We start from the raw sequence: 53762 nt of genomic DNA, 5'->3' as shown, positions 1-53762 counted from the left end.
GTACTCTCCCCCCCGGACGGGCCGGGTGTTTACTGTCAATGGGGTGGGGGGGGGGGGGCGCCCCCCCCCGGGGGGCCCCCCCCCCACCGCTCACCACAGTGTGACGCCTGGCGCCCGCTTCTGGTTCTCCTCCTGCCCGTTTCCCCTGCGGGGCACAGCCGTTACGGTGCCCGTATGGCATCGGAGACAACGGAGACATTCGAGTCGTACGAGGAATTCTGGCCCTACTACGTGGCGATGCACTCCCGCGCGGCCACCCGCTGGGTCCATCTGACGGGGACGCTCACCGGCCTCGCCGTCAGCGTCTACGGCCTGGCGCGCGGCCGGAAGCGGTACGCGGCGGCGCTGCCGTTGATCGGCTACGGAACGGCCTGGCCGGCACACTTCTTCATCGAGAAGAACAACCCCGCGAGTTTCGGGCATCCCGCGTGGTCGCTGCGCGGCGACGTGCAGATGATCCGGATGATGCTGGCGGGACGGGACGCGGAGCTGGCCGAGGTCGCGGCGAAGTGGCTCGCGGAGAACCGCTGACCGGGTGACCGGCGACCCGCCGCACCGCGGTCCGCACGGGCGCCGGCCGAGTGGCGGACGCCGGGGCCGGCGGTAGTCGGAGCCGTACATCTCGGCGTCCTGTCGGAGTACCGGCCGGCCTCGTCGGCGGCCGGCGGTGACCGCGTCAGGTGGTGGTGACCGCGGGCTCGCGCTGCTGCCGCGCGCGGATCATCGCGTGCTCCACGACCGCCACCAGGACGTCCTTGACGGACTCGCGGCGGCGCGCGTCGCACATCATCAGCGGTACCTCGGTGTCGAGGTCGAGCGCGGTGCGGACCGTCTCGGCGGGGAAACGGGCGGCGTCCTCGAAGCAGTTGACAGCGACGGCGAAGGGGATGTCCCGCCGCTCGAAGTAGTCGACCGCCGCGAAGGAGTCCTCCAGCCGCCGGGTGTCGGCCAGGACGACCGCGCCGAGCGCGCCCTGGGCCAACTCGTCCCAGAGGAACCAGAAGCGGTCCTGGCCCGGCGTACCGAACAGGTAGAGCACCAGGTCGTCGCGGAGTGTGATGCGCCCGAAGTCCATCGCGACCGTGGTGGTGGTCTTGCCCTCGATGCCCGCGATGTCGTCGACCGGGCGGCCCGCCTCCGTGAGCAGTTCCTCGGTGCGCAGCGGTTTGATCTCGCTCACCGCGCCCACGAGGGTGGTCTTGCCCACCCCGAAGCCGCCTGCCACCAGGATCTTCAGAGTCACCGGCTCGATCGGCCGCTGTCCACGGCTAGAGCGCCCGAAGACCATTGATCACCTCGCGGAGAATGTTCACGTCCGGCAGCTCGGCCGGCGGAACGGGACGGGTTACGTGCACCAGTTCGTTCTCGACCAGATCCCCCACAAAAACCCGGACCACCCCTACGGGGAGGTCGAGGCCCGCGGCGAGTTCCGCGATCGACTGGGGGCTGGCTCTGCAGAGTTCCACTATCTCCACATGCTCGGGAGACAGCGTCCGGTCACCCGCGGCATCGCCCTCGGCGGCTGCGGGCGCCGGGATGACGATGGCGATCAGGTCGAGCCTGTGCCGGGTCGCGCTGCTGGTCCGGCCGCGTGTCATGGCGTAAGGGCGCACCACGGGTCCGGCGTCGCCGTCGAACCAGTGCTGCGGATCCTCGCCTGCTTCACTCATGACACCCAACTCACCCTGTGGCGGGCTGTCCGGCACGAGGTGCGGCACCGAGGTGGACGCCGACGCGCTTGACCATGAGCGTCATCTCGTAGGCGACCTGACCGACGTCGGAGTCGGAGTCGGCGAGTACGGCGAGGCAGCTGCCGTCGCCGGCCGCCGTCACGAAGAGGAAGGCGTCGTCGAGTTCGACGACGGTCTGACGGACCTTGCCCGCCTCGAAGTGCCTGCCGACGCCTTTGGCGAGGCTGTGGAAGCCGGAGGCGACGGCGGCGAGGTGTTCGCCGTCCTCGCGGGTCAGTTCTTTGGACGTGCCCGTGGCGAGGCCGTCCCCGGAGAGGACGATCGCCTTACGGATACTGCCGACCCGTTCCACCAGCTCGTCCAGGAGCCAGTTGAGGTCGCCCGGAACGGATCCGCGGCGTGTGGAATCGGATGCTGCGGCTTTCGGTGCGGTCATCGACCGTCCCCCTCCGGTGTCGTTCCTGCTGTGTCGCCGGGGCCGTTGATGCCATCGGTGCCATCGGTGTCTTCGGCGTTGTTCTGCTCTCGGCCACGCTGCCAGCCCCGTTGAAGGGAAGCCATACGGTCGCGTACTTCATCCGCGTTCCGCTCGTAGTCCCGCTCGGTCGCCTCGGCGGGCGACGGCTCGGCCTCCTCCCTTACGGCGTCCTTGAGTTGGGGCGCGAGGCTGGCCTGCCGTACGCGGCGGGGAAGGCTGCCGAGCGGGGCGGGAAGCCCGATCTCGTCGGGCGTCGCGGCCGCTCGGTCAGGAGTCACGGCGGCTCCGTCGGTCGGTGAGGAGGCGTTCTGCGTGAGCTCGGCCGGCGAGAGGTCGGTCGGCGTGAGGTCCGACGCCGGGTGGGCGCCACCACGCTCGTCCAGACGCCTCCCGTGGTCGGCGACCAGCTTCGGCGTCTTGCGGCTGCGGCGGGGCAGCCGCTGCGTCGGGAAGTCGGGCGAGTCGTTCTCGTCGCGGGCACCGGTGCCGCCAGGGCCGCCGGGACCGTCCTGGTCGGCGGCCTGACGGTGCTGCTCGTGCGGATCCCCGGCGGCCTCGCGCGCTCCACGTGGCCGGCCCGACTCGCGCCCGCGGGCGTCGCGCAGGTGTTCACGGGCGCGGAAGACTCCGCCGCGCTCGCTCTCGGTGTCGTCCAGGTCGCCGCTGCCGAGGTTGCCGATGCCGTCGGTGGCGTCGCCGCGGGTGGACAGGCCTTCGAACTCCCCGCCGGTCAGCGGAGGTTCGAGTTCGATCGGGCCGTCGAGCACCGAGCGGCTCGCGCTGAGTCCGGTGGGAACCTGCGAGAGCGAGGCAAGCCTGCCGTCGGAGCGCCCGCGTCCGTTCTCGGCCCCGATGTTCTGCCGGTCGAGCCTGAATCCGGTGCCCTGGGTCTCCGGTGCCTCGGTGAGCAGGGCGGCCGGCAGGAACACGATCGCGGTGGTGCCTCCGTAAGGAGACGGCTGGAGGGAGACCCGTACGTTCTGCCGCTGCGCGAGCCGGCTGACGACGAAGAGACCGAGGCGGTCGGTGTCGGAGAGCTCGAACTCGGGCGTCTCCGCGAGCCGCAGATTCGCGTCGAGGAGGGCGTCCGCGTTCATACCGAGGCCGCGGTCGTGGATCTCCAGGGTGAAGCCGTTGGCGACGCGTTCGCCGTGGACCTGCACCGCAGTGTGCGGCGGCGAGAACACCGTTGCGTTCTCCAGGAGTTCGGCGACGAGGTGGGTGAGGTCGGCGACGGCGGGGCCGCCGACACCGATCCTCGGCAGCCTGCGGACCTCGACGCGCTCGTAGTCCTCGACCTCGGCGACCGCGGCCCGTACGACGTCCATCAGCTGAACCGGCTTGCGCCACTGGCGGGACGGCGCGGCGCCGGAGAGGATCACCAGGCCCTCGGCGTGGCGCCGCATACGGGTGGTCAGGTGGTCGAGGCGGAAGAGGTCGGCGAGTTCGTCGGTGTCCTCGGTGCGGCGCTCCATGGTGTCGAGGAGCGTGAGCTGGCGGTGGAGCAGGACCTGGTTGCGGCGGGCGAGGTTGACGAACACCTCGGAGACTCCGTGCCTCAACTCCGCCTGCTTCACGGCCGCTTCGACGGCGGCACGCTGGAGGGTGTTGAGCGCCTGGCCGACCTGGCCCAACTCGTCGCGCTCGTAGTCCAGCCGGGGCGCTTCCGTCTCGACGTCGACCTGCTCGCCCGCCGCGAGGCGGCGCATGACGCTCGGCAGGCGGACGCCGGACACCTCGTGCGCCTCCTTACGGAGGCCGGAGAGGTCGCGGACGAGACTGCGGCCGACGCGTACGGAGACGACCACTGAGACGAGCAGCGCGAGGAAGCCGAGGACGCCGGCGATTCCGGCCAGTACGAGGACGTTGAACGCGGCCGGGTCGACCCGGTCCTGGTAACGGTCGTCGGCCGCCTCGCCCTCGCGCTCAAGGTTCTGGAGGACGGGGTTGGACGACTCCTGCCAGCGTGCGGCGTCCACGCTTGCCGTGTCCTTGCCCGCGCCCGCGGTGATGAACTGCTCCTCCGCCTCGCGGAGCGGCTGGGTGCCGGGACCGCCCCAGTACTGCTCGTAGATCTCGCGCTCGGAGGCGGGCAGCACGTCGAGGTTGGTCTCGTAGAGCAAGGTGCGGTTGGCCACGAAGTCGGATACCAGCCTGATCTCGTCCGACGTGATGCGCCGGGTGATCAGTGCGGAGACGACCAGCGCGTCCTCGCGGGAGACCATCTCCTGGGCGCGGTCGACACCGACCAGGGCGCGGGCCTGCTTGTCCAGCTCCACGTCCTCCAGGGCGTGCAGCGAGGACAGGAAGCTGTGGCAGGGGTCGACGAGCCTGTTGTAGAAGTCGAGCGCCTGGCCGCGAGTGACGGTGCTCTTCTCCACGGAGCGGCGCAGCGCGCCGAGTCCGTCGAGGGCGTCGGTGAGCGAGGTCAGCCGTGCGGAGGTGGCGCCGCTCATCTGGTCGCGTACGGAGGGGTCCTCGGCGTTCGCCTTGATCTTCGTGACGGCCCTGTCGGTGGCCGCGCGCTGTCGGCGCAGCTCGGCGAGGGATTCGGAGTTGCGGGGGTCGGCCAGATAGATGAGGGTCTGGCGGCGTTCCCGTTGGACCACTCGGACCGTGTCCTCCACGGGGTCGCCGATCTTGTCGATGACGTAGGCGACGTCGAGGAGTTGGCTGGCCTCCCGGCCGGTGAGTGTGGTGGCGAATGCCCACAGGGCCGTAAGGGAGACGAGCGGCACAAGCAGCAACGCCACGATCTTCCGGCGGATGGACTTCCCGCGAAAGCGCATGGCCTCCCCCAGCTCGACCTTCCACCCGACGTGGAAGGCGTTTTCATCAGAATGGACATCCTCGTCAACAAACGGCGTGAGCCTACTACTGCCACACCTACAACTCGAAGACACGTCCGGGCGATTTTGAGCCCTGCCCAGCCATGTTGATCACGAGTTGTCCGGGTATTCACGGAGATGACTTTCGGTGCTGAGGCGCACAGTACCTGGCGGGGCGTCACTTTTCGCAATCGATCAGATGGCCTGATCTATATGTGCGCGGGAATCTTCCTGATCTGTCGGTCGTCTATGTGTTTGGGTACTGACGTACGGAAGTACCGGCTCGGGGTGGGGAATTCAGGGCGAGGGACGGGCCGGGCGGGCGGCACTGGTGCGCTCGGCCGCGGCACTTTCGGTGCCATGGTTCGCGTGAAGCGGCCGGGGCCGGGCAGTCACCCTGATGTCGGACATTGGTGGGGAGTTGCGGTCCATGAATACGAAGTCGGACACGGAGAAGGCGCGGGCGGAGGCCGAGGTCGAGCTGCCGGCGGCGCGCGGTACGGGCCTCGGGCGGCGGCTCTGGGTGGAGGAGCCCGCGATACGGCGCCGGATGCCCGACCCGGTGCGGACGGCGGCGGTGCGGGCCGTGATCATCGCGTCGGTGACGCTGATCCAGGCGATGGTGGCGTTCTTCTGCACGCTCGCGGGCTCGTGGCTGGCCTTTCCCATGGTGCTGAGCAGCGTGGGCAGCACGGTGGTGGCGACGTGGGGCGTGCTGGACGTATGGGTCACGCGCCAGGTGTGGAATCAGCGCAACGGTGTGGTGTCGGTGCCGAGCAGCACGGCACGGCAGCTGCGCAGGGAGCGCCGCAGGGCGAGGCGTACGGCGCGGGCGACGGAGCGTGACGGCGCCCGGATACGAGGCCGGGGCGCCGGCAGGCTCTCCGAGGCCTGAACCGCCCGCGCCCCGGCGGCTGTTGGGTGTGGGTGTCGGGTGGTGAGTGCTGGCGGTCGGGTGCCGGGGGTCTTAGGCCGGCGCTTCCTCCGAGCGTTTGAACATGCGCGTGGCCGTGATCTCGCCGTGCACGGTCTCCCCGTCCGGGTCCTGTTGGGGAAGCCCCGGCCGCAGATGCTCCTCGACGCTGATGTATTTGAGGCCGGCGCGCAGGTCGGCGTCGTTGCGCAGCCGGATCACCAGGGGGAATTCGGCCAGTGCTGTCGTGTCGAAGAGGCCGGTCGTGTAGAGGAGTTGGACGCCGAGCGCGTCCGAGACGGCACGCTGGAGCTCCAGCAGGTACGTGGCGTTGGCGCGGCCGATCGGGTTGTCGAGGAAGAGCGTGCCGGCGTGCCGGTGCTTGTCGCGTCCCCGGTCGTTGCTACGCAGCGCGGCCATCGTGCAGTAGAGGGCGATCGCGGCGGTCAGCAGCTGGCCGCCGGAGAAGACGTCTCCCATCTGACCGACCGGGACCCGCTCGGCGCGCAGCACGGCGTCCGGCTTGAGGATCTCGACAGCGATGCCCTTGGGCTGGAGGGCCGCCTGAACGCCGCGCAGCAGCAGGGACATGCCGTCCCTGCGGAGGTCGGAGTTCTTCTTGAGTGCGGCGCGGGTCGCCTCGTCGATGACCTCGCCGAGCCGTTCGGTGAGGGTCGCCTGGTCGGGTTCCTCGAAGCGGATCCTCAGGAACTCCTGGCCGGACCACTCGCCCAGGCCTTCCGGCAGCCGGGACAGCCGCTGCGCCGAGCGCAGGGTGGTGAGCGCGGATTCCACCAGGCCGCGCAACCGGTCGACGATCGAGTCGCGGTTGCGTTCCAGCTGCTCCAGCTCGTCGGTGAGGACTCGCAGCCGTGGGGCGAAGGCGTTGGCCCACTTCGCGGCGTGGTCGGGCAGCGCGGTCGCCGGCAGTTCGCGGATCTGCTGGCGGGCGGGGGTGCGTACCTGCTCGTAGCGGGTGGCGTTGGCGTGCCGTACGAGAATGTCGCTCGCTTCCCGGACGGCGGCGTCGGCCGCCGACAGGTCCACGGCGCAGCCGCGCAGGGAACGGCGGGCCTCGGCGGCGGCGATCCGCGCTTCGTCGATGCTTCCGGGGTACGGCTCCGGCGCCTCCGGGGTCTCGTCGGTGTCCTCGTAGGCCGAGCCCCGGAGCAGGTCGCCGAGGAGGGCCGCTGTCTCCTCGAAGCCGCCGGTGGCGTCCTCGGCGGTGCGGTGGGCGTGCAGCAGTTCGCCGTGTACGGAGCGGGCGGTGTCCAACGCGTCGGTGTGGGTGGCGAGTTCATGTGTGGCGGTACGGAGCAGGGCCTGGGCCTGTTCGACATCGGTCGGGACGTGGCTCTCCGGCAGGTCCGTGTGCGCGTCGCCCTCGGCGGGTGCGAGCCGTTCGGCCTCGCCGCGCAGGCGCCCCAGTTGCTCGCTGGCGGCCGACGCGCGTGACTCCAGCATCTGCACGAGCGATTCGGCGCGGGCAGCCGCGGCCTGCCGGGACGGTCCGTCGGCGCCGTCCGTGCTCTCCAGGAGCTGGGCGGCGCGGGTACGGACCTTGTTGCTGAGCCGGTCCAGCTCGGCGAGCGCCGCGCCTTCGTCGCTCTCGGCGTGGGCCTGTTCGGCGCGGAGGTCGGCGCCGACGCCGACCTTCTCGTACAGCTGCGATGCGGCCCGGTAGGCCTCGCGCAGCGCGGGCAGAGCGGCGCGCGGCGCGTCCTCGTCGGGCTCGGGAAGAGTCTCGGGGGCGCCGGCGATCTCGGCGCGCTCGGCCCGCAGCGCGCGGGACGTGCGGCGGGCGTCGTCGGCGGCGCGCTGGGCGGCGCGGCGGTCCTCGTCGGCGGCGCGGGCCCGGTCCAGACAGGCGGTGGCGCGGGCTTCGGCGACCGCGGCGTCGTCGGCCAGGGCGCGGAGCTTGACCTGCCAGCCGGCCCGTTCACGCAGGCGGAAGGCGAGACCGGCGAGGGCGTCGGAGACCCGGCGGGCGCGCTGGGCGGCCTCCTGCCGTTCGTCGCGTACCCGCGCGGTGTCGGCCGCCGCCTCGTCCGCCTCGGTCCGGACCGTACGGGCCTCGGCCAGTTCGGCCCCCGCCGACCGTGCCAGATCGTCGGCGGCGCGCGCGGTGTCCGCGAGTTCGGTGAGTCTGCCGGGGGCGCAGGTGGCCCGCCAGGAACCGAGGCGCGCGGCGATGGCCCGGTCGGCGGAGAGCCGGGCCGAAAGGGTGCGGATCTCCTCGTCGCGGGCGGTGGACTTGGCGCGCAGGGAGCGCCGTTCGGCGTCGGCGGCGTGTTCGTCGTGCATGGCCGGGTTGGGCGGGACGAGGAAGACGCCGCTGTCCTCGCCGCCGGCCGGGTGACCGTCGCCGTACGGACCGGGGCCCGGCACGGGTGCGAGCAGGGCCGCCGCCGTACCGACGGCGACGGTGGAGCGCGGCAGGAGGGCGGCGCCGGTGAGGACTTCGCGCGCCCTGGCGTGCGAGGCGGGTTCAGTGATGACGACGCCGTCGACCAGTTCGGGCCGGGCGGCGAGGACGGCGGCGTGGTCGGCGGGGTCGACGGCCTGGGCGAGATACCGCCAGCCGGGGAGGGCCGGGATGCCGTGTTCGCCGAGGTACTCGACGGTGGCCAGTACGTCGGGGCCCGGTGGCAGCAGTCCGCCGTCGCCGAGCGCGCCGAGGATGCGGGAGTCGTCGGCGGCGGCCGTACGCAGGTCGAACAGCTGGCGCTCGGCGGAGACGACGCCCTGGTCGAGGAGTTCGCGCAACTCGTCTGCGTAACGGTCCAGTTCCTCGGGGGTGAGGGGGCCCTGACGCGCGTGGGCCGACGCCGCGCCGCCGGGTTCGGGGGCTGTGGCAGGGGTGGTCGAGCCGTCGGAGGCGCCCTGGGCGGCGCCGCGCGGTCCGGGGACGCCCGCGCGGGGTGACGCGCCGGGCAGGCCCAGCAGTTCGGTGAGGCGTTCCTCCTGGGCGATCGACTCGGCCGTACGGCGCTCCGCCTCGTACTCGTGCTCGGCGGCCCGCGCGGCGTCGACGGCGCGGGCCTCGGACAGCTCGGCTCGGGATTCGGTGGCTGCGGCCTCCCTGGCCCGGTCCGCCGCCGCGCGCGCCGCCTCCCTGGCGGTGTCCCAGGCGGCGACCGCGGACTGCTCGGCGTCGCTCGCGGCGAGCGCGGCCCGTGCGGGGTCGGCGTCCGGTGCGGTGTCGTCGAGCCAGCCGGCCCGTACCGCCTCGGCGGTCTCCTGCTCGACCTCCGACAGACGCTGGCGCAGATGACCGGTCTCGCTGCGGGCGCGCTGCGCCTCGGTGGCCGCCGTGGTCGCGTCGCGGTGCGCGGCCTCGCCGATCTCCTGAAGCGCGGCGGAACGCTCCTCCTCCTCGTTGGCCAGGCTCTCGCCGTCGGCCGCCGCCGCGTGCAGCGCGCGGACGAGGTCGGCGGCGGCGGTGGCGCGGGCGGCCAGAGCGGGTGCCGCGTCGCGCTCGGCCTCGCGGATGGCGACGGCGACGCGCGCGGAGCGGTCGGCGGCGGCGCGGTGCCGCAGGACGTTCTCGGCGGCCTGCCAGGCGGCGTGGAGCGTACGGGCGTCGCTCAGCTCACGCCGCTGCGCCGCGGCGGCCTTCTCGGCGACGGTGAGCGCCAGGGAGGCGTGCCGGAAGGCCAGTTCGGCGGCGATGAGCGCGCTGCGGCCTCGGGCCTGGTCGGCCTCGGTGACGGTGTGAGCCGCCGCGGTGACCTCCTGGGCGAGGTCGCCAACGCGGTCCCGTTCGACGGCGGCGCGGGCCGTGAGCCTGCGGGCGAGGGTGCGTGTGCGGCGCTCGGCGCCGGCGTGGATCTCGCGGGCGCGGGACCGGGAGTCGGCGGCGTCGACGATCCGGCCGAGCAGATCGACCGAGCCCGCCGTGAAGTCGCGCTCGGCGGTCAACTCGGCGCGGCGGCCCAGCTTGTTGCCGAAGCCGCCGACGAGGTCGGCGAGTCCGTCCGTGTCGCGCGTGTCGGTGACGGCGCGCAGCAGCAGATCAGTGAAGTCGGAGTCCTTCTTCACCGCGAAGAGACCGGCGGCCTCGCCCTCGTCGGCGTTCATCTCCCGCTGGTAGCGGAAGAGTTCGGGGTCGAGGCCCAGATCTCCGAGATGCTCGATCCAGCGGTCGTGGATCTCCTCCCAGTGCACGTCCAGGTGCGGATACGCCTTGCCCGCCTCGGTGATGGCGTCCCGGAACCCCTTCATGGTGCGGCGCCGGCCCCTGGCACCGGAGACGCCTTCCGCAGGCCGTCGGACGGCGGTCGACTCGGCGACCGGCAGCGAGTCGAGGCTCAGACCGGGGCCCGGCCGGAAGGAGTACCAGGCCTCGGCGAACTTGCGGGGGTCGTTGGACACCTGACGGCCGCGCCACTCGCTGGCCTTGCCGACGACGACCAGTTCGCCGGTGAGGGTGTGCTGCCATTCGAGGGCGACATGGCCGCAGTCGTCGGCGAGCAGGAACTTGCGCAGCACGCCGGAGCTGGCGCCGCCGAGGGTGTTGCGGTGGCCGGGCAGCATCACCGAGAAGATGAGCTTGAGCAGTACGGACTTGCCGCCGCCGTTCTCCAGGAAGAGCACACCGGCCGGGGCCGGGCGGCGCGGCGGGCCGACCGGCTCCTCCTCGAAGAACTCCGCCTGGGTGGGGGCCGGGTGGGGCACCGGCGCGCCGACTCCGCGCAGGTCGAGCACGGTGTCGGCGTAGCGCGCACCGGCAGGGCCGATGGAGTAGAGGCGGACCCGTGACAGCTCGTACATGGCGGCGGACTCTCGTCGTGGTCAGGACCGGATGAAGACCGGCGGGGTGGGGGGCGGGACTGGGTGGCTGGGTCTTGGGCGGGCGGGGCTCTTGGGCCGTCGGGGCCGTCGGCCGCTCGGCTAGGAGTGGAAGGGCAGTCCGGCGTCGGCGACCAGGTCGAGGTCGTCCAGGTCGGGTGGCGGAAGCAGGGTGGCCGATCCGTCGGTGACCGGTACGACGCCCAAGGCGAGCAGTTCGGCCAGGGCGGCGCTGCCTGCCATGTCGCGGACCTGGAGTTGGTAGCGGGCCGTGGTGCGGTACGCGCCTCCGGCGTCGTCGCCGGTGCGGTGCAGGAAGCCGGAGTCGGTGAGGAAGGCCATGGCCTTGCCGATGATGCCGGTGGTGGAGCCCGCGAGGCGGCGCGCGTCCTTGGTGGCGCCGGTCGCGCTGCGGCGGGCGTAGATGCGCCAGGCCGATTCGAGGCCCGGTGCGTCGGTCGCCGGGTCGGTGTTCTCGCCCCGCTCCTCGGCCCGTTCCTCCAGCCTGTGGCAGGCCTGTCGTACGAAGGCGTCGACACCGTTGACGGTGATACGGCCGATGTACCCGTCGTCGGCGAGGTCCTCGGGGCGGGGGAAGGCCATGGCGGCGACGGCGAGATGGGCCAGGCCGTGCAGGAAGCGGTCCGCGGAGTCGGTCGACGCGCGGCGGGCGTAGTCGCCCATGCGGACGGCGAACACGGAGTCCTCGCCCGCCGTCACGGCCATCCCGGCACGGGAGGAGACTTCGAGGACGACGAGGCCGAGGCCTGTGGCCACCGCGTCGGCGAGCCGCGCAAAGGCCGTCTCCTCGCGGTAGCGGCGCAGCAGGTCGGCGTATTCGGCGTCCCGCGCGGGGAGCAGTTTGGGCTGGAGTCCGAAGGAGACGAGGCGCGCGGCGTCGGCCGCGTCGGCGGGGGTGACGGCCCCGCCGGGCGGCGCGGGCACGGACGCGCGGGCCGTTTCGGCGCTCCCCGCCTCGCCCCACGCGGCGGCCTGCTCTGCCTGGTGGTCGCTCACGGGCGCTGCTCCTTACCGGGGGTGGTCCATGGACGGGTGGCGCTGGCGCCGGTGGCGGTGGCGGCCGATGGCACGTCGGTGCGTGCGATCGCACGGCGGAGGATCGGCGTTTCGGCTGCCTTCGAGAACGCCGGCAACGCAGGCGTGCGTCCAGGTGTCATGAGCCGGACGCGACTTCGCGGACACGCCCCGGAGACCGTGCGGGCCGCCGTCCCCAACGGCCTCATGCCGCCTCCGTACGGTCGGCGCTCATGCCCGCGGCGTCCAGAAGGGCCGTGCCCACTATCAGGTCGGCGCCGCCGAACTCCGGGTCGTCGAGGGCGGTTCCGTCGTCCACGGCGAACAACAGCCGCTCCTCACCCTGCCGGTAGGCCGTGCCGACCGGCGGACTGGCCGCGTGGATCGCGAGCAGCGCGACGAGATAGGGCAGGTCCGGATCGCGGCGGCGGGCCTCGGCGAGCAGGCCGGAGAGTCTGCGCGGTGCGTCGTGCTCCAGGTCGAGCAGTTCCATCGCGCTCGCCAACTGCTCCTCACTGAAGCGGCTGTCGTCGGGGGTCGCGATCAGATCGGGCTCGGGCATCTCCGCGCCCAGGTGCTCCCGCTCCACGGGAGGCGTGAGCAGCAGGTCCACGAGGTCGCCGACCCGCACGGACGTGGGCGTGCGCAGCCCCGTACCACGGGCGAAGAAGGCGTCGGTGACCCGGCTCGCCCGGTCGGCCGACAGCGGCAGGAGCGGGGCGACGAGTTGGCCGTAGAGGTCGAGCCCCGTCCGGGTCGTGGGCTCGGCGAACGCCTGGCGGTCCTGCTCGGCGCGGAACAGCGGTCCCGCCTCAAGGAGTCGGGACTGGAGCTGGGTGTGCCGGCGGATGCAGTCCTTGACGATGTCGACCAGTTCGGCGGCGCGCCGCTTGTGCTCGGCCGTCTTCGGGTCGGCGCCGGTCTCCGCCTCGTCACGTGACTTGCGGATGTTGTTGAGGATCGCGTTCTCGTGGCGATACCGGTCGGCGACATGGTCGAGCGCTTCGGCGATCATGTCCGGCACGGCGTTGAGCCAGTCGACCGCTCGGACGTTGCGCCGGGTCGCCTCCAGGGTCCTGCGGAGCGTCTCCGCGTACTGCACGGTGCGGTACCGGGCCTGCTCGGCGGCGAGTTGGGCGTCGGCGAGCCGCCCTCTGTTGATCAGCACCTCCAACTTGACCTCGGCGGCGATCTGGGCGCTGGTGACGTCCGTGTCCAACGCGCCCACCAGTACGTTGACGGCTTCGTCGGTCGTGCGGAGATAGACGCTGCCGCCGTGGCCGGGGACTTCCTCGATCAGCTTGAAGTCGTAGTCCCTGCGGGTGTAGACGCCGTCGGCGCCGAATGTGCCGTACACGGCGCGGAAGCCGCGGTCGACGCTGCCGACGTTGATCAGATTCTCCAGCACCCAGCGGGCCACCCGCTCGTGCTCGGTGACCGGGCGGTGCGGTGCCTGGGCCGCGACGCGCGGCAGGAGTCTGGACACTATCTGCTCGTGGTCCGCGCCGGTGTCGAAGTCCATGTTGAGCGTCACGAGGTCGATCGCCGCGAGCGCGACCTCCGCCATCGCGTAGACCGAGTACTCCCCCGCCAGATTGGCCTTGCGGGTGTCGAGGTCGTGCAGCGGCGCGGTGCAGGCGAGCGCGCGCAGTCGGCGCGCCAGCCCTTCGTCGGCGGCCGGGCCCTGGGCGAGCCGCGGCCCCGCGCTGAGCTGGGGCGGAACAGAGTCCGTCGAGGCAGGCGAAGTCACGTTGCACAGATTAGGTCCTCGGACTGACAACGGTCGAAACGACGCAGAAGCCGCAGCGGCGGCGGACTGCGCAGCGGGCCGCTCGGCCGGCGCGGCGGACCGGCCACCGGCCCGCCGCGCCGGGCGAGTTCACCCCGGCGTGCCGTATCCTCCGCCGCCTGGGGTGCGCAGCACCAGCACGTCGTCCACGGTCACATCCGCCGAGTCGACCCCTTTCAGCGGTGTACGGGTCCCGTCGGCCCGCTCCACCTCGTTGCCGCCGAGTTCACCCGGCTCACCGCCCGCCATGCCGTACGGGGCCACCGCGCGGTGCCCGGTCAGCAGCGTCACCGTCATGGGCTCCAGGAAGCGGATGCGCCGTACGACTCCGTTCCCGCCGGTCCATCGGCCCCGGCCGCCGCTGCCGTCCCGGACGGCGAATCCGTCGACCCGTACCGGGTAGCGCCATTCGAGCACTTCGGGGTCGGTGAGGCGGGAGTTGGTCATATGGGTCTGGACGGCGTCGGCGCCGTCGAAGCCCTCACCCGCGCCCGATCCGCTCGCCACCGTCTCGTAGTACTGGACCCGTTCGTTGCCGAAGGTGAGGTTGTTCATCGTGCCCGAGCCCTCGGCCTGGACGCCGAGCGCCGCGTACAGTGCGCCCGTCACGGCCTGCGAGGTCTCCACATTTCCGGCCACCGTCGCCGCCGGGAAGGCCGGCGAGAGCATCGAGCCCTCGGGCACCCGTACGTCGAGCGGCGCCAGACAGCCGCTGTTGAGCGGGATGTCGTCGGCGACCAGCGTCCGGAAGACATACAGGACGGCCGCCATCACCACGGACCGGGGCGCGTTGAAGTTGCCTTCCTGCTGCGGTGATGTCCCGGTGAAGTCCACGACGGCGCTGCGGGCCTCGCGGTCGACGCGCACGGCGACCTCGATGACGGCGCCGTTGTCGGTCTCGTAGCGGTAGGCGCCGTCGCTGAGCCCGGCGATGATGCGGCGTACGGACTCCTCCGCGTTGCGCCGTACGTGGCCCATGTACGCGTCTACGACGTCGTAGCCGAACTGCTCGGTCATACGGCGCAGTTCGGCGATGCCCTTCTCGTTGGCGGCGATCTGGGCACGGAGGTCGGCCAGGTTGGTGTCCGGGTCGCGGGAGGGGTGCGGCGCGGTGGCGAGCAGTTCGCGCGTCTCGGCCTCGCGGAGTCTGCCGTCGCGTACGAGGAGCCAGTTGTCGAAGAGCACGCCTTCCTCGTGGATGGTCCGGCTGAAGGCGGGCATCGAGCCGGGGGTGATGCCGCCGATCTCTGCGTGGTGACCGCGCGAGGCGACCAGGAAGCGCAGATGTTCGCCCTGTTCGTCGAAGACAGGCGTCACGACCGTCACGTCCGGCAGATGGGTGCCTCCGTGGTAGGGGTCGTTGACGGCGTACACGTCGCCGGGGCGCAGCGAGTCCGCGTCGCGCTTCAGCACCTCCTTGATGGACTCGCCCATGGAGCCGAGATGGACGGGGATGTGGGGCGCGTTGGCGATCAGATTGCCCTCGGCGTCGAAGAGGGCGCAGGAGAAGTCGAGCCGTTCCTTGATGTTGACGGAGTGGGCGGTGTTCTCCAGGCGTACGCCCATCTGCTCGGCGATGGCCATGAAGAGGTTGTTGAAGACTTCGAGCAGCACCGGGTCCACGTCCGTGCCCGCCGCGACGCGTGTGGGGCGGGGCCTCACGCGGGTGAGGAGCAGATGCCCGAGGTCGCCGACCGCCGCCTGCCAGCCCGCGTCCACGACGGTCGTCGCGTCGGCCTCGGCGATCATCGCGGGGCCTTCGACGGTGTCGGTGGGCCGCAGATCGGCGCGCTGGTGGAGCGGGCAGTCGCGCTCCGTGCCGTCGACGAACATCCGTACTCTCGCGGGCCGTACGGGCCCGTTGTCGCCGTCGCCTCCTACTGAGGTCTCGTCGGCTGCGTACGTCCCGTGCGAAGCGGCCTTGCCGACGGCTTCGACCGACACGGCCTCGATCACCAGGGGCTTGTCCATGGTGAAGGCGTAACGCGCGCGGTGTTCGCCCTCGAAGGCCGCCGTCATGTCGGCGACGTCGCCGAGGGGCACCGCCAGGCTCGCGTCCGTTCCGGCGTACCGGAGGAGCACGCGCGCGTGCGTGGTGATCGCGGCGTCCGGGACGGAGTCCGCGCGCAGTTCGGCACGGGTGCGTTCGGCGAGGGCGGCACACAGTTCCCGCACCCGGCGCGGCGTGCCCGCGTCGCGGAGTTCGGCCTCCACCGACTGCTCCCGCATGGCGGTGGCGTCGGCGAGCCCGATGCCGTACGCGGAGAGGACACCGGCGAGCGGCGGCACGATCACCGTGTCGACGCCGAGCGCGTCCGCGACGGCGCACGCGTGCTGGCCGCCCGCTCCGCCGAAGCTGGTGAGGGCGTAACGGGTGATGTCGTGCCCGCGCTGGACGGAGATCTTCTTGACGGCGTTCGCCATGTTCAGCACGGCGATCTCCAGGAACCCTGCGGCGACTTCGGCCGGCGCGCGCCGTACACCGGTGGCCGCCTCGACCTCCTCGGCGAGCGCGGCGAATCGCTCGCGCCGCACCACGTCGGCGTCCAGCGGCTGGTCGCCTTCGGGCCCGAACACCGCCGGGAAGTGGTCCGGTTGCACCCGGCCGAGCATCACGTTGGCGTCGGTGACGGTCAGCGGGCCGCCCCTGCGGTAGCAGGCGGGGCCGGGCACGGCGCCCGCCGAGTCGGGCCCGACGCGGTAGCGCTGGCCGTCGAAGTGCAGCACGGAGCCGCCGCCTGCCGCGACGGTGTGGATGTTCATCATGGGGGCCCGCATCCGGACCCCGGCGACCTGTGTGCCCAGCTCGCGCTCGAACTCCCCGGCGTAGTGCGAGACATCGGTCGACGTGCCGCCCATGTCGAAGCCGACGACGCGGTCGAAGCCCGCCTGTCCGGAGGTACGGGCCATGCCGACGACTCCGCCCGCCGGTCCGGACAGCACGGCGTCCTTCCCACGGAAGTGGGCGGCCTCGCGCAGCCCTCCGTTGGACTGCATGAACATCAGCCGGATGTCGCGGAGTTCGGAGGCGATCTCGTCGACGTAGCGCCGCAGGATCGGGGAGAGGTAGGCGTCCACGACGGTGGTGTCGCCGCGCGGCACCAGTTTGATCAGTGGGCTGACCTCGTGGGAGCGGCTGACCTGGGTGAAGCCCGCCGCGCGGGCCGCCTCGGCGACCGCGCTCTCGTGGTCGGGGTGGCGGTAGCCGTGCATGAGGACGACGGCGGCGCTGCGGAAACCGTCGTCGTACGCCTCCCGCAGCCGCGCGGCGACGGCCTCCGTGTCCAACGGCCGTACGGTGGCGCCGTGCGCGTCGACGCGTTCGGGAACCTCGATGACACGGTCGTAGACGGCTTCCGGCAGCACGATGTGACGGTCGAAGAGGCGGGGGCGGTTCTGGTACGCGATCCTCAGCGCGTCGCCGAAGCCCTCGGTGACGAGGAGGACGGTCGGCTCGCCACGGCGCTCAAGCAGCGCGTTGGTGGCGACGGTCGTGCCCATCTTGACGACGTCGATCCGGTCGGCGGGAACCGGATCGTCCGGTGCTGCACCGAGCAGCAGCCGGATCCCGGCCACCGCCGCGTCGTCGTACTGCTCCGGGTTGTGCGACAGCAGTTTCCGTGTGACGAGACGTCCGTCGGGCCGTCGCCCCACCACGTCGGTGAAGGTGCCGCCACGGTCGATCCAGAATTCCCAGCGCCCACTCATTCCCCCATTCTGGCAAGCGGAACGGCCGGCGGCAGCGCTGTCAGCGCGCGGGAGAGTGCATGTTCGGCGCGTCGGTCGAGGCGGTCGGCGGTGCCGCGTGCGAGGTGGCGCAGCTCGCCGCCCGCCAGCCACAGCAGTTCGGGCAGCAGATCGGCGCTTCTGCGCACCAGCCAGCCGGCGCCCGCCGTCGCCAGCCAGAGAAGTGCCTCTGTCCGGCCGGGCGGCGGCCGTTCGGGCTCCTGGGACGGCGGTGGGCCCAGTGTCAGGCCGCGCGTGGTGAGCATGGCGTGGAACCGCGCGGCGATCACGCGGTGGCCGCGTTCGCCGGGGTGCAGCCGATCGGCGCTCCACAGGGAGCGGTCGGCGACCCACGCCGGGTCGGCGGCGTGCAGATGGACGGCGCCGTACCGCGCGGAGAGCGTGTGGACGAGGGTGTTGACCGCGCGCTGTCTGCGCGCGAGCGGTCTCGCGAGCGGGGCCGGCAGGCCCAGCATGACGCCGGGGTCCGGAAGGCATGCGGTGAGCAGGACGGTGCCGCGCGCGGTGAGGGCGGCGCAGACCTCGTCGAGGGCGCGGGCGATGGCGGCGATGTCGAAGGAGCGTCGGAGGGTGTCGTTGACACCGACGACGACGGAGGCGATGTCGGGCGCGAAGGCGAGGGCGGCGGGGGTCTGTTCCGCGCGGACGTCGCGGGTGAGGGCGCCGCTGGTGGCGAAGTTACGGAAGGTGGAGGCGGGTTCGGCGGGGTTGGGCCCGGCGGAGAGGCCGGAACCGAAGACCGGGCCCGCCACAGTCCCCAGGTGTCGGCCGGGGCTGGTCGGACGGCCGTCCCGCCCGCGCCGTCCGGCCTCGTGCAGGGCGTCCGCGCCGGAGCGCTCCGCACGCTCCGGCGGTGCAACGGCCGCCCCGCCGGGCGGCGTGACCGCCTGGTCCAGGGGTTCACCGGTCGCACCACACGTGGCCGGCGCGCCAGACACGGCCGTTCCGTCGCCGCTCCGACCGGGCGCCTCGCGGCCCGTGCGGTGGACCGCCCCGTACCCGTTGCCGTTGCCGTTGCCGTTGCCGTCGACCGGCGCGAGCGCGTCGGCGAGCAGCACCGCCCAGCCGCGCCAGCGGCCGTCCACGCGGTCCCCCACGCCCGCGGTCAGCGAGTCCCCGAGCGCGGCGAACCGCAGCGGCCTCCGTACGGAGGGCTCCACGGGGACAGCCGCCTCGGGCGGCAGCCCGAGGTTCGCGTACACGGTCATCTCGCCTCTCCGTTCGGAGGCCGCACCGGGGCCGCCGCGACGGACCTCACGGCCGACAGACGCGTCACGGCCGACACCGAAGGCACGGCCGGGACCGTCGGCACCGTCACGGATGCCCCCGGAGCCGGGGGCGCCGCGACCGCGCCCTGGGTCACCGCCTCGCCGCCGCTCGGTGCCCCGACGACGGTCCGCTCCGCCGCGAGCGGGTCCTGTCCCGTACCCGGCGCTTCGTGCGCCGCCAGGAAGGCGGCGACCGCGCGGTCCCAGCCGAAGAGTTCGGCCCGCGCCCGCGCCGCGGCGCGCCGGACGCCCTCCGGACGGCCCAGGAGTTCCTGTACGGCGTCGGCGAACGCCCTCGGGGTGTCCGTCGCCGTACCGCCCGCCGCGCCCAGGATCTCCGGGAGAGCCGAGGACGCGCTGGCGACGACGGGAGTGCCGCAGGCCAGTGCCTCGAGCGCGGACAGACCGAAGGTCTCCGCCGGCCCCGGTGCCAGACAGATGTCCGCGGAGGCCTGGAGGTTCGCCAACTCCTCCCGGTCGCCCACATGCCCGAGGAACACCACGGGCAGCCGCCGCTCGCGCGCCCTGCGCGCCAGCACGCCCGCCAGGGGACCGTCCCCGGCGATCACCAGCGTCGCCCGCACGCCGCGGGCGAGGAGCGCGGCAAGGGTGTCGAGCGCGACGGCCGGGCGCTTCTCGACGGACAGCCGCGAGCAGAGCAGCATCAGGACATCGGCCCCCCGCGCGTACTTGGCACGCAGGGCCTCGCGGCGCCGGTCCGGCCGGCAGCGCAACAGGTCGACACCGAGCGGCGCGCGCACCACGTTGCGCGCGCCGATCCGGACGAACTCGCGCTCGGCCCACTCGGTGGTGCAGACGATCCGTGAATACGCCCACGCGCTGCGCCGGTTGAGCCGGTCCGCGGCGCGTTCGGCCGCCACGGCCGGTACGCCCCAGGTGCGCAGCACCCCGTCGGCGGTCTCGTGGGACACCATGACGGACGGGATCCGGTGGCGGCGCGCCCACTCCCCCGTCCACCGCAGGCTGGTGCGGTCGGAGACCTCCAGCCGGTCGGGGGCGAGGGATTCGAGCAGGGTGCGCAGGCTCCGGCGGGCGGTCAGCACCCGGTAGCCGCCGGTGCCGGGCAGCACCGCGCCCGGCAGGGTGATCACCCGTCCCTGCGCCGTGTGTTCGTCGCTCGGGCGGTCACCGGGCACGATCAGGACCGGTTCGTGCCCGGCGGCCAGATAGCCCGCACCGAGCTCCTGGAGGGCCGTCCTGAGGCCTCCCGAGGCCGGGGTGACGAAGTTGGCCAGCCGGACGATCCGTACGCCGCGAGGAGCGGCACCCGCGCCGCTCATGCGACCACGGCCGTGCGCTCGCCGAGTACCTCGGCGTAGTGGTCGAGCAGTTGGTCGCCCACCGCCGCCCACGTGCGGCCCTCGACGATGGCGCGTGCGGTGCGTCCGTAGGAGGCGCGCAGCTCCGGGGCTGCCTGGAGGTCCCGTACGGCTCCGGTGACGGCCCGCACGTCGTGGGGCGGCACCAGCAGCCCGGTGCGTCCGTGGTCGACGAGGTCGAGCGGTCCGCCCGCCGCCGGGGCGATCACCGGGGTGCCGCTGGCCATGGCCTCCTGGACGGTCTGGCAGAACGTCTCGTACGGCCCGGTGTGCGCGAAGACGTCGAACGAGGCGAAGATCCGCGCCAGTTCGTCCCCGGTCCGGCGGCCGAGGAACACGGCGCCGGGGAGCGCGGTGCGCAGGGACGGCTCGCTCGGCCCGTCCCCGACGATCACGACGCGGACGCCGGGCAGCCCGCAGGCGCCGGACAGGAGTTCGACATGCTTCTCGGGCGCCAGCCTGCCGACGTATCCGACGATCAGCTCGCCGTTCGGCGCGAGGCTGCGGCGCAGCGCTTCGTCGCGCAGCTCTGGCCGGAACCTGACGGTGTCCACACCACGTCGCCAGAGCCTGACGCGCGGGACGCGGTGCTCCTCAAGGTCCTTCATGGCGGCGCTGGACGGGGCGAGCGTGCGGTCCGCCGCGCTGTGCACGGCGCGCAGCCGGCGCCACGCCGCCGCCTCGCCCGCGCCCATGTAGGTACGGGCGTAGCCGGCGAGGTCGGTCTGGTAGACGGCGACGGCGGGTATTCCCAGCCGCGTGGCGGCTGCCATGCCGCGTACGCCGAGGACGAACGGCCCGGCCAGGTGCACGAGGTCGGCGCGGTGCGCGGCGAGGGTCGCGGCGACCCGGCGGCTGGGCAGGGCGACGCGTACCTGGGGATAGCCGGGCAGGGGGAGGGAGGGGACGCGCACCACGGGGCACGGTGCGTCGGAGTCGGCCGTGCGGGGAGAGGCCGTGGTGCGGGGGGACGGGGAGAAGGAGGCGGAGGGGGACGGGGAGGGGGCCTCGGCGCCCGCGATCGCGGATGACGACGAGGCCGGTGCGATGACGAGCGGGTCATGGCCGCGGGCGACGAGATGCCGGGCGGTCTGCAGGGCGCAGTGCGCCACGCCGTTCACATCGGGCGGGAAGGATTCGGTGACGATGACGACACGCATACTCGTGTTCTCGCCGCACCGGGGGTGATCCGGCCAACGTGGATCTTTCCGCGTGGAAAACGTCCCGTGAGCATTAATGTTTCGAGGGCCCGAGCGGAACTTCGGCGACCTCACAGCCGTTCGCGCCCCTGACCGCAACCGGCGTGCGCCGGGCGGTTCACCTGGTGGAGACCGTACGGCCATACCCGCCCGGTAGAACCCGCCGGCCGGCCACGAGACCTCCGCGATCAAATCCGGCCCCGCCGTGTCCCCGCCCGGTGCGCACCGGGCGGGGCGCTGTCAGACGGCGGGCGTGTCCGGCCCGATCCGGCTCCGTACGGCGGTCTGCACCTCGGCCTCCTCGGCCGGATCGGCGGCGAGCCGCCGCAGCCGGTCGGCCACCCGCACGTCACCGGTCTCGGCGTGCAGCGCGGCGACCTCTCTGGTGGTCTCCTCGCAGTCCCAGAGGCATTCGACGGCGAATCCCGTGGCATACGAGGGGTCGGTGGCCGCCAGTGCCCTGGCCGTACGGCCGCGCAGGTGCGAGGAGGCGGTCTCCCGGTACACGTGCCGCAGCACGGGTGCGGCACAGCCGATGCCGAGCCGTCCGGTGCCGTCGACGAGGGTCCACAGGCGGGGCGCGTCGGGTCCGTCGGACCGTACGGCCTCCCGGAGTGCGCCGAGCACCAGCTGAGTGTCCTGCGCGCCGCCCCGTGAGGCGAGGACGCCCGCCGCCGAGGCGCCGAGGGCGTCGGGCCGGTGCACCCAGCCGCGTGCCCGGTCGACCGCGGGCTCGCCGCACATCCGCTCGAAGGCGGCGACGGCGGCTTCGGCGAGGCTCTCGGACGGGTCGGTCGCCGCGGCCTCGATCAGGTCGAGCACGGCGGGATCGCGGGCCTCGGCGAGGTAGTGCAGCGCGGCCGAGCGCGCGCCGTCGGGGCCGCTGCGGCCGGCTTCGACGATCGCGGCGCGGTCGTCGGGCCCGGCGACCGCGGTCAGACATCGGGCGGCGGGCACGTGCAGGGTCGTGCCCCGTTCGAGGCCGTCCTGCGCCCATTCGAAGACGGCCTGGACGCTCCAGCCGGGGCGCGGTCCGCTCGGCCGCAGCTGCTGCTGCCATCGGTCGAAGGAGCCCTGCTCCCGTGCCGCCCTGACGCGGCCGGCGACAGCCTGGCGCGGGTCGTCGGCCCAGAGCCGCCAGGGCCGGGGCTCGAAGGCGCTCCGGAGGGCGCCGGCCAGCTCCGCTTCGCCCTCTGCCGTGGTGGGGAATCTGGCCAGGATCGGCGGGGCGAGCGAGCGTAGGCCCGCGTCGTCGTCGCGAAGGGCCAGCTCGTCGAGCGCCCAGGTCCAGTTGGATCCCGACGTGGCGTACCGGCGCAGGAGGCCCAGGGCGTCGTCTCTTCCGTAGGAGGCGAGGTGGCCCAGTACGGCGAGGGCGAGCCCGGTGCGCGACTCCTCGGTGTCGAAGTGGTCCTCGGCACGGAAGAGGTGGTGTTCGAGCGGTTCGAGATCGCCGTGGAGGTCCAGATAGAGACGCGCGTAGTAGAGGGAGCGGTTCTCGACCTGCCAGTCGTGGCGCGGGTCGTTCATCACGCAGTGATTGAGGGCGTTGAGCGCCTCGGCGCGGGGTGCGGCCAGCGCGTGCAGAGTGCCGTCGCCGCGCCCCCTTTGCAGCAGGCCGAGGAGCGTGCCGCTCGGCGCTATGACTGGATCGAACATGGGGAGAGCCTCACATCAAGCTGTCGACGCAACCGGGGAGTGGGATGCCTAGGCTGCCTAGGCCGCGCGACAACATCGCTCGGCCGTCGTCTCCTGCTTGGTGTAGACCATCTTCCTCTGCCTCTCGTCGGTGGCCCCTTCCGGGCCCGACGTCATGATGACCCACCCATTTCGCCACCGCGACCACATTTACGACGCACTCCTTCACCGGGCTCCGAACAGCTCCAGGAGGTCCGTCTTCCCGAACATCCGCGCTGTATCCACGGCGGAGGGTGATCCACTCGTCGGGTCGGCCCCGCCGGTGAGCAGTGCGCGGATCACGGCGTCCTCGCCCTTGAAGACCGCTCCCGCCAGTGGCGTCTGCCCGCGGTCGTTGGCCCGGTCGGCCTCGGCGCCGCGCGAGAGCAGCGCCTCCACCGCGGGCGCGTGTCCGTGGTACGCGGCGAGCATGACGAGGGAGTCACCCCGGTCGTTGGTGAGATTCGCGGGGACACCGGCGTCGAGGTAGGCGGCGAGCGTCTCGGTCTCCCCGCGGCGCGCGAGGTCGAAGACCTTCGTCGCCAGCTCGACGACGTCGCTGTCGGGAGCGCCGCCCTCCGGGACCTCGCTCATCGGTGAACCGCCTCTCGTGCCGCTGACCTGGGACGCACGACTGCGGAGCCGTACGAGTGAATCGACAGGTTACTGCCCAGTGGTCCGCTCCGGGGCGCGGAGGCCGTAGCAAGCGGCGCGCGGGCTTCCACTGTCGGCCGGTGAAGTGAAATTCCCGGAATTTCACTCACTTGCACCTTTTATCACATAGATACTTACTGTGAGCATGGAAGAACTCATGGTGACTGTCCCCCTCAACCAGGAGAACCCCTCATGATCCTGTCCATGTCAGGCGTCGTGCTGCTCGGAATCATCGTCTTCCTCTTCTTCAGGAAGGACGGACTCAAGGCGTCCCACGCGCTCGTCTGCGCGCTCTTCGGTTTCTATCTCGCGGGCACAGCCATCGCCCCGAGCATCACGGCCGGAGGCGCCAGCCTCGCCGGCCTACTGGGCGGGATCAAGTTCTGACCGCCTGCCATCTCTCCAACACATCCAGCACATCCAGCACCTTCCGCACCTTCAGGAGACAGACGTGGCCCGGCGACCACTCCCCCGCATTCTGAGCAGCGGCAGCGCTCGCATCACTCGCAGCCGAGAGATGGCCCGCTCGGCCGCCGACAGCGCCACCGACGTCCTCCATCCGCTGATCACGATCACCCGTGGTCTGCGTCTGCTGGCCGGCACGGGACGGCAGAAATGGGCGGCCACGCCCAAGGACCGGCGTGGTCCCGCGCTGTTCCTGGTCGCGGCCGTCGTCCTGGTCTTCGCGCTCATCCCGTACGGACCGCTCCTCGCCCTCATCTCGGTGATGGCGGTGGCCGGCTGGAAGGGCCGGGACCGTACGCCGGTGCGGACCGGGCCCGACGACGCGGAGTTGCAGCGCCTGCGGTCTCTCTACGAGGCCCTGGTGCCGTACTTCTCCGTGCCGGAGGACCCGAGTCCGCTGTTCGCCCACGGCGGGGAGTGGGACAAGGCCTTCGACGAGTACGAGTTCGACGCCGACGGGCGTCTCACCCGGCTGCGGGTGTCGTATCCGCCGTACTTCACCGACGGTGAGTACCCCTCCCGCGTCCGGATCGAGCATCTGATGCACGCGAAGTCCGGGCGCGGCCGGGAGTACCGCTTCGACTGGGACGAGGAGGGCAACGAGCTGATCATGAGCGTGCTGCCGCCGCTTCCCACCAAAATCGCCGCACAGCGCTTCGTCACCGCCCCCGGCGAGACCGTGCTCGGCTTCACCGACGCCGACGCGGTCCCTCGCACGGTGCCGGTCATGGAGGGCGACGAGACCCGTGACGCCCCTCCGGTGGTCTGGCGTACGGGTGCCCGCTCGACCGAGCCTCATCTGCTCGCCGTCGGGCACCCGGGAAGCGGCACCACGAGTCTGCTCCGTTCTATCGCCCTCCAGGCGCTCGCCCACGGCGACGTGGTGATCGTGGAGGGCAACGGGACCGGGGAGTACGCAAGTCTCGGCGGGCGTACGGGCGTGCTCGCCGTGGAGAGCGGGCTCTCGGGCGCGCTGGCCGGTCTCGAATGGGCCGCCAACGAGACGGAACGGCGGCTGATCGCCGCCAACCGCGCCCGCCAGTCCGGTCACGCCGTCCCCGAGGACACCAAGCGACCGCTCTGGCTGCTGCTGGACCGGCCGAGCGCCTTCGGCCACGTAGCCGCCGCCGACGGACGGCCCGATCCGCAGGAACTGCTCAACGTGCCGCTGCGGCACGGCAGAGCCGCCCATGTGACGGTGGTCGTGGCGGAGCAGTTCGACACCCTGGACGCGCTCAGCGAGACCGTACGGACACACACCCGCGCGCGTGTCGTGCTCGGCGCCGCCGCGCGCGAGGAGTTGGAAGCGGTCCTCGGGGCGCCGCCGCACACCATCCCCACCCCGGACATCCCCACCGGGCGGGGTTACGCGCGGCTCGGCACCGGACCGGTGCTCCGGCTCCAGGTCCCGGCCACGCCCGATCCGTACGACGACGCCACCAGCGACGCGCACCGGCGGGCGGTGCTGGATCTGCTGCCGGACCGGCACACCCCGCGCGGCGGATCGACCGCTGCGGCCACCCGATCGCACGAACCCGGCCGCAAGGCGGACCCGCCGCCCTCCACGCCGCGCGAACCCGCTGAGCCGGGCCCGGAGCCCGGCCCGCCGACCGTGCAGCTGCAACAGCCTCGGCAGAGCACGGCGCCGATGCCCACCGCCGTACCGGCCGAGGGCTGACCCCTCGGGCCGTACGCGCCGGGGCGCCCGTCAGGCGATGAACGTGCGCGGCACGTCCGTGCCGGCGCGCGCGCCGCTCTCCACGAGCCGCGCCGCCGCCGCCAGCCGGACGGCCGCCTCGTCGGCAACCGGCCCGGCCACGGTGAACGGCAGCCGCACGTACCCCTCGAAGGCCCCGTCAACCCCGAAGCGCGGCCCGCCCGGCACCCGTACGCCGACGCGCTCGCCCACCTCCGCGATCCGCGAGCCCGACAGTCCCCCGGTGCGCACCCACAGCGTCAGTCCGCCGCGCGGCACGTCGAACTCCCAGCTCGGCAGCTCCCTGCGCACGGCCGCCACCAGCGCGTCGCGGTTCTCCCTGCTCTGGGTCCGCCGGACGTCGACCGCCTGCTCCCAACCGCCGGTGCCCATCAGCCAGTTGATCGCCAGCTGTTCGAGCACGGGGGTGCCGAGGTCGGCGTATGCACGGGCGGAGACGAGTGAGCGGATGACCTCGGGCGCGGCCCGTACCCACCCGATGCGCATGCCCGCCCAGAACGCCTTGCTGACCGACCCGACCGTGAGGACCGTGCTGCCCGCCGGGTCGAAGGCGCAGACGGGCGGCGGCAGTTCGTCGCCCGGCCCGTCCCCGTCCAGATACAGCTCCGACATCGTCTCGTCCGCGACGAGCACGGTCCCCGCCGAACGCGCCGCCTCGACCAGCTGTCTGCGCTGGTCCTCGGTGGCCAGCGCGCCCGTCGGGTTGTGGAAGTCGGCGACGACGTACGCGAGCCGGGGCGCGGCGTCCCGCAGCACCTGGCGCCAGCGCGGCAGGTCCCAGCCGGCCAGTCCCTCGGCCATGGCGACGGGGACGAGCCGGGCGCCCGCCTCGCGCATCAGCTGGAGGATGTTCGCGTAGCTGGGCGACTCGACGGCGACGCGCTCGCCACGTCCGGCGAAGAGATGGCAGATGGCGTCGATCGCGCCCATCGCACCGGTGGTGACCATGATCTGCTCGGGCATGGTCGGGATACCGCGCGCGGTGTACCGGTCGGCGAGTGTCTGACGCAGCGCGGGCAGCCCCGCCGGGTAGTCGCCGTGGGTGTGCGCGTACGGCGGCAACTCCTCCAGCGCGCCCTGGACGGCGCGGGTGAGCCAGGGCTCGGGCGCCGTCAGGGCGGCGCAGCCGAGGTCGATCATCGAGCCGAGGGAGTCCGGCGGCAGTGGTTCGAGGCCGCGCGCGGGCAGCGGATTCCCGGCCGGTACGGCCGTCCAGCTGCCGGCGCCCCTGCGCGATTCCAGGAATCCCTCGGCGCGCAGGACCTCGTAGGCGGCGGCGACGGTCGTACGGCTGAGGGAGAGCGCGAGGGCCAGCTCGCGTTCGGCGGGGAGGCGGGCGGCGACGGGCACACGGCCTTCGAGGACGAGCAGCCTGACACCGTCGGCGAGAGACCGGTACGCGGGCGGTTTGCGGGTGCCGGGGCCGACGGGCCGCGACTGCTGGGCGTTGAGCTGCCGCGCGAGCTGAGCCGCCCCGACCGCCGACGTCCACTGAGTCATGGAAATCAGTCCACCTTCCACGAATTGGCCATGGTTGGCCTTCAGCACCCCGCCACAGAGTGACACGTACCAGTCCACTCGTTCCACTCCTGAAGGACAGCACCTTGCCCATCGCGCCCACTCTCCGCGGCAAGCGGCTCCCCCGTCGGCTCCTCCAGCTCTACACGGGTCTGACGCTGTACGGCGTGAGCTCGGCCCTGCTGGTCAGGGGTGGCCTCGGGCTGGAGCCGTGGGGTGTCCTGCACCAGGGACTGTCCGAACTCACCGGGCTGACCATGGGCGTCGTCTCGATCATCGTCGGCGCGGTCGTCCTGCTGTTGTGGATCCCGATCCGGCAGCGCCCCGGACTCGGCACCGTCTCGAACGTCTTCGTGGTCGGAATCGCGATGGACGGCGCACTGGCCCTCGTCCCGGACGGCCGCACCCTCGCCGTACAGATCCCGCTGCTGATCGCCGGCATCGTCCTCAACGGCTTGGCGACGGGTCTCTACATCGCCGCCCGTTTCGGCCCCGGCCCCCGCGACGGCCTGATGACGGGCCTGCACCGCCTCACCGGCCGGTCGGTGCGGCTGGTCCGTACCGGGATCGAGGTGGCCGTCGTCGCCACCGGCTTCGTTCTCGGCGGCTCCGTCGGGGTCGGCACGATCGCCTACGCGCTGTCGATAGGACCGCTCGCGCAGCTGTTCCTGCGCGTCTTCGTCGTCCCGCCGACGGCGGACGGCGACCCGGCTGTCGCCGGGGGTTCCCCGGAGCAGGCCATACTTCGGCCGTGACTCCCGTACGCCATCCCTATCTGGACCATCCGTCGCCGATCCCGTTCGCCCACCGTGGTGGCGCGGCCGACGGGATCGAGAACACCGCGGCGGCCTTCCGGCGTGCCGCCGGGCTCGGTTACCGCTACTTCGAGACCGACGTGCACACGACGGCCGACGGCCGGCTCGTGGCGTTCCACGACACGACGCTCGACCGGGTCACCGACCTGAGCGGCCGGATCTCCGAGCTGCCGTGGAGCGAGGTGAGCCGCGCCAGGGTCGGCGGCCGGGAACCGCTCGCGCTGTTCGAGGATCTTCTGGAGGAGTTCCCGGACGCCCGCTGGAACGTCGACATGAAGGCGGGGCCCGCCCTGCGCCCGCTGCTCGATCTGATCGGCCGGACGGACAGCTGGGACCGGGTGTGCGTGGGCTCGTTCTCGGAGGCGCGGGTCGCACGGGCGCACCGGCTGGCGGGTCCCCGGCTGGCCACGTCGTACGGCGTACGCGGGGTGCTGGGCCTGCGGCTGCGCTCGTACGGGGTGCCCGCGCCCGTACGTGAGGGCGCCGTCTGCGCACAGGTCCCGCAGGACCAGAGCGGCGTACGGGTGGTCGACAGACGCTTCGTAAGGACGGCGCACGCCCGTGGCCTCCAGGTGCATGTCTGGACGATCAACGACGCCGATCGGATGCGGTCGCTCCTGGACCTCGGCGTGGATGGCATCATGACCGATCAACTGGAGACGTTGCGCGCGGTGTTCACCGAGCGCGGGGCCTGGCACTGATGGTTACTGATGTCCCCTACGGGGACGAATGAGGGGCGCGGGATGACCGCCGACACCGCGGACCTGACCGACGACGAGACGGGCCGCATACGTGAGCAACGCGGCTGGTACTTCTACGACTTCGCGTGCTCCGTCTACTCGACGAGCGTCGTCACCGTCTTCCTCGGGCCGTATCTGACGACCGTGGCGAAGGCCGCCGCCGACGCCGACGGCTTCGTCCACCCGCTGGGCATCCCGGTGCGGGCCGGTTCGGTCTTCGCGTACTCGGTGTCCGTCTCGATCGTGCTGGCGGTGCTGCTGATGCCGCTGGCCGGCGCGGTGGCCGACCGTACGGGGCGCAAGAAGCCGCTGCTCGGCGTCGCGGCGTACGTCGGCGCGGGGGCCACGGCGGGCATGTTCTTCCTGGACGGCGACCGCTATCTGCTGGGCGTGGTCCTGCTGATCGTGGCGAACGCCTCGCTGTCGGTGTCCATGGCGCTCTACAACGCCTATCTGCCACAGATAGCCACGCCCGAGGAACGCGACGCCGTGTCCTCACGCGGCTGGGCCTTCGGCTACACCTCGGGCGCCTTCGTCCTCGTACTGAACCTGATTCTCTACAGCGGCCACGAGTCGTTCGGCGTCTCGGAGTCGACGGCCGTGCGGATCTGTCTGGCCTCCGCCGGTGTCTGGTGGGGCGCCTTCACGCTGGTGCCGCTCAGCCGGCTGCGCGACCGGCGGGTCGCGAAGGACGGCGGCCACGCGGGCCAGGGCTCCGTCGGCACGGGCTGGCGCCAGCTGATGGCCACCTTGCGCGACATGCGCCGCCACCCCCTCACGCTCTCCTTCCTGCTCGCCTATCTGATCTACAACGACGGCGTGCAGACGGTGATCTCCCAGGCGTCGATCTACGGCTCCGAGGAGCTGGGTCTCGACCAGACGACGCTGATCACGGCCGTGCTGCTGGTCCAGATCCTGGCGGTCGCGGGCGCGCTCGGCATGGGCCGGCTGGCGCGGACCCACGGAGCCAAACGGACGATTCTCGCCTCGCTCGCCGTGTGGACGGTGATCCTCGCGGCCGGGTACTTCCTGCCCGCCGGGGCCCCGGTCTGGTTCTTCGCCCTCGCCGCCGCGATCGGCATGGTGCTCGGCGGCAGTCAGGCGCTGTCCCGTTCGCTGTTCTCGCATCTCGTGCCGCGCGGCAAGGAGGCCGAGTACTTCGCCGCGTACGAGATGAGCGACCGCGGGCTGAGCTGGCTGGGCCCCCTGGTGTTCGGTCTCGCGTATCAGGTCACGGGCAGCTACCGGGACGCGATTCTCTCCCTGGTGGTCTTCTTCGTGATCGGGTTCGCGCTGCTCGCGCGGGTGCCGGTGCGCAGGGCCGTGGCCGAGGCGGGAAACCCCGTGCCGGAGCGGATTTAGACGTTGAAGTGAAAGCGCGGTAGTGTACGCCGTTGGCCTGCCAGCCGGACCGTTACTGCGTGTCACAGAAGCGAAAACAAGCGAGATCGCCGCATGACATCCAGCACTACATGTGACAAACCGGGCACTGGTGGGTACGGAATCCTTGGCAGAAGCAGCGGCACGACGGCGACGCATGACCCGCTACGGGAATCTTTACCGCCGACCGGACGTTGACCGGAAGACGACGACAGCGACACCTGTCCTGTGGGCGACAAGCCCGGGAGGCACGATTCATGAGTGAGCGAGCTCTCCGCGGCACGCGACTTGTGGTTACCAGCTACGAGACGGACCGCGGCATCGATCTGGCCCCGCGCCAGGCGGTGGAGTACGCATGCCAGAACGGCCATCGATTTGAGATGCCGTTTTCGGTAGAGGCGGAAATTCCGCCGGAGTGGGAGTGCAAGGCGTGTGGCGCCCAGGCACTCCTGGTGGACGGGGATGGCCCCGAGGAGAAGAAGGGCAAGCCTGCGCGTACGCACTGGGACATGCTCATGGAGCGGCGCACACGCGAGGAGTTGGAGGAGGTGCTGGCCGAGCGGCTGGCCGTCCTGCGCTCCGGCGCCATGAATATCGCGGTGCATCCGAGGGACAGCCGGAAGTCGGCCTGACCCTGTAGCACCGCCACAACAGCACATGCGAGAAGCCGTGGGCCGCGACACACAGTGTCGCGGCCCACGGCTTCTTCCGGTCCGGTCTCAACGCGTCAGCGGTGGGCGGGGGCCGTCCTCGTCGGAGTCGCGCGGTGGCCGCGGCTCGTCGTGCTTGATGACCTCTCCCTGGACGACCTTGCCGTCGGGCCGCGACATCCTGGCCTGCTGAGCCTGCTGGTAGGCGTCCCCGAGCCCTCCGGTGCCCGCGGCCCGCATACGGCGCTCCAGCGACCGCTCCAGCCGCCGGCTCAACAGCGAACGCACCGGCGGGATCAGCAGGATCAGACCGGCGGCGTCGGAGATCAGCCCCGGCAGCATGATCAGCAGCCCGCCCAGCATCAGGAAGCCGTTGCCGGAGCTGGTGTTGGCGCTCTCGTCGGCGTTCTCGGGGGCGTCCGGGTTCTGCTGCCTGCGCTGGGCCTGCTGAAGGGTCTCGGTGAGATTCCGGAAGGCGCGGCGGCCCGCCCGCTTCACCACCACCGAGCCCAGGATGCCCGCGCCGATCAGCAGCGCCAGCACGGTCAGCGCGTTCGTCGCGTCCGCCACGACGGTCAGCAGCCAGATTTCGAGCACCAGCCAGAGGGCGATGCCCAGGGGAACAATTTTGCGCGCGCGTGAGCGCTGCGGAGCCACGGGAGGCGTTGCGCCGGTCGTCATGATTCCAGTGTGCCTGGCAGCGGCTCGCGTTGTCGTACGGGCGGCCGGATCAGAGCGGCTTGCGGCCGAGCAAGCGGTTGGCCCGTGTCCCGACGCCCCACGCGGTGACCCGCCAGAGCGCTTCCACGAGGATGTCCCGGCTCATCTTGGAGTCGCCCAGCTCGCGGTCGACGAAGGTGATGGGCACCTCCACGACATGGCAGCCGGCCTCGACGGCGCGGCGCGCGAGGTCGACCTGGAAGCAGTAGCCCTGCGAGGCGACCTCCTCCAGGCCGAGACGGTCGAGCGTCTCCGTACGGAAGGCGCGGAAACCGCCGGTGATGTCGCGCAGCGGCAGGCCGAGCAGTGCGCGTGAGTACGTGCTGCCGCCGCGGGAGATCATCTCCCGTGTCCGCGGCCAGTTCACCACCCGGCCGCCGGGAACCCAGCGCGAGCCGAGCACGAGGTCGGCGCCCTTGAGGGCGGTGAGCAGCCGGGGCAGTTCCTCCGGCTGGTGGGAGCCGTCGGCGTCCATCTCGACCAGGACGCCGTAGTCGTGCTCCATGCCCCAGCGGAAACCCGCCAGATAGGCCGCGCCCAGTCCTTCCTTGCCCTTGCGGTGCAGGACGTGGACCTGGTCGTCCTCGGCGGCGAGTTCGTCGGCGATCTTGCCGGTGCCGTCGGGGCTGTTGTCGTCGGCCACGAGGATGTCGGCCTCCGGGACCGCCGCGCGCAGGCGGCTGACGGTCCGTTTGATGTTCTCCGCCTCGTTGAAGGTCGGGATGATCACCAAGGCTGCGCCGAGCGGGCCGTACTGCCTCTGACCACCGTCGTTCACAACTGCCCCTTAATCGCCTTACGCAGAAGTACCACCTTAGCGAGCACCCGAGGGGTCGCCGTCCACACGGGGGCGGTGTCGTACGGCGACGGACGCGAGCGGCCGGAATCCGGCGGAGCGGGGAGGGAGCGGGGCGATCCGGGGGCCACGGGGGCTGCGGATCGGGTCCCGGCGTCCTTCGGGCCGACCAGGGACCCGCCGGCTGCGGGTCGACCGAAAGCCGTTGTCTACTGAACGCCGGGGCCCTACCCGGGTCGCACCCGCCGGCCGGCAGGAACCTTCCCCTGCCCCCGAGGCGCGGGCGCTGAACCTGGCTCCCAGTGGTGGTGCGCCGGTGCGGCACACCACCCCATGATCCAGCGGCGTTCGACGACTGCGTGGGAGTTGCCGGTCGGACGTCCTTTGGTGGACCCGGCCGAACCTACCGGCCGGTGAGTGCTTGCTGTCAATACTCCTTTGACCTGCGGCATTTACCTGTTTCAGCAGGTCAGCGGGGAGGATCAGCTGGTTGTGACAGTGGCCGGGAAGCATCGGTCGGCGGTACGGAAACGCGGGTACATCACTCGTTCGGTCGCACGAACACCGTTCGCCCGCCCACGACGGTCCGCAGACAGACGGGCAGGGCCGCGCCGGGGGTCAGATCGGGCAGTCCCGGCGTCCCCGAACGCGGGTCGGTGGACCAGCGGGAGACCCGGTCGTCGGGGGCCTGGACGATCAGTTCCTCGGTGCGCCAGACCGCGTAGTCGGCGGGCGCGCCGGGGACGAGCACCCCCGTGTCGTCGCGGCCGACGGCGCGCCCGCCGCCGCGCGTGTGGGCGGTGAAGGCGGCGCGTACGGAGATCCGGTGGGCGGGTGTGCGGTGGAAGGCGGCGGCCCTGATGGTGCCCCAGGGGTCGAGCGCGGTCACGGGGCTGTCCGAGCCGAAGGCGAGCGGCACGCCGGCGCGCAGCAGGGCCGCGTACGGGTTGAGGGTGCCGGCGCGCGCCTCGCCGAGCCGGTCGGCGTACATGCTGTCCGTACCGCCCCACGCCGCGTCGAACGCGGGCTGGACGGAGGCGTTCAGGCCGAGTTCGGCGAAGGCGGCCACGGTCTCGGGGGTCAGCATCTCGGCGTGTTCGACCCGGTGGCGGGCGGCCCGGATCCTGGCCAGGCCGAGCACATCGGCGGCGGCGCGCGTCCCGGTGACGACGGCGCTGATCGCGGCGTCTCCGATGGCGTGGAAGCCGGCCTGGAGACCGGCCTCGGTGCAGGCCGTGACATGGGCGGCGATGTCGGCCGCTTCGAGGTTCGCGGTGCCGGTGTGGGGGGCGTCCGCGTACGGCTCGTGCAGCCAGGCGGTGTGCGAACCGAGCGAGCCGTCCACGAAGAGATCGCCCGCCGCGCCGATGGCGCCGAGTTCGCGGATGCGGGCCGCGCCCTTGGCGTCGCTGACGTGCTCGGCCCAGTAACCGTGGACACGGGGGCCGGTCTCGTCCTCGGCGAGCCGCAGCAGCCCTGTGAGGTCGTCCTCGGCGGAGATGTCGGGGCCCGCGCACTCGTGCAGCGTGCCGATGCCGAGCGACGCGGCGCGGGCGCGCGCGGCGCGCTGCGCCTCGGTGCGCTGCGCGGGGGTCACGGCGGCGTGTGCGGCGGCGCGCACGGCGTGGTGCGCGTCGCCGGTCAGCGGGGCGTCGCGATGAAATCCGGCCAGTTCGGTGACGCCGGGCACCAGATCGAGCAGGGCGGTGGTCACCACGGCCGAGTGGACGTCGACGCGCGTCAGGTAGAGCGGCCGGCCGTCGGCCGCCTCGTCGAGTTCCCGGCGGGTGGGCGCCCGGCGCTCGGGCCAGCGCGCGGCGTCCCAGCCGTGCCCGAGGAGGACGCGCTCGCCGGGGTGCGCGGTGCGGTGGGCGCGTACGAGCGCGAGCGCGTCCCCGAGGGTCGCCGCGCCGGACAGGTCGAGTCCGGTGAGGGCGAGGCCGGTCGCGGTGGTGTGGACGTGCGCGTCGGTGAACGCGGGGGTGACGAGGGCGCCTTCGAGGTCGACGGTCTCGTCGACACCGGCGGCGAAGGAGTCGGCGGCGCCTTCGGAGCCGACCCAGGCGACATGCCCGCGTTCGACGACCATCGCCGTGGCGAAGGGGTCGGCTGGGCTGTGTACGTCTCCACCGCGCAGCAGCACGGTGCGGGGTTCGCTCTGGGGGGCGGCACGATCGTTCATGCCGCCCAGTCTCCCGCCTCACGGTCACCCGACGGCGCGCAGGGGTCCGGCGATGCCAGGTCCGCCCGGTGGGCGGTTTCGTCCTCAAACGCCGGACGGGCTGGATCTGGCCCGCCCGGTGACTCCCCCCCGGCGAGTGAGCCGAAGGGGCGCGTCGGTGTCGAAAGGGAGAGCGCGCAGAGGCCCCGAGGAACGAGGGGCTGAGCACGGTCGACCGTCGACACCGACTTATAGCGCCCCGGAGGCGAACCGAGCCCTCAAAAAGAGGGTCTGCACGGTCGACCGTCGACACCGGCTTACAGCGCCCCGGAGGCGAACCGAGCCCTCAAAAATGCGGCGGCCGGGCTTCGTACGGCGTGGACAGGACCACCGTCGTACGGGTGGAGACCCCCGCCAGCGTGCGGATGCGGGTCAGCAGGTGCTCCAGTTCCAGCGGCGTCGCCACCCGCACCTTGAGGATGTAGTTCTCCTCGCCGGCCACGCTGTGGCACGCCTCGATCTCGGGGATCGGCGCCAGCCGTTCCGCGATGTCGTCGGGCGCGCTGGGGTCGAACGGCTTGACCGAGATGAACGCGGTCATCGGCAGCCCGACGGCTTCGGGGTCCACCACGGCGGCGTAGCCGCGTACGACTCCGCGCTGCTCCAGTCTGCGGACGCGCTGATGCACCGCCGACGTGGACAGCCCCGTGGCCTTGCCCAGGTCGGTGTAGCTCATCCGCCCGTCCTTGACGAGCAATTCCACGATCTGACGATCCAGCTCCTCCATGCGGATCAACCTATTGCCCGAGGTCGCTTCCGGCACAGCGGACGGCGTACCGGATCGTCACCTGCGCCGGGCATGTGACGAACACCACAGGTATGTCACCGGGTCGGTCGAGACCTTACGGTTACCTGCCTCGCGCGACGGGCATTGCTTGCTGTGGTCGAGGCCGCACGTGGCTGTCGGCCCACCCGAGGGGGAGTGTCTGCATGCAGAGCCTGAAGCGCGCCGGACGTATCGAACCGGAGCCCTTGGATCCCGTCGAGGCCGATGAGCTCGACTTCTACGACACCTTCGAGATGTTCCGGGTCGTGTGCCCGGACTGCTCCCAGCCGATCGCCCTGCTCGCGGACGAGGACAGCCTGCCGGAGCACGCGCTGTGCCCGAGTCCGTGGAATCCGTTCGTCCTCACCGTCTGCGCGGGTACGGGCCGTTCGGCCACGGACGCCGGGCCTGCCGACGCGTCGCTGGACGCCCAGGAGCAGGACACCGCACTGCTGCTGACGCTCCCTCAGGGACTGGACTGGCGCACCCAGCCGTTCTCCCACGCGGGCGGCCCGAGTTCACGCCCCGTCAAGCTGACGCATCTGCTTCGGCACGCCGCCTGACGTCTCGTCACGGTCCGCCTTCGAGCTGACTTCTCGTCAATCCACCTGCCCCGTCCGCCAGTTGGCGACAACCGACGGACGGACAAGTGCGACCGACGGACAGTCAGCGGGTTTCTGGTCCCGCGAGATGCCGCGCGATCACCATGCGCTGGATCTGGTTGGTGCCCTCGACGATCTGGAGCACCTTCGCCTCGCGCATGTAGCGCTCGACGGGGAAGTCGGCGGTGTAGCCGTAGCCGCCGAGCACCTGAACGGCGTCCGTGGTGACCTGCATCGCCGCGTCCGTGCAGAACAGCTTCGCCATCGCCGCCTGCCGGGAGAACGGCAGACCCGCGTCCCGCAGCCGTGCCGCAGCGAGGTACAGGGCGCGTCCGGCCTCGATCCGGGTGGCCATGTCGGCGAGCATGAAGCGCAGCCCCTGGAAGTCCGCGATGGGGCGGCCGAACTGCCGGCGGTCCGTCGCGTACTCCAGGGCGCCGTCGAGGGCCGCCTGAGCGACGCCCACGGCGCAGGCCGCGATCCCGAGACGGCCCGAGTCGAGCGCGGCGAGGGCGATCGCGAACCCCTGCCCCTCGTCGCCGATCCGCCGGTCGTCGCCGATCCGGACGCCGTCGAAGTGGAGTTGGGCGGTGGGCGAGCCTTTCATGCCCATCTTCTTCTCGGGCGCGGCGGCGACCAGCCCGTCGGCGTCACCGGGCACCAGAAACGCCGAGATGCCGCTCGCACCGTCGCCGCCGGTGCGGGCGAGCACGGTGTAGAAGTCGGCGACGCCGCCGTGGGTGATCCAGGCCTTGGTGCCGGTGATCACCCAGTCGTCGCCGTCCTTGACGGCCTTCGTGCGCAGTGAGGCCGCGTCGGAGCCCGAGGTGGGCTCGGAGAGGCAGTACGCGCCGAGCAGACCGCCGCCCAGCATGGCCGGTAGATACGTGGCCTGCTGCTCGGGGGTGCCGTACGAGGCGAGCGCGTGGCAGGCGAGGGAGTGGACGCTGACGCCGAGGCCGACGGTGAGACGGGCCGCGGCCAGCTCTTCGAGGACCTGGAGGTAGACCTCGTACGGCTGGTCGCCGCCGCCGTGTTCGGAGTCGTACGGGAGGCCGAGCAGTCCCGATTCGGAGAGGAGGGAGAAGTTCTCCCGCGGGAAGTGGCCCGCCTCCTCCTCTTCGGCCGCCGTGGGGACGATCTCCCGCTCGATGATGTCGCGTACGAGTGCGAGCAGGTCCTTGGACTCCTCGGTGGGCAGCTGACGTTCCACCGTTCGCGGGGCGCGGTCGGGCATGGCGGCGCTCTCCTCCCTGTCGGGACGCTACGACGGGCGGGCACGCTGGGTGTGGCGCGGGCCGCCGGCCGGGTCGAGGTCCGGGGGTGCCCCCGGACAGGAATACTGCCCAGCCGATGCTGCCTTCCCGGGTCACGGGCGCGGCTGACCAGCGGCTGTGGCGCGTTGAGTATGCCCGATCGGCGGGGCGCAGTCACGGGAGGTCAGCCCCGGCCACGGTTCCGCTTCGGTTCCGCTTCCGGGCACCAGGCGTCCACCCCGCGTTCCGTCCGGGGAGAAGTTAGTCCGCACCATTGACCCACTGGTCTAGTCCTTCTACCGTCCCGGTGAACACATTTCGCGTCCATGCCAAGTCGACACCGGCGTCATGGACCTCGATCTCCCTCCCCACGAGGAGACCTCATGGTCAGACCGCACCGTCCCCCCACCCGCTTCCGGGCGCTCGTCGCCGGAGTCTGCACGGCCGTGCTCGGCCTGTCCCTGCTGGCCGGCGCCGGTACCGCGGCGGCGGACCAGGAGAAGGCCCCGGCAGCCCCCACGGCCGCCGGTGAGAAGGTCATCGGATACTTCGCCAACTGGGGTGTCTACGACCGGAATTACCATGTCAAGAACATCCGGACCTCCGGGTCGGCCGACAAGCTGACGCATATCAACTACGCGTTCGGCAACGTCCAGGGCGGCAAGTGCACCATCGGTGACGCCTTCGCCGACTACGAGAAGGCCTACACCGCCGACCAGAGCGTCGACGGTGTGGCCGATGCCTGGGACCAGCCGCTTCGCGGCAACTTCAACCAGCTGCGCAAGCTCAAGGCGCTCAACCCCGACCTCAAGGTGATCTGGTCGTTCGGCGGCTGGTCCTGGTCGGGCGGCTTCGGTGAGGCGGCGAAGAACCCGGCCGCGTTCGCCAAGTCCTGCCGTGACCTGGTCGAGGACCCGCGCTGGGCCGATGTCTTCGACGGCATCGACATCGACTGGGAGTACCCGAACGCCTGCGGTCTGACCTGCGACACCAGCGGGCCCGACGCCTTCACGAACATGGTGTCGGCGCTCCGTACCGAATTCGGCGGCGACCTCGTCACGGCGGCCATCACCGCCGACGCGTCCGAGGGCGGCAAGATCGACGCCACCGACTACGGCTCGGCGGCCCAGTATCTCGACTGGTATCTGCCGATGACGTACGACTTCTTCGGCGCGTTCGCGGCGCAGGGCCCCACGGCTCCGCACTCGCCACTCACGTCGTACGACGGCATCCCGCAGGAGGGCTTCAACTCCGACGCGGCGATCACCAAGCTGAAGGCCAAGGGCGTCCCGGCCGAGAAGCTGCTGCTCGGCATCGGCTTCTACGGGCGCGGCTGGACCGGGGTCACCCAGGCCGAGCCGGGCGGCAGCGCGACGGGCGCGGCGGCCGGCACGTACGAGGCGGGCATCGAGGACTACAAGGTCCTGAAGAACACCTGCCCGGCCAACGGCACCGTGGCCGGTACGGCGTACGCGTACTGCGGCAACAACTGGTGGAGCTACGACACCCCCGCCACCATCGGCACCAAGATGAACTACAAGAACGAGCAGGGCCTGGGAGGCACCTTCTTCTGGGAGCTGAGCGGCGACACGACCGACGGTGAGCTGATCAAGGCGATCAACTAGCGCGGTCGAAAGGTGCCGGGCGGGGTGCGGAGGCGCGCCCCGCCCGGCATTCGTGTGTGAACCCGTCAGGTCAGCGGCCGGTGTACGGGCGGAAGTCCGGGTCCGGTGGCGGCGCCGGGCACTCCGGCGCGAACTCCTCGATCGTGTCGAGCGTGTGCCGCAGCATGCGCACCAGCAGATCGCGCGGGATCTCCCGCGTCAGCTCCTCGCGGTGCTCCAGCCATTCGAGGGTCAGCCACTCGACGCTGCTGAGCCAGCCGAGCAGGGCGAGCCTGGCTATCGGCGGGATGTCCTGCCGGCCGTAAGCGCCTTGGGCGACGGTGGCGACCAGCCCCGTTCGCACCGCGTCGCGGATCGCCTGCACCTGGGTGTCGAAACCGACGCCGCCCGTGATGATCGTCCGGTAGGCGGCCTCGTTGAACTGGGCGAACCGGAGATAGGCCTCGACGGTGCGCTGGACGCGCTGGGTGTTCGGGAGGTCGCCGCCGCCGGCGGCGAGCGAGACCAACTCCGTCACCGAGTCCTCGATGATGGCGAGGTAGTAGCCGCGCTTGTTCTTGAAGTAGTAGTAGATCAGCCCTTTGGCGACGCCGGCGTGCTGGGCGATGTCGTCCATCGACAGGGCGTCGTACGACGTGTTGGCGAACAACTTCCGGCCGGTGGCGATGAGTTCGGAGCGGCGCAACTGCGCCCGCTCGCTCTCGCCGCGCTGCTGCCTGTTGTTCAAGTCCGCGCTTCCCCGTCTCGGCCGTCACAGGAGATCCGCAGTATTGCAGACCCCCTGTGGCGTGCCGGGACCGGTGCCGCCGATGCCCTGCCGGCCTCAGCGCACGCCGACCGCCTCCAGTGCACTGCGCTGGGCGGCCGTCGGCTCCACCGGCCAGTAGAGGTAGCAGACGCCGCCGGTTCCCGAGACCACCGTGCCGGCGGCGTTGTAGCGCTTGGTCCGGAGCCAGATGTTCTCCCACTCGCGGCGCTTGTAGATCCGCCGTACGGCCGCGTTGCTCGGCGAGGCCGGGTCGTTGGCGACCACGTCTCCGGCGGCCGTGAAGCCGATCACGGTCATCAGATGGCCCGAGGTGCCGTAGCCCGCGCCGGTCAGCTCCTTCTCCAGGAACGACTGTGACGTTATGACCGGGATGCCCGCGCGGATCAGCCGCTCGACGTCGGTGAGCGAGCCGAGCCGGGTGACGACGGCGTTCATGTCCTTGTAGGTGGTCGCGTAGGCCGCGTTGAACGGCCAGTTGCCGCAGCCGTCGTACTGGTAGTCGAAGGTGTACCGGGCCGCGTGGCAGACCTGCGGGTCGGCGAAGTCCGGGTTCACCCAGGCGAGGTCGGCGGGGGTGGGCTTACGGCCCCAGTACTCGATGATCATCTGCGAGGACGTGGGGCTGCACCAGGCCTCGCCGCCGTTGTCGTACTCCGGGTACTGGCCGATGTGCGTGTTCTGCGAGTAGCGCGGCACGGTCAGCTCGCGCGCCACCTGGTGCTCGGCCGCCGGGACGGTGAACCGGTCAGGGATGTCCGAGGCCATCGCGCCGACCCGCCGGACCGTGGGCGTGAGCGTCGTGCCCGGCTTGCGGTAGAGCGTGAGGCGGAGCTGGTACGACACCAGCCGCAGACCGCTCGCCGGGTCGTCGATGGCGAACGTGTCGGTCCAGACGCTGCTGCGGTCGTCGCTCTGGTCGTCGACGGACGTACGGCGGATGTCACCGTCCCCGGCCGCCCAGCGGCCCATCACGTACCAGGGGGTCGCCGCACCGTCGGAGTAGGTGCCGCGCAGCTCGGTCTGGATCCAGGTGCCCGCGGGGGTGTCGGCGTTCCAGGAGGCGATCGCCTCGGTGGCGGGGACCTTGGAGCGGTGGACGGGCGAGGTCCAGGTGGCGTACTCCCAGGTGCTGGTCCTGCCGGTGTGCGGGTCGGCGTAGTCGGTGCTGCCCGCCGGGGTGGCGACGACCAGGCCGGACCGGGTGCCGGGGAGGACCTTGGTGCCGTTGCCCGTGCCGCCGCGCCAGTCGGTGGACGAGCTCCAGAACCGGTTGTCCACCGGCGTGCCCTCGCGGTGGCCGGCGGCCGGGGAGCCTGAGCGGGCGGACGGTGCGGAGGGCGGCGCGGCCAGGGCGGGCACGGCGGCGGAGAGCATGCCGGCGCCGGCCGCTGCGAGGGCGGTGGCGAGCACCGTACGGCGCGACGCCGGGCTGTTCCGGGAAGGAGCTGGGTTGTTCATGGGACCCCCGGGTCAGTGGTCAGGGTGCACAACAGTTCGTCAACTATCGCGGGTCCCGGACGGCTTCTGCCAGAGATACACCCCGCGTCGGCGGACCAATATTGGTCTCCACCAGTGACATGAGCCGCCGGCCCGAGCACCCGCTCCCCCGCATAGGGTGGCCCGGTGGACGACCTCACCGAAGCCGCCATGACCCTGCGCGCGCTGCCGCCCTCTTGCGGCCCGGTACGGCTGATCGCGATCGACGGCCACGCCGGTTCCGGCAAGAGCACCTTCGCCACGCGGCTCGCCGCCGCGCTCGGCGGGGCGCCCGTGCTGCGACTGGACGACCTGGCCACGCACGACGCGTTCTTCGACTGGACGCGGCGGCTCGCCGACGACGTGCTCGAACCGCTCGCGCACGGCACCAGCGCGCGGTACGCGCCGTACGACTGGACCCTGCGGCGCTTCCGTGCGCCCCGCCCTCTGCTCCCCGCGCCGGTCGTCCTGATCGAAGGGGTGGGCGCGGGCCGGGCGGCGGTACGGCCGCGGCTCGCGAGGCTGTTGTGGATGGACCGGGGCGCCGAGGAGTCATGGCGACGGGGCCGCGAGCGCGACGGATCCGGCCTCTCGGCCTTCTGGGACAGCTGGACACGGGCGGAGACGCGCCATTTCGCGGCCGATCCGTCGCGTCCTTACGCCGATGTTCTGGTGCGCGAGTGGCAGGAGGGATACAAGTGGCTGCCCGGAACTCCTGCGACCGCACGGCACGATGACTCCGTCACTCACGGTGATCGACCACTCCCTCCGTACTGAGCAGTCGGAAATCAGCCCCAAAGGTGCCTCAACTCGGCTTGACCAAGGGGTGGGACAGGTCTTACGTTCTCAATGTGCGGCTTTTCGGAGCCGTCGCAGACACGAAGCCCCCGGTTGTTCCCCCGTGATCGGGGGCTTCGTTCTGTCCTCTTCCGCCCCTCCCCGACGCCGTCCCCCACCCAGCGATCACCCTGGGTCACCGGTGTGTGCGGGGACGGCTGCGCCCTTAGTCGTGCACCCTCTGCGCAGGTACGATGCCCCTTGGTTGGGTTGGTCAGGGGTCAATTCCCGTCCACGACAAGGTGGTTCAGCACGCTCTGCCGACGGGCGCCCGCCCGGCGGGACATCACGGGGTCATGGTTTGTGGGGGGCCTGATGGACATCGGCACGCAGGGCGCGGGCGCCCCGGCCGATCTCGCGTGGGTGCGTGGTGTGGACGCCTACACGATGGGGGCGTACCCCCAGGCGGAGGAGGAGTTCCGGGAGGCCGTACGGCTCGATCCCGGAATGGCCGACGGCTGGCTCGGGTTGCACGCGCTGCGGGTCGACACCACGACCGCGCTGCTGCACATGTACCGCCACCGTGACCGCTTCGGCGAGCAGCGCTCCCAGCACCGCCGCACGCTCAACTCCTGGTACTGGCTGGGCTGGTGGGTGCAGCCCGTGCTGGAGAGCCGGCGCGATCTGCTGCTCGCGCACGCCTCGCACTGGCTCGACGGCCGGCATGTGCCCGAGCTGGACCGGGCGCTCGCCGGGCTGCCGCCCGTGGACGCCGATCCGCATGTGCGCTTCCTGCACGCCTGCCGCGCCTATCTGGTCAAGGACTGGGACCAGTTGGTGCGCCACACCGAATCCCTCGTCAACGACCCGCTGCTGGGCATCGAGGCGGGTCTCTTCGGCGGGATGGCACGCGTCCGGCTGGAGATGTACGGGCAGGCCGAGCCGCTGCTCGCGACCTCCCTGATGCGCTGTCGCAGCGAGCAGCCGCAGCGCAAGGAGCTGCGGTACTGGCTGGCCCGCGCGCACGAGGGGACCGGGCGCAGCGCCGCCGCGCTGCCGCTGTACCGGGCCGTGCACCGTATCGACCCCACCTTCATGGACACCGCCGCCCGGCTCGCCGCGATCACCGACTCCGACGGGTACGACGGGGCGGACGAGTCGACCGGTCTCGCGTCGGTCGCGCTGGCCGGTTTCGGCCAGGACGCGGTCGACGCCCAGTCCGACGGCGAGTATCCGCAAGGGGCGGACCCGCGGCCGGGCGTCGACGGGCAGTCCCCGTTCGGGGTGGGGGTCCCGGCGAACCCGGCGGACGCGACCGATCCGGCGGACGGGATACGGGAGAAGGCCCTCGTGCCGGCGCAGCCCGCTCCCCCGCGGTTCCCCGACCGCCCGACGGATCCGGTCCTGCTCGCGGAGGCGCTGGCCGAGTTGGAGCGGATGGTCGGCCTGGAGCCGGTCAAGCGGCAGGTCAAGGCGTTGTCCGCGCAGCTCAACATGGCGCGGTTACGGGCCGGTCAGGGGCTGCCCGTGCAGCCGCCCAAGCGTCACTTCGTCTTCTCCGGCCCCTCGGGCACCGGGAAGACGACCGTCGCGCGCATCCTCGGCCGGGTCTTCTACGCCCTCGGGCTGCTCGGCGGCGACCATCTGGTGGAGGCCCAACGAGCCGATCTCGTCGGTGAGTTCCTGGGCCAGACGGCGGTGAAGGCGAACGAGCTGATCGACTCGGCGATCGGCGGTGTGCTGTTCGTCGACGAGGCGTACAGCCTGGCCAACTCCGGTTACAGCAAGGGCGACGCGTACGGCGACGAGGCCCTTCAGGTGCTCCTGAAACGCGCCGAGGACAACCGGAACCATCTCGTGGTGATATTGGCCGGCTATCCGGAGGGCATGGACCGGCTGCTCGCCACCAACCCCGGACTGTCGTCCCGCTTCACGACGCGCGTCGACTTCCCCAGCTACCGCCCCCTCGAACTGACCGCGATCGGCGAGGTGTTGGCCGCCGAGAACGACGACGTGTGGGACGAGGAGGCGCTGGACGAGCTGCGCAGCATCAGCGGCCACGTGGTCGACCAGGGATGGATCGACGAGTTGGGCAACGGCCGCTTCCTGCGCACGCTGTACGAGAAGAGCTGCGCCTACCGCGATCTGCGGCTCTCCGGCTACAGCAGCACGCCGGGGCGCAACGACCTTGCCACGCTGCGGCTGCCGGATCTGATGCAGGCGTACGGCGAGGTGCTGTCGGGCCGGGGACCGGAGGACCGCGGGCGCGGCCCGGTGGATCCCCCGGCCCCCTGATCCGGCCTGATCGACAAGACACCTAGGGCGTGTTTTAGAAGTAGCGTCGTCCGCCCATTGGGCGGGGCCCACGGCGTCTGGTGCGTGCGATCGCAAGGCGGAGGATCATCCTCGTACTGGACGTACTTGGATGACTCCGACAACGCGGCGAGCGTGCGTGCCAGGCGTCGTGGGCCAGACGGGGCTTCTCAAACACGCCCTAGTGCGCGAGGACCTGATCCGACGGGTCGGGCGGGCCCGACGTGCCGGCGGTGCGAAGCGCCACCGGCAGCGTCGTCTCCCGGTGGGACGGGTCCCGTACCTCGCCGACGATCATTTCCAGTACGTCCTCCAGCGCGACGAGCCCCAGCACCCGGCCGGACGCGTCGGCGACCTGCGCCAGGTGTGTGGCGGCCCGGCGCATGACGGTGAGGGCGTCGTCCAGCGGCAGTTCGGCCCGCAGGGTCGTCATCGGCCGCCAGACGTGCTGCGGTACGGCACGCTCCCGGTCCTCCAGATCGAGGACGTCCTTGACGTGCACGTACCCCATGAACACCCCGGAGTTGTCGGCGCAGACCGGGAAGCGGGAGAAACCGGTGCGCACCGTCAGGTCCTCGATCTCGCGGGGCGTGACGGCGGGGGTCACCGTCACCAGTCCGGCCCGTGTGAGGAGGACGTCGGTGACCGGCCGGGAGCCGAGTTCCAGGGCGTCCTCCAGCCGCTCCTGCTCCTCCGGTTCGATGAGGCCGGCCTGGCCGGAGTCCTCCACGAGACGGTTGAGCTGTTCGCTGGTGAAGACGGCCTCCACCTCGTCCTTGGGCTCGACGCCGAAGGCCCGCAGGACCACCGTGGCGCAGGCGCCGAGGGCGGCGGTGACCGGACGGCAGAGCCGGGCGAAGCCGACGAGGCCGGGGCTCAGCCAGATCGCGGTCTTCTCCGGCGCGGCCATGGCGAGATTCTTCGGGACCATCTCGCCGATGACGAGGTGCAGGAAGACCACCGCGGCGAGGGCGACGAAGAAGCCCAGCGGATGGACAAGGCCCTCGGGCACATGGGCGGCGTGGAAGACCGGTTCGAGGAGATGAGCCACGGTGGGCTCGGCGACGGCGCCGAGCGTCAGGGAGCAGATGGTGATGCCGAACTGCGCGGCGGCCATCATCTGCGGAAGATTCTCCAGACCGTGCAGCACCTGTCTGGCGCGTGCCGATCCCTGGGCGGCCAGCGGCTCGATCTGGCTGCGCCGTACGGACACGAGCGCGAACTCGGCTCCGACGAAGAATCCGTTGGCGAGGACGAGCAGGACGGCGAAGAGAAGCTGGAGGACGCTCACCGGGCCGCCTCCACCTTCGCCGGGGCGGGTGCCGGGGCGGCGGCCAGGGCGGGTGTCACCGCTGCGGCCGAAGCCGGGACCTTGACCGTGGCCGTGGCCGGCGGCGGGGCCGGCACGTCGCCGGTGCGCACCAGCCGGACCCGCTCGGCCCGGTAGCGCCCGACCTGCCGGACGGAGAGCCGCCAGCCGGGCAGTTCCGCGCGGTCGCCCGGCGCGGGGATACGGCCCAGCAGATCGGCGACCAGTCCCGCCACCGTCTCGTACGGCCCGTCCGGGACTTCGAGCCCTATCCGCTGGAGGGTGAGGACCCGGCAGCTGCCCTCGGCGTCCCAGGTGGGACGGCCGTCGTCGGTGGCGACGGAGACGAGTTCGGGGCGCCCGTCGCCCTCGTTGTCGTGCTCGTCCAGGACCTCGCCGACCAGCTCCTCGACGATGTCCTCAAGGGTGACGACCCCGGCCGTACCGCCGTACTCGTCGACGACCACGGCGATGGGCTGCTCGCTGCGCAGCCGCTCCAGGAGCTGCCGCACCGGCACCGTCTCCGGGACGAGCTGGGCCTGCACGGTGATCCGGCCGACCGGCACCCGCTGCCGCTCGTGGGCGGGGACGGCGAGCGCGTCCTTGAGGTGGGCCATGCCGACGATCTCGTCGATGCGCTCCCGGTAGACGGGGAAGCGCGACAGTCCGGTGGCGCGGGTCAGGTTGAGCACGTCGGCCACCGTGGCGTCCGACTGGAGGGCTATGACCTTCACGCGCGGGGTCATCACGTGCTGCGCGGTGAGATGGCCGAGGGACAGGGTCCGTACGAACAGGTCCGCCGTGTCCTGTTCGAGCGCGCCGGCCAGCGCGGAGTGTCTGGCCAGCGAGACCAGCTCACCGGGCGTACGGGCCGAGGCCAGCTCGTCGGTCGGCTCGACGCCGAACAGCCGCACCAGCCGGTTGGCCACCGCGTTGAGCAGGGTGATGACGGGCCGGAAGACGGTGGCGAACAGATGCTGCGGTCCGGCGACGAAGCGCGCGACCTGCAACGGCCTGGAGACCGCCCAGTTCTTCGGGACGAGCTCGCCGATGACCATCTGGACGGCGGAGGCGAGGAGCACGCCGGTCACCACGGCGACGCCGGACACGGCCCCTTCGGGGAGACCGGTGGCCGTGAGAGGGCCGTCGAGCAGCTGGGCGAGCGCGGGCTCGGCGAGCATGCCGACGACGAGTGAGGTGATGGTGATGCCGAGCTGGGTGCCGGAGAGCTGGAAGGACAGCTCCCGCAGGGAGCGGACGACGGCACGGGCGCGGCGGTCGCCCGCCGCGGCGGCGCGTTCGGCGTCCGGCCGGTCCACGGTCACGAGACCGAACTCGGCCGCCACGAAGAATCCGTTGGCGAGGATGAGAAGGAATGCCGCGGCGAGCAGCAGCAGGGGGATGGTCATGCCGCCGCCTCTTCGAAGGCGGCGGCGCGGGTACTACCGGATGATCCGTCCATTGCTGGAGGGAGTCACTCCTCGGGTCGCAGGATGCCCCGCGGGCCGGAACTCACGGCCGTCGGACGCGGGGCGGGGCGCACTTGGCGCCTCCGCCACCAGGGTAGCCACTGCGGCGACCACCGCAATGTTCACGCGGGACCGGTGTCCGTGGATGTGTCCGTGGATGTGTCCGTGGATGTGTCCGTGGATGTGTCCGGGCCGGAGTCCGTGGACGTGTCGTCGCCGGTGCCGCGCGACTCCGCGAGGGCGCGCAGGGCGCGTGCGTCACGTACGGCCTTCTGCTTGGCGATTCCGGGCTGGATGCCGAGCACGGGCAGGCTGGTGCCGTCGCTGAGGTCGAGGAAGACCCACGGGTCGCCGACCCGCAGATTGACCCGCAGGATCTCGGCCCACGCCAGCCGCCGGACACGGGTGAGATTGACGACGGTGACGCCCGTGTCGTCGGCGACCACCTTGGGACGGCTCAGCAGGCACAGCACTCCGAAGAAGAGCAGCCCGACGAAGATGAAGCTGACGCGCTCCCCCGCGTTCAGCTTCTCCAGCGTCAGGGACATGGCCGTGATGACGCAGAGCATGACCGTCCCGACGGACAGCAGAACGGCACGGGTGCCGTTCGGCCGGAACGTCACGGGCAGGGCGGGCGGGTCGGGGAGCGCGGGGCGGGGGGCCGGCACGGGCATCAGGTGTGAGTCCTTCACAGGCGGCAGGCGTGGATGGCCGTGGTGAGGATGGCGCGGGCACCCAGCTCGTACAGATCGTCCATGATCCGCTGCGCCTCCCCGGCCGGGACCATCGCGCGGACGGCGACCCAGCCCTCGTTGTGCAGCGGGGAGATGGTCGGTGACTCCAGGCCGGGTGTGAGGGAGACGGCGCGCTCCAGGTGCTCGGCGCGGCAGTCGTAGTCCATCATCACGTACGTGCGGGCGACCAGGACGCCCTGGAGGCGGCGCAGGAACTGCTGGACCTTCGGTTCGTCGGTGTCCGCGCCGTTGCGGCGGATGACGATCGCCTCGGACTTCATGATCGGCTCGCCGATGACTTCGAGGCCGGCGTTGCGCATCGAGGTGCCGGTCTCCACGACGTCCGCGATGAGCTGCGCGACGCCCAGCTCGATGGCGGTCTCGACTGCGCCGTCGAGGTGGACGACGGAGGCGTCCACGCCCTTGTCGGCGAGGTACTTGACGACGATGCCTTCGTAGGAGGTGGCGATCGTCAGTCCGCCGAAGTCGGCGACGGAGGTGGCCGTGCCGGGCTTGGCCGCGAAGCGGAAGGTGGAGCGGGCGAATCCGAGCGGCAGGATCTCCTCGGCACCCGCGCCCGAGTCGAGCAGCAGATCACGTCCGGTGATGCCGATGTCGAGACGGCCGGAACTCACGTAGATCGCGATGTCGCGGGGGCGGAGGTAGAAGAACTCGACCTCGTTCTCCGGGTCGACCAGCACGAGTTCCTTGGACTCCTTGCGCTGCTGGTAGCCGGCCTCATGGAGCATCGCCGACGCCGCACCGGAGAGTGAGCCCTTGTTGGGGACGGCGATACGCAGCATGGGAGTGCCTTCCTTACCTGTGCGTGACAGCGGCGAACGGGGATCGGCGGGCGCGACGGAGCGCCGCGTACGAGGGGGGGTGAGGGTGGTCGCTGAAGGTGGTGCTCAGAGATGGGCGTAGACGTCGTCGAGCGAGATCCCACGCGCCACCATCATCACCTGGACGTGGTAGAGCAGCTGCGAGATCTCCTCGGCGGTCGCTTCGGGGCCCTCGTACTCGGCCGCCATCCACACCTCGGCGGCCTCTTCGACGACCTTCTTACCGATGGCATGCACTCCCTTGTCCACCAGCTCGGCGGTGCGGGAGGTGCTGGGGTCGCCCGTGGCGGCCTTCTGCTGAAGCTCGGCGAAGAGCTCCTCGAACGTCTTCTTCGGCATGGTGAGGCCTAGCCTACGCGCTCCGGCCGGGCCGTCAGCGCCAGGGTTCGGCGACGGTACGCAGGGTGGCCGCCGTGGCGACGGCGGCGGTGACGGCCTCGTGCCCCTTGTCCTCCCGTGAGGCCTCAAGTCCCGCCCGGTCCAGTGCCTGTTCCTCGGTGTCGCAGGTCAGAACGCCGAACCCGATCGGTACGCCGGTGTCGATCGAGACCTTCGTGAGGCCCTGGGTGACGCCCTGGCACACGTAGTCGAAGTGCGGGGTCCCGCCACGGATGACGACGCCGAGGGCGACGACGGCGTCGTAACCGCGGTCGGCGAGGACCTTGGCGACGACGGGCAGCTCGAAGCTGCCGGGGACCCTGAGAAGGGTCGGCTCGTCGATGCCCAGTTCGCGCAGGGCGCGCAGGGCGCCGTCGACGAGTCCGTCCATGACCTTCTCGTGCCACAGGGCCGCGATGACCGCCACCCGCAGGTCGCCGCAGTTGCGGACGGACAGTTCGGGTGCACCCTTGCCGCTCATGTCTCTCCAGTTGTTCCGGTATGTGCTGATATATGCGTGATGCGTGCGATGTGCGTCGTGGTTACTGGTTGCCGCATGCCGACGTGACCGCCGGGTCGAGCCAGGGCAGCTCGTGCCCCATCCGGTCCCGCTTGGTGCGCAGATAGCGCAGGTTGTGCTCCCCCGCCTGGACGGGCATGGGCTCGCGGGCGGTCACCTCAAGGCCGTGCCGCTCCAACGCCTCGACCTTGTCGGGGTTGTTGGTCATCAGCCGCAGGCTGCGCACCCCGAGGTCGGTGAGGATCCGTGCCCCGGCCGCGTAGTCCCGCGCGTCGGCGGGCAGGCCGAGTTCGAGGTTGGCGTCGAGGGTGTCGCGCCCGCGCTCCTGGAGTTCGTACGCGCGCAGCTTGGACAGCAGCCCGATGCCGCGCCCCTCGTGGCCGCGCAGATAGACGACGACGCCCCGGCCGGCCTCGGTGACGCGTCGCATCGACGTCTGGAGCTGCGGGCCGCAGTCGCAGCGCTGCGAGGCGAAGATGTCGCCGGTCAGGCATTCGGAGTGGACCCGGACGAGCACGTCGGCGCCGTCCCCGATGTCACCGTGGACGAGGGCGACATGCTCGACGCCGTCGACGGTGGACCGGTAGCCGTACGCGGTGAACTCGCCGTGCGCGGTGGGCAGACTGACCTCGGCCTCGCGGCGGACGGTGGGCTCCGCCCTGCGCCGGTGGGCGATCAGGTCCTCGATGGAGATGATCGTCAGACCGTGCTTGCGCGCGAACGGGATCAGCTCCGGCAGCCGGAGCATCACCCCGTCCTCGCCCGCGATCTCGACGATCGCCCCGGCGGGGCGCAGCCCCGCGAGGCGCGCCAGGTCGACCGCCGCCTCGGTGTGGCCGTTGCGTACGAGCACCCCGCCCGGCTTGGCGCGCAGGGGAAAGACATGGCCGGGGCGGACGAAGTCGCCGGGCTCGGCCGTGTCGCCCGCGGCGAGGAGCCGGAGCGTGGTGGCGCGGTCGGCGGCGGAGATGCCGGTGGTGACGCCGTGGGCCGGTCCCGCGTCGACGCTGACGGTGAACGCGGTGCGCATCGACTCGGTGTTGTGGTCGACCATCTGCGGCAGTTCGAGCCGGTCCAGCTCCGTGCCCTCCATGGGGGCGCAGATCAGTCCGCGGCACTCGCTCATCATGAAGGCGACGATCTCGGGGGTCGCCTTCTCAGCGGCGATCACCAGGTCGCCCTCGTTCTCGCGATCCTCGTCGTCGACGACCACGACGGGCCGGCCCGCCGCGATGTCCATGATCGCCCGCTCCACGGGGTCGAGGGCGAAGTCCTCGATGTTGTCGGTGGAGTACCAGGTGGGCTGTGCGGTCATGCTGTTGCTCCTTTCAGAGCCGGGGTGGCGACGCGGGTGCGCAGCCACCAGTCGCGCAGCCCCCACAGGACGAGGCCGAGGTAGACGACGTACACGAAGCCGGAGAAGGCGAGTCCGCTGCTGAAGGCGAGCGGTACGCCGACGAGGTCGACCAGGAGCCAGGCGAACCAGAACTCGACCAGACCGCGCGCCTGGGCGACCATCGCGGCGAGGGTGCCGACGAAGATGTACGCGTCGGGCCACGGGTTCCAGGACAGCTCGGGTACGGCCGTGAAGAGGGCGCCGACGGCGAGGGTGCCCAGCGCCGTGCCACCGAGGAGCAGCCAGCGCTCGGGCCAGGTGGCGAACCGTACGGCGATCGTGCCGACCGAGCCGTCGGAGTCTCGCCGCCTCCCGCGCTGCCACATCCGCCAGCCCCACAACGCCACGCCGATGACGAGGAGTTGCTTGCCGACGCCGCCGCTGAGGTGGGCGGACGCATAGGCGGCGACGAGGATGACCCCGGACAGGAGCTGCGCGGGCCAGGTGAGGATCGAGCGTCGCCAGCCGAGCGCGAGGGCGATCAGGCCGATGGAGTTGCCGATCATGTCGGACCAGATGATGTGCTGGCCGAAGGCGGTGAACGCCTCCGCGTTCAGCCAGGGCATGTCCAGCCAGGAGGGGGCGTTCACCGGACGGGCCCCCGCGCGTCCCCGGCCCCGGCCTCGCCTCCGGACCCGGCCCCGGTCCCGGTCCCCGAAGTCATCAGCCGCTCCACGTACTTGGCGATGACGTCGACCTCAAGGTTGACGGGGTCGCCGGGCTTCTTGATGCCGAGGGTGGTCAGCGCGAGGGTCGTGGGGATGAGGCTGACGGTGAAGTGGTCGGGGCCCGCGTCGACCACCGTGAGGCTGACGCCGTCGACGGTGACGGAGCCCTTCTCGACCACGTAGCGGGTGAGGTCGGCGGGGAGCGAGATCTTGACGATCTCCCAGTTCTCGGACGTCTTGCGGTCCACGATCGTGCCGGTGCCGTCGACATGGCCCTGGACGATATGGCCGCCGAGCCGGTCGCCGACGGCCATGGGCCGTTCCAGGTTGACCCGTGAGCCGGGTACCAGCGCACCGAGGCTGGAGCGGTTCAGGGTCTCCGCCATCACATCGGCGGTGAACTCGCCCTCGGCGAGGTCGACGACGGTGAGGCAGACGCCGTTGACGGCGATCGAGTCGCCGTGCTTGGCGTCTTCGGTGACGGCGGGGCCGCGCAGCCGGAAGCGGGAGGAGTCGCCGAGGTTCTCGACGGCGGTGACCTCACCCAGTTCTTCGACGATTCCGGTGAACACTCAGCGCTCCTTGGATGTGGGGACGGCGGTGGCGGTACTGGCGGTCGGGATGGCGGTGGCACGTTCGGGTGTCGCGGTGACGCGGAGATCGGGACCGATGCGTACGGTCTCGGCCATCCGCAGGCGCAACGCCTGCGTGAGGGTGGTGATTCCGGCGTCGCCCAGAGCGGTGGGGCCGGCGCCCAGCAGGACGGGCGCGAGATAGCCGACGACCGTGTCGACGGCGCCGGCCGCGACGAAGGCCCCGGCCAGCGTCGGGCCGCCTTCGAGGAGTACGGAGCGGACGCCGCGCGCGTGCAGGTCCGCGAGCAGCGCGGGAACGGACAGCCCGCGCCCGGCGCGCGGCAGCCGTACGACGTCCACGGGCTCCGCGCCCGGCCCCGCCGCCTTGAGGTGCGTCGTGTCCGCGTCGTCGGCGACGGCGATCAGCGTGGGCGCGGCACCGTCCAGGACGCGTGCCCCCGGCCGTACGGCGGTGGCTTCGGTGTCGACCACCACCCGCAGCGGCTGGACGGCGCCGTCGACGCCGCGGACCGCGAGGTGCGGGTCGTCGGCACGCGCGGTGCCCGAGCCGACGACGACCGCGTCCGCCTCGGCGCGGAGGCGGTGCACGTCGGCGCGGGACTCGGCGGAGGTGATCCAGCGGCTGGTGGTGTCGGCCGCCGCGATGCGGCCGTCGAGCGTGGCGGCGTACTTCCACAGGACGTACGGGCGGCCGAGCCGTACGGAGGTGAGCCAGGCGGCGTTGCCGGCCTCGGCCTCTTCGGCGAGCGGTCCTCGCTCGACGCGGACACCGGCCGCCCGCAAGGTGTCGGCGCCGCCGGTGGCCTGGGGGTTCGGGTCGCCGACCGCGTAGACGACGCGGGCGATCCCGGCCTCGATGAGCGCCCGGGTGCAGGGGCCGGTGCGGCCGGTGTGGTCGCACGGTTCGAGGGTGACGTAGGCGGTGCCGCCGCGCGCCCGGTCGCCGGCGGCGCGCAGGGCGTGGATCTCGGCGTGCGGACCGCCGGCCCGCTGATGGAATCCCTCGCCGACGGGCAGCCCCGCCGCGTCGTGGATCACGCATCCGACGACCGGATTGGGGCTCGTGGCGCCGAGTGCGCGGGCGGCGAGCGCGATGGCTCGACGCATGGCGTCCATGTCGGCCGTGGTGGTGGCCACCGGGTCCTCCTGCCTCTGGGGCACGGACTCCGGGGCCTGTCGATGACGACAGAGAAACGGGCGACGCACACGGGAACGCCAAGGCCGGAGGCAACGGGTCATCCGAGGAAGACCCGTCGATCCGCCGACGACGGCGTACCGATGACGGCCCGCCGCGCACTGCCTCCCATCCGGACTTTCACCGTCGGTCCAGGAATTTCACCTGGTCAACCGGCCGCTGGAAGCGGTCGGGTCGCGGACTGTAACCGCCGGTTCGGAATTGCACCGACCCCGGAGTGCGCTGCTGCTGGTACGGGCCCAGTGTGCCACGCCTGAATGTCGGCCATCCAGGGCCCGTGTGTGCCCTGCCTCACAGACGGTGGCCGTGGCCGTGTCGGCGACTCGCACCCTGTCGGCCGACGGTGCGTCAATCGCTGGCAGGCTTGGGCCATGGCAACCATCCTCGTGACCGGTGGTACGGGAACACTCGGCAGACAGGTCGTGGACCGGCTGCGCACGGACGAACACCATGTCCGGGTGCTGAGCCGCAGTTCACAGCCGTACGCCATCGATCTGCGCGACGACGACAGCAGAGGTCTCGACGCGGCGTTGAGGGGTGTGGACGTGGTCGTGCACTGCGCGTCCTCGCAGCGCGGCGACGACGACCGGGCTGCGGCGCATCTGGTGGAGTCGGCCGTACGGGCGCGGATTCCGCATC

The 53762-nt window shown here is 71.8% G+C and carries 43 protein-coding genes, 1 pseudogene and 1 riboswitch (1 of these 45 cut by a window edge); of the genes and pseudogenes, 13 read left to right on the top strand and 31 right to left on the bottom strand.

The annotated features are described in order from the left end of the window. Positions 1-174: 174 nt before the first annotated feature. Positions 175-531: an Mpo1-like protein gene (locus ACIBLA_RS13030; RefSeq protein ID WP_399198555.1), complete on the top strand. Its 357-nt coding sequence runs from the start codon at positions 175-177 to the stop codon at positions 529-531. A 145-nt stretch (positions 532-676) separates the two neighbouring features. Here the strand turns inward: ACIBLA_RS13030 and ACIBLA_RS13025 are convergent, their stop codons facing one another. From ACIBLA_RS13025 to ACIBLA_RS13010, 4 genes are read right to left on the bottom strand one after another with little or no spacing between them, the layout of a single operon-like run. Further along, positions 677-1288, bottom strand: a complete 612-nt coding sequence (locus ACIBLA_RS13025) for an ATP/GTP-binding protein (RefSeq protein WP_363246041.1) — start codon at positions 1286-1288, stop codon at positions 677-679. Further along, a complete protein-coding gene (locus tag ACIBLA_RS13020; RefSeq protein WP_363246040.1) occupies positions 1269-1670 on the bottom strand; it encodes a DUF742 domain-containing protein in 402 nt (133 codons plus the stop codon). The genes ACIBLA_RS13025 and ACIBLA_RS13020 overlap by 20 nt, the downstream gene beginning before the upstream one ends. Positions 1671-1680: 10 nt before the next feature. Then, positions 1681-2127, bottom strand: coding sequence for a roadblock/LC7 domain-containing protein (locus ACIBLA_RS13015; protein WP_363246039.1), 447 nt, complete (start codon positions 2125-2127; stop codon positions 1681-1683). Continuing rightward, complete coding sequence (locus ACIBLA_RS13010) at positions 2124-4958, bottom strand: nitrate- and nitrite sensing domain-containing protein (RefSeq protein WP_363246038.1); 2835 nt, start codon at positions 4956-4958, stop codon at positions 2124-2126. The genes ACIBLA_RS13015 and ACIBLA_RS13010 overlap by 4 nt, the downstream gene beginning before the upstream one ends. Before the next feature lie 469 nt (positions 4959-5427). On the opposite strand from ACIBLA_RS13010, the gene ACIBLA_RS13005 reads away from it, so the two are divergent. Next, positions 5428-5892 (top strand): hypothetical protein, encoded by a 465-nt coding sequence (locus ACIBLA_RS13005; RefSeq protein WP_363246037.1) that lies wholly within the window; start codon positions 5428-5430, stop codon positions 5890-5892. A gap of 72 nt (positions 5893-5964) precedes the next feature. Here the strand turns inward: ACIBLA_RS13005 and ACIBLA_RS13000 are convergent, their stop codons facing one another. The 9 genes from ACIBLA_RS13000 to ACIBLA_RS12960 form a co-directional block, all read right to left on the bottom strand. Beyond that, positions 5965-10683 (bottom strand): hypothetical protein, encoded by a 4719-nt coding sequence (locus ACIBLA_RS13000; RefSeq protein ID WP_399198553.1) that lies wholly within the window; start codon positions 10681-10683, stop codon positions 5965-5967. Positions 10684-10803: 120 nt separating this feature from the next. Then, positions 10804-11718, bottom strand: a complete 915-nt coding sequence (locus tag ACIBLA_RS12995; RefSeq protein ID WP_363246035.1) for a hypothetical protein — start codon at positions 11716-11718, stop codon at positions 10804-10806. Positions 11719-11941: 223 nt separating this feature from the next. Further along, a complete protein-coding gene (locus ACIBLA_RS12990) occupies positions 11942-13486 on the bottom strand; it encodes a hypothetical protein (RefSeq protein WP_399198552.1) in 1545 nt (514 codons plus the stop codon). Positions 13487-13615: 129 nt separating this feature from the next. After that, positions 13616-17233: a hydantoinase B/oxoprolinase family protein gene (locus tag ACIBLA_RS12985; RefSeq protein ID WP_399198551.1), complete on the bottom strand. Its 3618-nt coding sequence runs from the start codon at positions 17231-17233 to the stop codon at positions 13616-13618. After that, positions 17230-18033, bottom strand: a complete 804-nt coding sequence (locus ACIBLA_RS12980) for an SGNH/GDSL hydrolase family protein (protein ID WP_399198566.1) — start codon at positions 18031-18033, stop codon at positions 17230-17232. Before ACIBLA_RS12980 ends, ACIBLA_RS12985 begins: the two co-directional genes overlap by 4 nt. A gap of 443 nt (positions 18034-18476) precedes the next feature. Then, on the bottom strand, positions 18477-19841 hold the full coding sequence (locus ACIBLA_RS12975; protein WP_363246031.1) for a glycosyltransferase: 1365 nt from the start codon (positions 19839-19841) through the stop codon (positions 18477-18479). Next, on the bottom strand, positions 19838-21040 hold the full coding sequence (locus ACIBLA_RS12970) for a glycosyltransferase family 1 protein (protein ID WP_363246030.1): 1203 nt from the start codon (positions 21038-21040) through the stop codon (positions 19838-19840). Before ACIBLA_RS12970 ends, ACIBLA_RS12975 begins: the two co-directional genes overlap by 4 nt. 279 nt (positions 21041-21319) lie before the next feature. Then, positions 21320-22738, bottom strand: coding sequence for a HEAT repeat domain-containing protein (locus ACIBLA_RS12965; protein WP_363246029.1), 1419 nt, complete (start codon positions 22736-22738; stop codon positions 21320-21322). Positions 22739-22942: 204 nt separating this feature from the next. Further along, on the bottom strand, positions 22943-23350 hold the full coding sequence (locus ACIBLA_RS12960; protein ID WP_363246028.1) for an ankyrin repeat domain-containing protein: 408 nt from the start codon (positions 23348-23350) through the stop codon (positions 22943-22945). Between the two features lie 252 nt (positions 23351-23602). On the opposite strand from ACIBLA_RS12960, the gene ACIBLA_RS12955 reads away from it, so the two are divergent. After that, positions 23603-23797, top strand: a complete 195-nt coding sequence (locus ACIBLA_RS12955) for a hypothetical protein (RefSeq protein WP_189109156.1) — start codon at positions 23603-23605, stop codon at positions 23795-23797. Between the two features lie 64 nt (positions 23798-23861). Next, entirely contained in the window at positions 23862-25553 is a 1692-nt protein-coding gene (locus tag ACIBLA_RS12950; RefSeq protein WP_363246027.1) for a hypothetical protein, read from the top strand. Positions 25554-25583: 30 nt separating this feature from the next. Here ACIBLA_RS12950 and ACIBLA_RS12945 read toward each other — a convergent pair whose 3' ends face one another. Beyond that, a complete protein-coding gene (locus ACIBLA_RS12945; protein WP_363246026.1) occupies positions 25584-27092 on the bottom strand; it encodes a PLP-dependent aminotransferase family protein in 1509 nt (502 codons plus the stop codon). Positions 27093-27196: 104 nt separating this feature from the next. Here ACIBLA_RS12945 and ACIBLA_RS12940 point away from each other — a divergent pair, with 104 nt between their 5' ends. The 4 genes from ACIBLA_RS12940 to ACIBLA_RS12925 all read left to right on the top strand — a co-directional run bounded on the left by ACIBLA_RS12940 (position 27197) and on the right by ACIBLA_RS12925 (position 30677). Next, positions 27197-27865, top strand: coding sequence for a hypothetical protein (locus ACIBLA_RS12940; protein ID WP_363246025.1), 669 nt, complete (start codon positions 27197-27199; stop codon positions 27863-27865). Beyond that, the gene (locus ACIBLA_RS12935) at positions 27862-28626 is read left to right on the top strand and encodes a glycerophosphodiester phosphodiesterase (protein WP_399198550.1); all 765 of its coding nucleotides are present in this window, start codon (positions 27862-27864) and stop codon (positions 28624-28626) included. The genes ACIBLA_RS12940 and ACIBLA_RS12935 overlap by 4 nt, the downstream gene beginning before the upstream one ends. Before the next feature lie 42 nt (positions 28627-28668). Then, positions 28669-30027, top strand: coding sequence for an MFS transporter (locus ACIBLA_RS12930; RefSeq protein ID WP_363246023.1), 1359 nt, complete (start codon positions 28669-28671; stop codon positions 30025-30027). A gap of 275 nt (positions 30028-30302) precedes the next feature. Further along, on the top strand, positions 30303-30677 hold the full coding sequence (locus tag ACIBLA_RS12925) for an RNA polymerase-binding protein RbpA (protein WP_003959706.1): 375 nt from the start codon (positions 30303-30305) through the stop codon (positions 30675-30677). An 87-nt stretch (positions 30678-30764) separates the two neighbouring features. Here ACIBLA_RS12925 and fxsA read toward each other — a convergent pair whose 3' ends face one another. The 4 genes from fxsA to ACIBLA_RS12905 form a co-directional block, all read right to left on the bottom strand. Further along, entirely contained in the window at positions 30765-31376 is a 612-nt protein-coding gene (fxsA, locus tag ACIBLA_RS12920; RefSeq protein ID WP_363244687.1) for an FxsA family membrane protein, read from the bottom strand. Between the two features lie 49 nt (positions 31377-31425). Continuing rightward, positions 31426-32193, bottom strand: a complete 768-nt coding sequence (locus ACIBLA_RS12915) for a polyprenol monophosphomannose synthase (protein WP_363244688.1) — start codon at positions 32191-32193, stop codon at positions 31426-31428. A gap of 559 nt (positions 32194-32752) precedes the next feature. After that, on the bottom strand, positions 32753-34393 hold the full coding sequence (locus ACIBLA_RS12910; RefSeq protein WP_399198548.1) for an amidohydrolase: 1641 nt from the start codon (positions 34391-34393) through the stop codon (positions 32753-32755). A 325-nt stretch (positions 34394-34718) separates the two neighbouring features. Beyond that, on the bottom strand, positions 34719-35159 hold the full coding sequence (locus ACIBLA_RS12905; RefSeq protein ID WP_363244690.1) for an Lrp/AsnC family transcriptional regulator: 441 nt from the start codon (positions 35157-35159) through the stop codon (positions 34719-34721). A 203-nt stretch (positions 35160-35362) separates the two neighbouring features. Here ACIBLA_RS12905 and ACIBLA_RS12900 point away from each other — a divergent pair, with 203 nt between their 5' ends. Beyond that, complete coding sequence (locus tag ACIBLA_RS12900) at positions 35363-35761, top strand: hypothetical protein (RefSeq protein WP_363244691.1); 399 nt, start codon at positions 35363-35365, stop codon at positions 35759-35761. A 103-nt stretch (positions 35762-35864) separates the two neighbouring features. On the opposite strand, the gene ACIBLA_RS12895 is transcribed toward ACIBLA_RS12900, so the two are convergent. Beyond that, on the bottom strand, positions 35865-37037 hold the full coding sequence (locus ACIBLA_RS12895; RefSeq protein ID WP_363244692.1) for an acyl-CoA dehydrogenase family protein: 1173 nt from the start codon (positions 37035-37037) through the stop codon (positions 35865-35867). 402 nt (positions 37038-37439) lie between these two features. Here ACIBLA_RS12895 and ACIBLA_RS12890 point away from each other — a divergent pair, with 402 nt between their 5' ends. Then, positions 37440-38681, top strand: coding sequence for a glycoside hydrolase family 18 protein (locus ACIBLA_RS12890; protein ID WP_363244693.1), 1242 nt, complete (start codon positions 37440-37442; stop codon positions 38679-38681). 70 nt (positions 38682-38751) lie between these two features. On the opposite strand, the gene ACIBLA_RS12885 is transcribed toward ACIBLA_RS12890, so the two are convergent. Both ACIBLA_RS12885 and ACIBLA_RS12880 read right to left on the bottom strand, forming a co-directional pair. Further along, entirely contained in the window at positions 38752-39408 is a 657-nt protein-coding gene (locus ACIBLA_RS12885; protein ID WP_399198547.1) for a TetR/AcrR family transcriptional regulator, read from the bottom strand. A 96-nt stretch (positions 39409-39504) separates the two neighbouring features. Beyond that, positions 39505-40908 (bottom strand): peptidase C39 family protein, encoded by a 1404-nt coding sequence (locus ACIBLA_RS12880; protein ID WP_399198546.1) that lies wholly within the window; start codon positions 40906-40908, stop codon positions 39505-39507. Positions 40909-41073: 165 nt separating this feature from the next. Between ACIBLA_RS12880 and ACIBLA_RS12875 the strand changes: the two genes are divergently transcribed. Both ACIBLA_RS12875 and ACIBLA_RS12870 read left to right on the top strand, forming a co-directional pair. Next, complete coding sequence (locus ACIBLA_RS12875) at positions 41074-41703, top strand: hypothetical protein (protein ID WP_363244797.1); 630 nt, start codon at positions 41074-41076, stop codon at positions 41701-41703. 375 nt (positions 41704-42078) lie between these two features. Then, positions 42079-43998 (top strand): AAA family ATPase, encoded by a 1920-nt coding sequence (locus ACIBLA_RS12870; protein ID WP_399198545.1) that lies wholly within the window; start codon positions 42079-42081, stop codon positions 43996-43998. 199 nt (positions 43999-44197) lie between these two features. Here the strand turns inward: ACIBLA_RS12870 and ACIBLA_RS12865 are convergent, their stop codons facing one another. The 10 genes and pseudogenes from ACIBLA_RS12865 to ribD all read right to left on the bottom strand — a co-directional run bounded on the left by ACIBLA_RS12865 (position 44198) and on the right by ribD (position 53044). After that, a complete protein-coding gene (locus ACIBLA_RS12865; RefSeq protein ID WP_363244799.1) occupies positions 44198-45307 on the bottom strand; it encodes a hemolysin family protein in 1110 nt (369 codons plus the stop codon). Then, entirely contained in the window at positions 45304-46734 is a 1431-nt protein-coding gene (locus tag ACIBLA_RS12860; protein WP_399198544.1) for a hemolysin family protein, read from the bottom strand. Before ACIBLA_RS12860 ends, ACIBLA_RS12865 begins: the two co-directional genes overlap by 4 nt. 269 nt (positions 46735-47003) lie before the next feature. Further along, positions 47004-47468: pseudogene (locus ACIBLA_RS12855) on the bottom strand (PH domain-containing protein); the annotation flags it as partial. A gap of 14 nt (positions 47469-47482) precedes the next feature. Further along, a complete protein-coding gene (gene hisG / locus ACIBLA_RS12850; protein WP_363244801.1) occupies positions 47483-48331 on the bottom strand; it encodes an ATP phosphoribosyltransferase in 849 nt (282 codons plus the stop codon). A 105-nt stretch (positions 48332-48436) separates the two neighbouring features. Then, complete coding sequence (locus tag ACIBLA_RS12845) at positions 48437-48709, bottom strand: phosphoribosyl-ATP diphosphatase (RefSeq protein WP_023543014.1); 273 nt, start codon at positions 48707-48709, stop codon at positions 48437-48439. A 34-nt stretch (positions 48710-48743) separates the two neighbouring features. Beyond that, positions 48744-49229: a 6,7-dimethyl-8-ribityllumazine synthase gene (gene ribH, locus ACIBLA_RS12840; RefSeq protein ID WP_363244802.1), complete on the bottom strand. Its 486-nt coding sequence runs from the start codon at positions 49227-49229 to the stop codon at positions 48744-48746. Positions 49230-49290: 61 nt separating this feature from the next. After that, positions 49291-50583: a bifunctional 3,4-dihydroxy-2-butanone-4-phosphate synthase/GTP cyclohydrolase II gene (locus tag ACIBLA_RS12835; protein ID WP_399198543.1), complete on the bottom strand. Its 1293-nt coding sequence runs from the start codon at positions 50581-50583 to the stop codon at positions 49291-49293. Further along, entirely contained in the window at positions 50580-51230 is a 651-nt protein-coding gene (locus ACIBLA_RS12830; RefSeq protein WP_399198565.1) for a nicotinamide riboside transporter PnuC, read from the bottom strand. Before ACIBLA_RS12830 ends, ACIBLA_RS12835 begins: the two co-directional genes overlap by 4 nt. Positions 51231-51250: 20 nt before the next feature. Further along, positions 51251-51904: a riboflavin synthase gene (locus tag ACIBLA_RS12825; RefSeq protein ID WP_399198541.1), complete on the bottom strand. Its 654-nt coding sequence runs from the start codon at positions 51902-51904 to the stop codon at positions 51251-51253. Beyond that, the gene (ribD, locus tag ACIBLA_RS12820) at positions 51905-53044 is read right to left on the bottom strand and encodes a bifunctional diaminohydroxyphosphoribosylaminopyrimidine deaminase/5-amino-6-(5-phosphoribosylamino)uracil reductase RibD (protein ID WP_363244808.1); all 1140 of its coding nucleotides are present in this window, start codon (positions 53042-53044) and stop codon (positions 51905-51907) included. It lies immediately after the preceding gene. 173 nt (positions 53045-53217) lie between these two features. Continuing rightward, positions 53218-53348, bottom strand: a riboswitch (FMN riboswitch). 146 nt (positions 53349-53494) lie between these two features. Between ribD and ACIBLA_RS12815 the strand changes: the two genes are divergently transcribed. Continuing rightward, on the top strand, positions 53495-53762 hold the 5' portion of the coding sequence (locus ACIBLA_RS12815; RefSeq protein ID WP_363244805.1) for an SDR family oxidoreductase. It continues 479 nt past the right edge of the window; 268 of the gene's 747 nt are visible here — the first part of the coding sequence; it begins with the start codon at positions 53495-53497; its stop codon lies off the right edge, out of view.

Origin of the sequence: Streptomyces sp. NPDC050433, from assembly GCF_044458565.1 — a bacterium.
GTDB lineage: Bacteria > Actinomycetota > Actinomycetes > Streptomycetales > Streptomycetaceae > Streptomyces.
The sequence above is the reverse complement of the archived record's forward strand: the minus strand, read 5'-3'. Positions and strand labels throughout refer to the sequence as shown.

What these genes read in the sequence shown, in the direction of transcription:
- ACIBLA_RS13030 (WP_399198555.1), top strand. Translation starts at nt 175, where the DNA reads ATGGCATCGGAGACAACGGAGACATTCGAGTCGTACGAGGAATTCTGG.
- ACIBLA_RS13025 (WP_363246041.1), bottom strand. Translation starts at nt 1,288, where the DNA reads ATGGTCTTCGGGCGCTCTAGCCGTGGACAGCGGCCGATCGAGCCGGTG.
- ACIBLA_RS13020 (WP_363246040.1), bottom strand. Translation starts at nt 1,670, where the DNA reads ATGAGTGAAGCAGGCGAGGATCCGCAGCACTGGTTCGACGGCGACGCC.
- ACIBLA_RS13015 (WP_363246039.1), bottom strand. Translation starts at nt 2,127, where the DNA reads ATGACCGCACCGAAAGCCGCAGCATCCGATTCCACACGCCGCGGATCC.
- ACIBLA_RS13010 (WP_363246038.1), bottom strand. Translation starts at nt 4,958, where the DNA reads ATGCGCTTTCGCGGGAAGTCCATCCGCCGGAAGATCGTGGCGTTGCTG.
- ACIBLA_RS13005 (WP_363246037.1), top strand. Translation starts at nt 5,428, where the DNA reads ATGAATACGAAGTCGGACACGGAGAAGGCGCGGGCGGAGGCCGAGGTC.
- ACIBLA_RS13000 (WP_399198553.1), bottom strand. Translation starts at nt 10,683, where the DNA reads ATGTACGAGCTGTCACGGGTCCGCCTCTACTCCATCGGCCCTGCCGGT.
- ACIBLA_RS12985 (WP_399198551.1), bottom strand. Translation starts at nt 17,233, where the DNA reads ATGAGTGGGCGCTGGGAATTCTGGATCGACCGTGGCGGCACCTTCACC.
- ACIBLA_RS12975 (WP_363246031.1), bottom strand. Translation starts at nt 19,841, where the DNA reads ATGAGCGGCGCGGGTGCCGCTCCTCGCGGCGTACGGATCGTCCGGCTG.
- ACIBLA_RS12970 (WP_363246030.1), bottom strand. Translation starts at nt 21,040, where the DNA reads ATGCGTGTCGTCATCGTCACCGAATCCTTCCCGCCCGATGTGAACGGC.
- ACIBLA_RS12965 (WP_363246029.1), bottom strand. Translation starts at nt 22,738, where the DNA reads ATGTTCGATCCAGTCATAGCGCCGAGCGGCACGCTCCTCGGCCTGCTG.
- ACIBLA_RS12960 (WP_363246028.1), bottom strand. Translation starts at nt 23,350, where the DNA reads ATGAGCGAGGTCCCGGAGGGCGGCGCTCCCGACAGCGACGTCGTCGAG.
- ACIBLA_RS12955 (WP_189109156.1), top strand. Translation starts at nt 23,603, where the DNA reads ATGATCCTGTCCATGTCAGGCGTCGTGCTGCTCGGAATCATCGTCTTC.
- ACIBLA_RS12945 (WP_363246026.1), bottom strand. Translation starts at nt 27,092, where the DNA reads ATGACTCAGTGGACGTCGGCGGTCGGGGCGGCTCAGCTCGCGCGGCAG.
- ACIBLA_RS12930 (WP_363246023.1), top strand. Translation starts at nt 28,669, where the DNA reads ATGACCGCCGACACCGCGGACCTGACCGACGACGAGACGGGCCGCATA.
- ACIBLA_RS12925 (WP_003959706.1), top strand. Translation starts at nt 30,303, where the DNA reads ATGAGTGAGCGAGCTCTCCGCGGCACGCGACTTGTGGTTACCAGCTAC.
- fxsA (WP_363244687.1), bottom strand. Translation starts at nt 31,376, where the DNA reads ATGACGACCGGCGCAACGCCTCCCGTGGCTCCGCAGCGCTCACGCGCG.
- ACIBLA_RS12910 (WP_399198548.1), bottom strand. Translation starts at nt 34,393, where the DNA reads ATGAACGATCGTGCCGCCCCCCAGAGCGAACCCCGCACCGTGCTGCTG.
- ACIBLA_RS12905 (WP_363244690.1), bottom strand. Translation starts at nt 35,159, where the DNA reads ATGGAGGAGCTGGATCGTCAGATCGTGGAATTGCTCGTCAAGGACGGG.
- ACIBLA_RS12900 (WP_363244691.1), top strand. Translation starts at nt 35,363, where the DNA reads ATGCAGAGCCTGAAGCGCGCCGGACGTATCGAACCGGAGCCCTTGGAT.
- ACIBLA_RS12895 (WP_363244692.1), bottom strand. Translation starts at nt 37,037, where the DNA reads ATGCCCGACCGCGCCCCGCGAACGGTGGAACGTCAGCTGCCCACCGAG.
- ACIBLA_RS12890 (WP_363244693.1), top strand. Translation starts at nt 37,440, where the DNA reads ATGGTCAGACCGCACCGTCCCCCCACCCGCTTCCGGGCGCTCGTCGCC.
- ACIBLA_RS12880 (WP_399198546.1), bottom strand. Translation starts at nt 40,908, where the DNA reads ATGAACAACCCAGCTCCTTCCCGGAACAGCCCGGCGTCGCGCCGTACG.
- ACIBLA_RS12870 (WP_399198545.1), top strand. Translation starts at nt 42,079, where the DNA reads ATGGACATCGGCACGCAGGGCGCGGGCGCCCCGGCCGATCTCGCGTGG.
- ACIBLA_RS12860 (WP_399198544.1), bottom strand. Translation starts at nt 46,734, where the DNA reads ATGACCATCCCCCTGCTGCTGCTCGCCGCGGCATTCCTTCTCATCCTC.
- hisG (WP_363244801.1), bottom strand. Translation starts at nt 48,331, where the DNA reads ATGCTGCGTATCGCCGTCCCCAACAAGGGCTCACTCTCCGGTGCGGCG.
- ACIBLA_RS12845 (WP_023543014.1), bottom strand. Translation starts at nt 48,709, where the DNA reads ATGCCGAAGAAGACGTTCGAGGAGCTCTTCGCCGAGCTTCAGCAGAAG.
- ribH (WP_363244802.1), bottom strand. Translation starts at nt 49,229, where the DNA reads ATGAGCGGCAAGGGTGCACCCGAACTGTCCGTCCGCAACTGCGGCGAC.
- ACIBLA_RS12835 (WP_399198543.1), bottom strand. Translation starts at nt 50,583, where the DNA reads ATGACCGCACAGCCCACCTGGTACTCCACCGACAACATCGAGGACTTC.
- ACIBLA_RS12830 (WP_399198565.1), bottom strand. Translation starts at nt 51,230, where the DNA reads ATGCCCTGGCTGAACGCGGAGGCGTTCACCGCCTTCGGCCAGCACATC.
- ribD (WP_363244808.1), bottom strand. Translation starts at nt 53,044, where the DNA reads ATGGACGCCATGCGTCGAGCCATCGCGCTCGCCGCCCGCGCACTCGGC.